Origin of the sequence: Bacillus sp. JJ783 (genome assembly GCF_036963225.1) — a bacterium.
GTDB classification, from domain to species: Bacteria; Bacillota; Bacilli; order Bacillales; family Bacillaceae_G; genus Bacillus_A; species Bacillus_A cereus_U.
Map to the genome: position 1 here is coordinate 1 of NZ_JBALMG010000050.1, position 43,906 is coordinate 43,906.

The window sequence follows — 43,906 nt, forward strand, 5'->3', positions numbered from 1 at the left end:
CGAATCCTTCATGGCTCACCATTTTCGCGGAAGTAGTTCAGTGGTAGAATACAACCTTGCCAAGGTTGGGGTCGCGGGTTCGAATCCCGTCTTCCGCTTAATTACTAAGGGGCCTTAGCTCAGCTGGGAGAGCGCCTGCCTTGCACGCAGGAGGTCAGCGGTTCGATCCCGCTAGGCTCCATATAAATAGGGAAAGCTTACATCATTTGATGTAAGCTTTTTTTGTATTTAAATTTCATTCCAAAAGGCAACTTTTCCATATATCGTTTAAAATGAAAAAAGGGGATTGAATAAGGGGGAGGTAATTATGAAAGTTGTCATTGCATCGGATTCATATAAAGAAAGCTTGAAAGCTATAGAGGTATGTGAAGCTATTGAAAGGGGCTTTGCAGCAATTTTTCCTAAAGCAGAGTATGTTAAAGTACCAATTGGAGATGGAGGCGAAGGAACGGTTGAAGCTCTTGTTGGTGCTACAATGGGGAGAATTATATCACTTAATGTGACAGGGCCGCTTGGAGAGAGCGTGCAAGCCTTTTATGGTATGTCTAAGGATAAGAAGACAGCATTTATTGAAATGGCGGCAGCATCAGGATTACAACACGTTCCAATTGAAAAGAGAAACCCACTTATTACAACGACAAAAGGGACAGGCGAACTGATATTACATGCATTAGATCAAGGAGCTAAACACATTATTTTAGGGCTTGGAGGAAGTGCTACAAATGATGGTGGGGCTGGTATGCTATCTGCCTTAGGCGCAAGATTTATAAATAGGAAAGGTGAGGTAATAGAACCCTCTGGAGGGACATTGCATTTGATAACCACTGTTGACCTTTCTAAGATTGATTCACGCCTGGAGGGTATAAAATTAGAAGCGGCATGTGATGTAGATAACCCTTTAGTTGGACTGAGCGGGGCATCTTTTGTATTTGCGAGACAAAAAGGTGCGAATGTAGAGATGATGAAAGAGCTAGATGAGAATTTAAAACATTATGCTAATATACTTAAACAATATGTGTCTTTTGATGTATCTGAAATACCGGGTGCGGGGGCAGCTGGAGGAATGGGAGCTGCTGTCGTTGCAGTGCTAAAGGGACAGCTAAGAAAAGGGATTGAAATTGTATTAGATTATACAAATTTTGATAAGTGTATAGAGGGTGCCGATCTTATTGTAACTGGTGAGGGAAGAATAGACGAACAAACAGCTTATGGAAAAGCTCCTATTGGTGTCGCGAAGCGGGCGAAATGTCGTCATATCCCTGTAATTGCTATTGGCGGATCTGTATCTCCGAACTATGAAATTGTTTATGAAAAGGGAATTGATGCAGTGTTTAGTATTACAGCTAGTCCAATGACATTAGAAGAAGCATATAAAGCGGCAGAAGAGAATATCGAAATGGCAGCAAAAAATATTGCAGCAGTGTGGAAATTAGCATCAGAAAAACGCTTCTAAATGTAGAAGTGTTTTTTTTGTTCAGTTATTTGAGGATATTTTGTGTAATTTTAGGTGGTGATGGAGAAAAGCACTGATAAAAATATTAGCTGATAGAAAAGTTAGTTGGTTCATTAAGTTAACTTTATACATCGAATAGTTTAAAAATTGGGATTCTAACGTAAATATAAGTGAATAAAATGTATATCCATGCAGAAAAATGTCGAGTTGAGTCAGACTATATAAAAGATTTAAAATATTTAGTGAAGGCATAAAAGGGGGATACTATCTATGAAAAAAGAAATCTCAGTTATTGGAGTTCCAATGGATTTAGGACAGATGCGTCGCGGGGTTGATATGGGACCAAGCGCGATCCGTTATGCAGGGGTAATTGAAAGAATCGAAGAAATTGGATATAACGTAAAAGATATGGGAGATATATGTATAGAGAGAGAAAAAGAAATAGCTGAAAATACAAAGTTAAGAAACCTTACACAAGTTGCAACTGTATGTAATGAATTAGCAAGTAAGGTTGATCATATTATAGAAGAAGGTCGTTTTCCGCTTGTATTGGGTGGCGATCATAGTATTGCTATCGGTACGTTAGCTGGTGTAGCGAAACATTATAAAAATTTAGGTGTTATTTGGTATGATGCACACGGTGATTTAAATACAGAAGAGACTTCACCATCTGGAAATATTCATGGTATGTCACTTGCTGCAAGTTTAGGATATGGGCATTCTTCACTTGTAGACTTATATGGGGCATATCCAAAGGTGAAGAAAGAGAATGTTGTAATTATCGGTGCACGTGCATTAGATGAAGGAGAAAAAGACTTTATTCGTGAAGAAGGCATTAAAGTATTCTCAATGCATGAAATTGATCGTATGGGTATGACGGCTGTTATGGAAGAAACAATTGCGTATTTATCTCATACTGATGGTGTTCATTTATCATTAGACTTAGATGGGCTTGATCCTCATGACGCACCAGGAGTTGGAACACCTGTAATTGGTGGTCTATCTTATCGCGAAAGCCACTTAGCGATGGAGATGTTAGCAGAAGCCGATATTGTTACATCTGCTGAATTTGTTGAAGTAAATACAATTTTAGATGAGAGAAACAGAACAGCAACAACAGCGGTTGCTTTAATGGGTTCTTTATTCGGTGAAAAACTGAAATGAATGTAAGAAAAGCAACTGTGAAGTTGCTTTTTTTATTGGAAAATAGGCGTATAATAACTTATATTACACTGTAGGATAAGAAAGTTTGACATCTTACCAATTTAAGCTAAGGGGGCGTTTGTAATTGTCGTTTGTTTCATGTATGGTATAATTAACTAGTTGTTGGAAATACATACAGATAGAGCATAAAATAATATTTCAATATATGGATAGAATTGCTCGTAAGTAGGAGGAAGGGTTAGCATGCCTTTTGAAGATACGACCATTTTGAAATATCTTAGTACGGCATTAGATATTGCTGTTGTATGGTTTATTATATATAAGCTAATTCTTATAATCCGGGGCACGAAGGCTGTTCAACTTTTAAAAGGTATTACAGTTATTATTGTCGTCCGGATGATCAGTATTTTACTTGAATTGCATACGCTATATTGGCTAACGGAACAAGTATTAACGTGGGGATTCTTAGCTGTTATTATTATCTTTCAGCCAGAATTACGAAGAGCACTTGAGCAGCTAGGACGAGGCAGCTTGTTTTCACGTGTAGGAACTCACGAGGACGATGAACCTGAAATTGTTGCAACAGCGATAGCGAAAGCAACGGAATATATGGGAAAACGTAGAATTGGTGCATTAATTACGTTGTCAAAAGAGACTGGGATGGGTGACTATGTGGAAACGGGTATTCCGCTGAACGCAAATGTTTCATCAGAATTACTCATTAATATTTTTATCCCTAATACGCCTCTTCATGATGGAGCAGTAATTATGCAGGGAAGTACAATTAAAGCAGCAGCATGTTATCTTCCGCTATCAGAAAGTCCGTTTATTTCTAAGGAGTTAGGAACAAGGCATCGTGCTGCAATGGGAGTTAGTGAAGTTACTGATAGTATTACAGTAGTTGTGTCGGAAGAAACGGGTCAAATTTCTTTAACGAAAAACGGTGAGTTACATCGTGATTTGAAGACAGAACAGCTGAAGGATATGTTGTTAACAGAATTTAGTGGGAATGAAAAAACGACTTCTTCGTCTTTATGGAATTGGAGGAGAAAGCGTCATGGATAAGTTAATGGAGAATAATTGGTTTTTAAAAGGAATCTCATTACTATTGGCGTGTATGCTTTTTATGTCAGCAACTTTAACTGAAAAAAATACAACATCAAGTATATTACCTTTCGTAAATGAATCGAAAGAAACATTAACTGATTATCCCATTACCCTTAAATATGATGAAGAAAAGTATATTGTAAGTGGTATTCCACAAGGTGGAGTCAAGGTGAAGTTAGAAGGGCCAAAAGCAGCGGTTGCTACAGCAAAAGCAAAAAGCCAATTTAATATACCTGTTGATTTGCGGGATCGTCCAGAAGGAACTTATGAAGTTTCTTTAAAAGCAAATGGTCTCCCAGATGATGTAAAAGGGATAGTTCAACCAGCAACAATTAAAGTCACTCTTCACGAAAAAGCTAAAAAATATGTTCATGTAGATTTAAAATTATCAAATGAAGATCAGATGCCAGCAGGTGCTACTATTGAGAAATCAAGTATTAAGCCCGACACTGTTGAAGTCGTTGGAACAAAAGAAGAAATAGAAAGTATCTCATCGGCTAAGGCATATATCGACTTAAAAGGCGTTAATAAAACTGTTACAAAAACAGCAGACGTTACATTATACAATAAAGAAGGAAAACGTTTAAATGTAAAAACAAATCCATCTAAAATAAGTGTAACGGTGAATGTAGCGACACAAGCTACAGCAAATAACGTCGAAAAAACAGTTCCTTTAACATATTCGAAAAAAGGGAATTTACCAGAAGGTTTAGCTGTTACAAATATTAGTGTTGAACCAAAAGAAGTAACGATAGCAGGTCCAAAAGACATTTTGGATAATATACAATCTATAGAGGGGGTCGAGGTAGATCTTAGTCAATTGACGGATTCTACAACATTCGATGCCTCTGTTTTATTGCCAAAAGGTGTAACAAGTGCAAAACCAAATCAAGTGAAGGTTTCCGTAGGGGTACAAAAGGTAAAACAAACGAAAAGTAAAACTATTGACGGTATCCCGATTCAAAAAAATGGAATTCCGAATGATGTTACTGCTCAGCTACTTTCGCCACAAGATGGAAAGATAAGCGTTGATATTTCAGGAGAAGCAAGTATAGTAGATAAAATAACAGCTGCTCAAATAACAGCGGCGATTAATCTGCAAAATGTATCTCCGGGGACGAAGGATGTTTCTATTCAAGTGAGCGGTCCTGGTAATATTTCGATAGAAGCAAAACAAAAAAGTGCTAAAGTCACAATTGTGAAGAAAGAAAAGCCGGATAAAGAAGTACAAGGTAATATTGAACCACCAGATTCAAAAAACAATCAAGAAAATCAAACTGAAAAACCAAAAAATCCTGAACCGGATCCAGAAAAGGATCAGGAAAAAGATAAAAATAAAGAACAAGACAAAGAAAAAGACAAAGAAAATGGCCAAGAAACGAGCCAAGAACCAACAGTAGATAATCAAAAAGAGCACGAAAAAGGAGCGAATAATAATGGGTAAATATTTTGGTACAGACGGAGTACGCGGGGTTGCAAATAAGGAATTAACACCTGAATTAGCATTCAAGATTGGACGTTTTGGCGGCTATGTATTAACAAAAGATACAGATCGTCCAAAAGTAATTATTGGTCGTGATACACGTGTATCTGGACATATGTTAGAAGGAGCTTTAGTAGCAGGTCTATTATCAACTGGAGCAGAAGTAATGCGTCTTGGTGTTATTTCTACACCAGGTGTGGCTTATTTAACAAAAGCTTTAGATGCACAAGCGGGTGTTATGATTTCTGCATCTCATAATCCAGTACAAGATAACGGAATTAAGTTCTTCGGTTCAGATGGTTTCAAATTAACAGATGAGCAAGAAGCAGAAATTGAAGCATTATTAGACAAAGAAGTTGACGAGTTACCACGTCCAACAGGTACTAACCTTGGCCAAGTGAGTGATTATTTTGAAGGTGGACAAAAATATTTACAATACATTAAACAAACTGTAGAGGAAGATTTCTCTGGTTTACATATCGCTTTAGATTGCGCACACGGTGCGACTTCTTCTTTAGCTCCATACTTATTCGCAGACTTAGAAGCTGATATTTCAACGATGGGAACTTCTCCAAACGGTATGAATATTAACGAAGGCGTAGGATCTACACATCCAGAAGTCTTAGCTGAATTAGTAAAAGAAAAAGGTGCTGATATCGGACTTGCTTTTGATGGTGATGGCGACCGTTTAATCGCTGTAGATGAAAAAGGGAACATCGTTGATGGCGATCAAATTATGTTTATTTGCGCGAAGTATATGAAAGAAACTGGTCAATTAAAACATAATACAGTTGTTTCAACAGTTATGAGTAACTTAGGTTTCTACAAAGCACTTGAAGCAAACAGTATTACAAGTGATAAAACAGCAGTTGGTGATCGCTACGTAATGGAAGAAATGAAACGTGGTGGATATAACTTGGGCGGAGAACAATCAGGTCACATTATCTTACTTGATTACATTACAACTGGTGATGGAATGTTAAGTGCACTTCAACTTGTAAACATCATGAAAATGACGAAAAAGCCATTATCTGAGCTTGCAGGTGAGATGACAAAATTCCCACAATTACTAGTAAACGTTCGTGTAACAGATAAAAAACTAGCATTAGAAAATGAAAAAATTAAAGAAATTATTCGTGTTGTAGAGGAAGAAATGAACGGAGACGGTCGTATTCTTGTTCGTCCATCTGGAACAGAACCACTTATTCGTGTAATGGCAGAAGCACCGACACAAGAAATTTGTGATGGGTATGTACATCGTATTGTAGAAGTTGTGAAAGCTGAAGTTGGCGTTGAATAATTAGCCGATTTTATTTAAAAGGAGCACAAAAAGTGCTCCTTTTTCATATGTTTTATAAACAATGAAAAAAATTTCATTGACGATTTATATTGTTTGTTATACGATGGTCTTGTTCTTTTTCTCAAAGGAAATATTGTAAATTATAAAAGCGCCAGAACTACAAGTAGTGTAGTTGACGAGGTGGAGTTTATCGAGATTTCGGCGGATGACTCCCGGTTGTTCATCACAACCGCAAACTTTTACTTAAAACATTAAGGTGACTTAGTGGACAAAGGTGAAAGTGTGATGAGAGAAGAGGAACGGATGAATACTAGCTGTATAAGTATATACGGACTTTAACCCAATCGAGAGGAAGGTGAAAGCCGTTACAAGCTTACAGGGCTAGCAATATGTAATCCGTTTTTTAGTATAAATAAAAATGGTATCGGACTATGTCGTTACATGTTCGCAGAGCAGTGTAAGCATTTGTAACGGCGACTAAACATGTGTGGAATCGTAGGATTTATTGGAGAGCAAGATGCAAAGGAAATTTTATTAAAAGGTTTAGAAAAGCTAGAATATCGCGGATATGATTCAGCAGGTATTGCAGTACAAGCAGAGAACGGTGTTATTGTATACAAAGAAAAAGGCCGTATCGCAAAACTTCGCGAAGTCGTAGAAGAGAATGTAGCAGCAAGCGTGGGAATCGGTCACACACGCTGGGCTACACATGGTGTTCCAAGCAAACTAAATGCGCATCCGCATCAAAGTACATCAAAACGCTTTACACTAGTTCATAACGGTGTAATTGAAAACTATGAGTTAGTGAAAAAGGAATATTTACAAGATGTAACGTTCGTAAGTGAAACAGATACAGAAATTATCGTGCAGCTTATGGAACAACAAGTAAGTACAGGACTAAGTGTAGAAGACGCGTTCCGTCAAACGTTATCTCTTTTACATGGTTCTTACGCAATTGGACTACTTGATGCTGAAAATCCAAACATGATTTATGTTGCTAAAAACAAAAGCCCGCTATTAGTAGGTGTTGGTGACAACTTTAATGTTGTGGCGAGCGACGCTATGGCGATGTTACAAGTTACAGATCAATTTATCGAGTTAATGGATAAAGAAATCGTAATTGTAACAAAAGAAAGCATTACAATTAAAAACTTACAAGGTGAAACGATTGAACGTGCACCGTTTACAGCGGAATTAGATGCAAGTGATATTGAAAAAGGAACGTATCCTCATTTCATGCTAAAAGAAATCGATGAGCAACCACTTGTAATCCGTAATATTATTCAAAAGTATCAAGGTGAAAATGGCGAGATTGAACTGGATGCAGATATCCGTAACGCAATTTTAGATAGCGATCGCATTTACATCATTGCATGCGGAACAAGTTATCATGCAGGTCTTGTTGGAAAGCAATTCATTGAGAAATTTGCGAAAGTACCAGTTGAAGTACACGTAGCAAGTGAATTCTCTTATAACATGCCATTATTAACAGAAAGACCATTCTTTATTTACATTTCACAAAGTGGTGAAACAGCTGATAGCCGTGCAGTACTTGTGCAAACAAATGAAATGGGTCATAAAGCATTAACGATTACAAATGTACCTGGTTCTACGCTTTCTCGTGAAGCTGATTATACACTTCCTTTATATGCGGGACCGGAAATCGCAGTTGCATCGACGAAAGCATACACAGCACAGCTTGCAGTACTTTCAATCTTAGCAGCTGACATTGCAAAAGCGAAAGGTGAAGTTCTTGATTTCGATTTAACACACGAATTAGGACTTGTAGCAAATGCAATGGTAGTACTTTGTGATCAAAAAGAAGAAATGGACGCATTAGCAAAACAATTTTTAGCAACAACGCGTAACTGCTTCTTCATCGGACGTAGCGTAGACTTCTTCGTAGGTTTAGAAGGTGCGTTAAAACTAAAAGAAATCTCTTACATCCAAGCAGAAGGATTTGCTGGAGGAGAATTAAAACACGGTACAATCGCCTTAATCGAAAACGGTACACCAGTTATCGCACTTGCTACACAAGAGCACGTAAACCTTGGAATTCGTGGTAACGTGAAAGAAGTAGTAGCACGCGGAGCTAACCCATGTATCATCTCAATGAAAGGCTTAGAAATGGAAGGCGACAGCTTCGTATTACCAGCTGTACACGAAGCACTAGCACCGCTAGTAGCAGTTATTCCATTACAACTTATCTCATACTACGCAGCACTTCACCGCGAGTGTGACGTAGATAAGCCACGTAACTTAGCTAAGTCTGTTACGGTTGAGTAGGAAATTGGTAGAGTAACTAGTGTATTGTTGATTTGAAAGAAAGTCACCCCTTTGGATATGATTATCTAAAGGGGTGTTTTTGTGTCGAAAAGAAAAAGAACAACTAAAATCGATAGTGAGGAAATGGCAGCGGGGGAAATTATTAGCCTTGGCTTAAAATGCAAGGTGTTTCCTAATTAGGGTGTTCAACAAGATTAATAGGTATAAAGACCGCCAGACAACATGAATTTTTATCAAATTTGGAACGGAATCGCTTTTATTTAACTGAATTTTCCGTTATCGTTTAGGTATTCGTGAAAAAATTCCTTTATTATCACAAGAAGAGAGGATTATTATTGCTGAAGAGCTTGGGATTAAACACCCAGCTGATCCAATTGTTATGGCAACAAACTTTTGACTAACAGTTGGTAAAGGACGGGGTATTACAGTGGCGAAAGCTAAACACAGTTCTAAAGGATTCAGCATATGACAGAGGTTTATCCCGCTATTTGCGGGCAGTAAGACTCCCCCGAAATTCGGCGAATGCGAGGAAGTTAGGTGGGGGTCGGGCTGCCCGTAAAAACCCGATTGGTAAGGGCTAATAATCAGTGGGTGATGGAAACCACCCCCACTGATTAAAGTTTTACTTTATTGAACAAATTAGATTACTAGACATTACGAGGGGGATTATTAATGAAAATGAAGGGAAAAACATATTTAAGTATAGAAGAAATTATTTTATTACCAACCTTATCAGGTACAAACATAAGTGATGATGGCCAAAAAGTAGCGTTTGTTAAGAAGACAGCTAACTGGAAAGACAATACATATAGGAATCATGTATGGATATATGAAAAAGATAAGGTGCAGAGTTACCCATTAACAAATGGGAATATAGATAGTACATGCCCATTATGGTCTCCAAATTCTAGGAACATCGCATACCTTAGCCCTGTTGGTAATGGGAAAAATCAGATCTTTGTTAAGTCGATAGATGGTTATGGCGTGGTTCAAATTACTGATGAGAAAGAAGGGGTCAGTAATTTTAAATGGGAGCCTACTGGCAAGGGTTTTTATTATGTTGCGCAGTCAAAAGAATGTGAGGAAATAAAGAAACGTAAGGAACTATATGGAGATTTCCACCATGTAGGTAAGGAACAACGGAATAATTGTTTATACTACATTGAAATAGAAAAAGTGATACAAAATGATAAAGAGGAACGAGAGGTTAGCGGTGTTTATCAATTAATTGAGGGTAAGGATTTTTATATACATAACTTTGACATTTCAAATGATGGGACAAAGGTTGTATGTATGGCTACACCAAGCCTAAACGATCATATAAATGGTGATCTATACATATTAGATGTTGAAGTTGGGGAACTACAAAAGATGAATATAGATAAGTTGTTGGGCGGGAGCGTTTGCTTTTCTCCTGAGGGCAGCAAAATATGTTACTCAGCAAGCATAAGAGAGAAGGAATACTATAGAAACCATATACAAGAAAGCACATTAGAGATATATGATATGAATACTGGAGAGGTAATTCAGCCTCTAACAAACTTTGATAGTACGGTTATGCCATTACAGTGGACAGCTAAGGGGATTTTAATTAGATGGCAGGATAAAACGAATTACCTTATTGGATTGCTATGTGAGGATGGCACTGTGGAAATGTTAAGTGACAAAGTAGATGGCTTTATAATGGATGCTTCTATAACAAGGGATGGAAAGCATATATCCTATAGTAAGGCTATAACAAATGAAACCTTTGAAATCTATTTAGACAATAAAAAAATAACGGATGAAAATAGCTTTTTTAAAGGGAAACTGAAAAGTAACAGGGAAATAATCTCATGGCAAAGTAGCGATGGTCTTGAAATAGAGGGTGTTTTATCAACTCCAGTAGAGTTTGATGCAAGTAAAAAACATCCCTTATTAGTAGTAATCCATGGTGGTCCGGCTTGGGCATCCTTCCCAATATTTTCAGACTGTTTTAATGAAAAATATCCGATTGAGCAGTTTATCGAAAAAGGCTTTATAGTTTTAGAGCCAAACTATAGAGGAAGTTCTGGTTATGGTAATGAGTTCTTAAAAGCAAACTATAGAAAACAGGGAATTGCTGACTACGATGATGTTATATCTGGAGTGGATAAACTAGTTGAAGAAGGGATTGCAGATAAAGATAGAGTAGGGGTTATGGGATGGAGCAACGGGGGATATATATCAGCTTTCTGTTCTACATTTAGTAATAGATTTAAAGCTATTTCAGTTGGAGGTGGAATTACTAACTGGAGTACCCATTATGTGAATACAGATATCCCTTACTTCATTAGGATGCATTTAGGAAATACTCCATGGAATGATCCAGAGATATATACGAAAATATCACCAATGACGTATATTAAATCAGCCTGTACGCCTACCTTAATCCAGCATGGCGAAAAGGATGCAAGAATTCCAATTCTAAATGCATATGAGCTATATGAAGGATTAAGGGATATGGAAGTTGATACAGAATTAATTATATTTAAAGGAATGGCATATAGTTCTGACCAGCCAGGAATTCATGTGGCTATTATGAAGCAGAATTTGATGTGGTTTTCACACTATATTCTTGGAGAAAGTATGGAAGGTTTTAGGGTTTTATAATGTCTTGTTTTAGTCTTTAAGCTTTTTAGGTGCTTGAAATAAAGTCGTACACATTTATCCGGTTATATATGATTGAGTTTAATATTTCGGATAAGGCAAACTGTGAAATATTTTGGTGTAAATGAGAAAAGAGCCTGAATGTAGGCTCTTTCCTTATTTATATTTAAAAGATGAACTGTTCTTATGCAGTTTTACTTAATTTATATGCTTCAGGGTTATTTTTTTTGAAAAGTTTTGGGAAAACATAACCATCTAATCCAATACGTCCAGCATTCTGTCCTGCAACTAAAATGAACATAGTTAAAATAAGCAGGTTTGGGTTTACACTAACAGTTCCGCTTAATAAAAATGAAAGGTTCATTATGATTCCGAAAAATGCAGCTGTTTTTGTTAATCCACCTAAAATCAAACCTAGACCTACTAAAATTTCTCCCCATTGAACTAAAAAGCTAAATAGGTCTGCGTTTGGAAGAACAAAATGTTGAAGGAAATCTGCCCACCAACCTTGTACTGCAGGGTGACTACCTGATGCTTGAGCGATAGCTCCTTTTAGAAAACCACTTGCATCAAAAGACTGTCCAAAAACTTTGCCTATTCCAGCAGCGAGCCATGCATATCCTATGTAAAGTCGTAAAAATAATAATATGAAAGTAGCTCGTTTATCAGTTCTTAAAAAATTGATAACCATTGAAATCCCTCCAGTATTCTATTTACATGTTTATTATATATCCATTGTGAATAAATTCACAATGGAGGAAATGTGAACGAAGATAGGTTGTGAGTAATTGTTTTATTTTTTGTAACATTTCATCTATTTTGGTAGACTAATAATAGAGATATATGGAGAGGGGACAAAGACTCGATATGTGTACGAACTTGTAATGATTAGAAATGAGATAGATGAATTTTCCTCTCATAAGTGAGGGTTTATTTAGCTATCTGTAAATCATTCAAGGACTGCATATTTAGCTTGTACATCCCTTTTGTAAGGATAGATACCTATGTCGGGAAATTTATATCTCTCATATAAAATATGCGTCCTTTAATTTGGAGGAGTATATAATGAATCAATTAAAAAATAAAGTAGCAGTTGTTACAGGTGTTAGTCGTCTAGATGGTATTGGGGCAGCGATTTGTAAAGAATTAGCTGAAGCAGGATACGATATATTTTTTACGTATTGGACGAATTATGATAAAGAGATGCCTTGGGGCGTTGATCAAAATGAACAAATACAATTAAAAGAAGAGCTGCTACAAAAAGGTGTGAAAGTATCAAGTACGGAGTTAGATTTAACTCGGAATGATGCACCAAAGCAGCTTATAAATAAAGTTACTGAACAATTAGGGTACCCTCATATACTAATTAATAATGCAGCGTATTCTACGAATAATGATTTCTCTAATTTGACTGCCGAAGAGTTGGATAAGCATTACATGGTAAATGTTCGTGGGACTACATTGTTAAGTAGTGAGTTTGCACGTGGATTCAAGAAGAAGTCCGGTGGTAGAATCGTTAATATTACTTCGGGATAATTTAAAGGGCCTATGGCAGGAGAGTTAGCGTATGCAACAACGAAGGGAGCTATCGATGCGCTCACTAGTACGTTGTCAGCAGAAGTGGCCCATCTAGGGATAACAGTGAATGCAATTAATCCAGGTCCAACTAATACAGGATGGATGACAGAAGAGATAAAGCAAGGATTAAAACCGATGTTTCCTTTTGGTAGAATAGGCGAACCGAAAGATGCAGCAAGACTTATTAAGTTTTTAGTGAGCGAAGAAGCCGGATGGATTACAGGGCAAGTTATTCATTCAGAAGGTGGATTTAAGAGATAAATTTATAAATAAAAAGAAGGTATCTCATTTCAGTGAGATACCTTCTTTTTAATCTTTCTTCAATCTTCGTGCTATACCATTCCCTAATGACTGTAATCCTTGAACAAGAATGATTAAAATAAAGACTGTTGCATACATTACTTCAGGTTCGTAGCGTAAATGTCCGAAACGATATGCTAGGTCACCAAGTCCGCCAGCGCCTACAAGGCCAGCCATTGCTGTTGCGCCAATTAAGCCGATTGTTGCGATTGTTAACCCGAGTACAAGGGATGGACGGGCTTCTTTAACCATGACGTGCCAAATGATTTTAATAGTAGAAACTCCCATTGCTTGATATGCTTCAATAACACCACGATCTACTTCTAGTAAAGCTGTTTCCATTAAACGTGCAATATAAGGGGCTGTGAAGACAACAAGTGGTACGATAACACCTTGCACGCCAATGGACGTTCCCATTAGAAACTTTGTAAAAGGTAAAATGAAGAATAATAGAATGATAAATGGAAGAGAACGAATGATATTAATAACTGTATTAAGAATAGGATAGATAATTTTATTTTCTCGCTGTCCACCAGGTCTCGTTAAAACAAGTGTGACACCGAGTGGTAATGCAATAAGGATAGATATAAGTAGTGAAATAGATGTCATTTGAAATGTTTGAATTGTTGCTTCCCATATTACGTTACCCCACTCATCCAAAAAGGACTTGTTTCCCATAATCTGTTCTACCTCCTTCTACGATAATTCCTTGTTCTTGTAAAAATGATAAGGAACGGTGTACTTCACTTTTTTCACCTTGCATATGAACGACCAGTTTTCCATATGCCTCATGTTTTAACTGCGTAATATTGCCTGATAAAATATTAGGATATACGTGGAAACGTTTTGTAGCGATAGCTAACGCGGGTTCTCCTGAAGCGGTTCCTATAAATGAAAGTGTTACGATTTCTCCAGTACTTTGTAGCTCTTTCTGTACCTCTTCTGGAATTTTAGCTGTAAATGCGCTATTTACAAATTTCTTCGTTGTTACATGTTGTGGGTTTGTAAAAATGTCCTTCACTGTTCCACTTTCAACGACAGATCCATGTTCCATTACAGCAACTTGGTCACAAATACGCTGGATGACATTCATTTCGTGTGTAATTAGCAAAATCGTAATTCCGATTTCTTCGTTGATCTTTAATAATAAGTCAAGAATAGAATCGGTCGTTTCCGGATCTAATGCGCTTGTTGCTTCATCACTTAATAAAACTTCAGGCTCATGAGATAGTGCGCGAGCGATCGCTACACGCTGTTTTTGACCACCAGAAAGTTCACTTGGATAGGCATCTTTTCTATTGAAAAGATCAACAATACGTAAATACTTTTCTACCCTTTTTTCAATTTCATTTTTGGGAAGACCAGATAGACGTAAGGGTAGTGCGATGTTTTCATAAACGGTAACGGTTTTAAGTAAATTGAATCCTTGAAAAATCATGCCGATCTTTTGTCTCGCTTTTGCGAGTTCTTTTGTCGATAAGGTTGTTAAATCTTGTTCGTTTACAATGATACTTCCTGTCGTTGGTTTTTCTAATAAATTTACACAGCGAATTAATGTACTTTTACCAGCGCCGCTATATCCGATGATTCCAAATACTTCGCCCTTTTTTACTTTAAGGGAAGTTGGTTTAAGGGCCTCAACATTCCCTTTTTTTGTTGTAAATACTTTGGAGACTTTTTTTAATTCAATCATTATAGTCAGCTCCTACCAAGACGGTAAAACAGAACCATCGAATTTTTTCTCAATGAAATCTTTTACTTCTTTAGATTGATAAGCTTTCTGCAATTTATTTACAACTTCATCATCTTTATTTTCAGTACGAACAACGACCCAGTTCACATATGGTGAATCTTTTCCTTCGCGGAAAATAGAATCTTTCGCTGGACTTAATTTTGCACCTAATGCAAAGTTTGTATTAATCGCAGCCGCTTTCACTTCACTTAGCTGCGTTGGTAATTGAGATGCCTCTAATTCAACAATCTTTAAATTTTTCGGATTTTCAATTACATCTTTTGCAGTCGCTTTTTCCGTAGCCTTTGGATCAACTTTTAAAACGCCTGCTTTTTCAAATAGCTTTAAAGCACGCAGCTCATTTGTTGGGTCATTTGGGACAGCAATTGCGTCGCCCTCTTTTAATTCTTTTACATCTTTTAAGTTTTTCGAGTATATACCCATAGGGAATGTTACTGTGGAAAATACTTCAGTTAATTTCATATTACGTTCAGCTTTAAATACGTCTAAATAAGATTTAGTTTGGTAGCTATTTACATCGAGGCTTTTTTCATCTAAAGATACGTTTGGTGCTACATAATCATTAAATACCTTTACATCGATTTGGAGACCATCTTTTGCTGCAACTTCTTTCACCTTTTCAAAAATTTGTTCATGCGGTCCACCTGTTACACCAACGGTAATCTTTTTCTCATCTAATGCTTTTACCTCTTTATCAGAATTAGCACCGCATGCGCCTAACAACAATACAGCTCCACTTACAATACTTACTAATACCTTTTTCATCTATAATTCCCCCTTAATATACGTTCCAAAATAAAAAGCACCTCTCAAAAATAAGAGAGGTGCCGAATAGACGAAATAGGTTCCTCTCTTATCTTCCAAAACGAAAATCGTTCTGCAGGAATTAGCACCTTAGCTTATACGTTATAAGCTCGGTTGCCGGGCATCATCGGGCCAGTCCCTCCGCCACTCTTGATAAGAGTATGTGTATTTAGTTTTTAAATATGGTACTAATAGTAAATCTTACAAAAAGAATTGTCAACTTTATTTTCTGAATATACTTTGTTTTTAGTATTCCTTTAAACATGTTGTTAGGAGAGGAAGAAAGTTAAATAGAAATATTAAAAATTATATAGATTTAAAAGGAAAATAGATGATATCCTTTTGGAAAGGAGGGGGAATTATGAAAAAACTTATTTTAACTTCTAGTTTAGTCCTTGCAGTTATTTTAGGTGCAGGGTGTAGTAATGAGAAAACAACAAAGACGGATGAACCGAAAAAAGAATCGGTACAAAAAGAAAAGGAATTAGCAGCGAAGGATGTTTTCAAGAAAGCGAATGAGGCTTTTAAAAATGAAGAACATGTAACGATGGCATATGATGTAGGGATAAAAGCTGAAGGAACAGAGATGGATGTACTAAAGGCTAAAATGCAATTAGAGCCAAAGAAAAAGAATTCGCGTTCTGAAATGAATGTTTCTGGTACAGATGTTGTAGTGTATGCTGTGGATGGTAAAGTTGCTGGTCAGGTGAAAAATCCTAATACAGGAGAAGTTATATCTGTACCGGAGGAGCAATTAAATGCTGGCGGGATGAAAGCCACTCAAGATATTATAGATAATTTAGAAGTGCCAGCAGTAGTTTTAGATAAAATGAAGATGGAGAAAAGCGGAGATAAATATAAGCTGAAGTTTATATTAAAAGGGCAAGAAACAGAGAGTATGCTAGCTAGCATGGATGAAACGCAGAAGAAAATGCTACAAGCACAAAACGCAAAGATAGAAGAAGTGGATGCAGAATATATCATTACAAAAGATTTTAAATATGAATCAGCGAAGATAGATATGATTATGAGTAGTAATGGTGAGGATAAGGCACACATTATTACGAATGCAAAATATACATCGTACGAAAAGTTTGAGCCAATACAGCTGCCAGCAGCAAAGTAACAGTCTTGATGAGGGAGGGACCTAAAATAAAGGGTCTCTCTCTTTTTTTGTTAATACCTTCTTCGTAGGAAAATAGGTACAATATGAAGAGGAAGAACGTTAGAAGAGGAGAGTGCCATTTGAAAAAAAGAAAGATAGCAGTTGTTATTGTAGCGTATACAGTGTTGCTCGCAACTTCTATATATACATACAAAGAGCAACTAGAACATCCTATTATGAGCGATGTAGGAAAGTTGCTTCCAACGAAAATTAAACGTGTTGAAAATGCTGAGGATGAAAGTTCATTAAAAAAGTTAGTGCAAGATGCAAATGTTTCTGGAGAGAAGATTTCTATTGCAGGTATGCAACATAGCCAAGGCGGGCAGACGTATTATCCGAACGGTACGATGCTTGATATGAAAGGGTATAATGAAATATTAGAATTCGATCCGGAGAAGAAGAGGATTAGGGTGCAAAGCGGTGTCACATGGAATGACATTCAAAAGAAAATCAATCCATATGGTCTTGCAGTTCAAGTGATGCAATCTCAAAATATTTTTACTGTTGGTGGTTCATTAAGTGTAAATGTACATGGGCGTGATATTCGTCATGAAGCATTGATTGATACAGTAGAGTCGTTCAGATTGTTAATGGCAGATGGTACAGTGCGTAATGTAAGTAGAGAAGAAAATGCTGATTTGTTTCCGTATGTAATTGGGGGATATGGATTGTTTGGTGTGATTTTAGATGTGACGCTACAGTTAACAAACGATGAATTGTATGAAACGCATACGAAGGTACTAGATTATAAAGAATACTCTTCATACTTTAAGAATAAAGTGCGAAGGGACGAGAATATACGTATGCATTTAGCACGTATTTCTGTTGCCCCAAATTCATTTTTAAAAGAAATGTATGTGACAGATTATGTACTAGCAGAAGATCAACAGAAGTTGAAAGAGTACAGCAAATTAAAAGAAGAAAATATTATAGCTGCGCCGAAATTCTTACTTGGGTTATCACGTTATAGTGACTGGGGAAAGGGCGTATTTTGGGATATACAAAGAAGTTATTTTGAACGTACAGATGGTAAGTACGAAACTCGAAATAACGTAATGAGATCTGATAGTGCTTTTATGGAATACGATAATCCAAACTTGACCGAAGTTTTACAAGAGTACTTTGTACCGATAGATGGTTTTGCAGAGTATATAGATGATTTGCGAAGCGTTTTAAATGAAGAGGAATTAAACCTTCTTAACATTACAATCCGCTATGTAGAAAAGAATGAGAATGCGGTGCTATCTTATGCGAAAGATGATATGTTTGCGCTTGTGCTTCTAATTAATCAAGGGCGTTCTGAGGATGAAATAAAGAAAACAAAAGTGGTCATTCAGAAGATGATTGATGTTACTTTAAAGCATAATGGAAGTTATTATTTACCGTATTATTCTTATCCGGAAAAGGAGCAACTAAAGAAAGCGTATCCTCGCATAGAAGAATTCCTTCAGAAAAAGAAGGAAGTAGACCCAGAGGAAAGGTTTGTGAATTTATTTTATAAGGAGTATAGCAAATGACATATAGAAGATTTGTGGCTTCACAAAGTATTATTATGATGGCAGGTAGTATGGTATTTCCTTTTTATATACTATTGCTTCGAAATGTTGGAAATAGTTTCTCACAATTTGGCTGGGCGTACGGCTTATTTGCCTTAACTTCAGCTCTAGTATATCCGTTAGTTGGAAGAATCTCTGATAGGGTAGGTGATAGAAAGTTATTAATTACATACGCATGGTCCATGGCTATATTAATGATTTGTTTCCCTATTGCAACAGAAGTTTGGCATGTATACATTCTCCAAATTTTAATGGGTATTTTAGGTGCTGTGCAGCGTAATACGGAGAAGACATCGTTAGCACGAAAGGTAGCACATAAGGAAGCTGGTTACGAAATTGGGAAATATCATGTATGGACATCAATTGGTGGCGGAGTAGCTATAATTGCAACTGGTTACCTAGTGGATTTCTTTACGATAGGGACTATTTTTTACATTGCTTCAGTTTTATATGTAGTGAGTGGAATTGTATTAAGTAGCAAAAAAATATAATCATACCCATTTTTACCTGATTACCCTTTATTTGTTATACTTATGGAGAAGACAAAAGAAAAGGGGACATTGCCTTTGATGAAATTTATAGTTTTAGCTATTCTCACTTTGTTTTTGATTCCATGGACTAGAAGCGGTAATAAAATTCGCGCGGTGGATAAAGGAGGAAATGAGAAAGTTGTAAAGGGTAAGAAATCATCTATTTTAGTTATTCCTGTTTTATTTTGGATAGGTATTGCAATCTATGAATATTTTTGGCTAATTGATGATCGAGCAGATTCTATTCTTACTCATTATTCTGTTGCAGTAGCGATTTTAATTGGGCTTGTTTTATTCTCACAAGAGCAGGTAGGGAAATTAGAAGGTACGTTAAAAGGACTTCTAATGTTTGTTTTACTCGCAAGTTACGGCTATTTTGGTTATTTGCACGATATAGTAATCTCGCAAAAGAAATATGATTCGGTCGTGAAGGTAGAGAAAGATATTTCGGAGCCATTTACTGAAAATGACCAACCGTTTACAGTTCCGCCTAAAACAGCGGAAAATAAAATGAAAAAGGTATTTGGTGATATTCCAAAAGTAGCTTATTTTGAGCTAGGGGAATTAACGCCACAAATGGTAAATGGTGAAGCCTTGTATGTAGCACCGATAGAAGTTTCGGGATTTTTTAAAGCACGTAAAGCGGAAACAATTCCAGGTTACGTAACAATGTCAGGTACAAATCCTGATGCGGAAGCGAAATTACATCTTGGATATAAAATGAAGTATGTACCAAGCATGTTTTTCGGTAATAAATTAGAACGTGTCGTTCGAAAAGCAGAGCCAGATTTAGTTTTTAAAGGGAAACCAAAATTTGAAGTTGATGATAAAGGAAAACCGTATTATACAATGACATACGGTGAGTTTATTTCAGGAAGATCAGGGTTTGAAGTAGAAGGCGTTGTCGTTGTTGATGCACAAACAGGTGATGTGAAACGATATGATAAAGGGAATGCACCTAAATTCGTTGATGGTGTATTAAATCATGAAACAGCATCTACGTTAAATACGTACTTCGGAAAATATATTCACGGATTTTGGAATACGAAATTCTCACAAACTGACATGAAGATTCCGACTGAGTGGGGGACGAAGGAAGGCGTTACGCCAATCTTCGGAAAGGATGGTAAACTGTATTACTTTACAGATTTCACCTCTCCGAAAGAAGGAGTAGATTCTGCCCTCGGTTACTCATTAGTTGATGCACGTACAGGAAAGTTGTATTACTATAACGGAAAAGAAGTGAAGGGAATTATGGACGGTTCGGCTGCTACAGAAGTAGTGGATAATTCCTTTAAGAGAGAGAAATGGCATGGAACAATGCCGGTTATTTATAACGTATATGGTAAACCTTCTTGGATTGTACCGGTTATTGATGACGGGGGATTAGTACGTGCTCATACTGTTATATATGCTTCTAATGCAAAAGTGTTTGCAACAGGTTCAACGCAAAAAGAAGCACTTGAGAATTATAAAAATGCGCTGAGTGGAAGTGGTGATTCATTTAGACCGACTTCAAATGGGAAAGAAGCGCAAAAAGAAGGTACTGTACAACGTGTGTATAAAGAAAAATCAGGTGAAAATACGATTGTGTACGTACTATTAGAAAACGAGCAAAAAGTATTCATGGTACCGGCGAAGAAATTCCCATATGCAATGTTTACAGAAGTAGGAGATCCAATTCAAATCACATATTTAGACACAGGAGAAATGATGGCATCTGTATCTAAATTTACAAATAGTAATTTGAAACAGTAAAGCGATAGAGATTCTATCGCTTTTTTTACATTATTAAACAGGAAAATACGGTATACTTGACGTATATTTATGTTGTAACTATAATTGTTACGGTTAAGTAGTTATATGAAAGGGTGAATGGAAAAAGTGAATGAAGTTAATCACGAAGTATATAAACCTGTAAAGACAAACAGGTTATGGATGATTCTTGTATTAGGGACACTTACGGCAATTGGGCCATTATCTATTGATATGTATTTGCCTTCTTTACCAAAGTTAACGGATGATTTACAAACGGGTGCATCCCTTGCACAGCTTACATTAACTGCTTGTCTGCTTGGGCTTTCAGTGGGACAGTTATTTGTTGGTTCAATTAGTGACATTTACGGAAGACGCAAACCTCTTATTATCGCTCTTATTATTTATGTTGCTTCTTCTTTACTTTGTGCTGTTGCACCATCTATTTGGAGTTTAGTACTTTTACGTTTCTTACAAGGTGCTTCAGGATCTGCTGGTATCGTTATATCACGTGCAATGGTACGTGATATGTATTCGGGTTCTGAAATGACGAAGTTTTTCTCACTGCTTATGCTAGTAAACGGAGCAGCACCTATTTTGGCACCGATTATTGGAGGACAATTATTACAGTTCACATCATGGCGCGGCGTTTTTATCGTTCTTGGAGCAATTAGTGTATTCATGCTAATATCATCTACTTTCGTATTACGTGAAACATTACCTCCTGAAGAAAGAGAGACAGGTGGTTTGTCGGGAACGCTGGCGACATACGGAAAGCTTCTGAAAGATCGTTTATTTATGGGTTATGCATTGTCGCAAGGATTAGTAACAGCTGCAATGTTTGCTTATATTTCTGGTTCACCGTTCGTGTTGCAAAATATATACGGGGCATCACCACAACAGTTTAGTTTGTTCTTTGCAATTAACGGTATCGGTATTATTATTGCTAGCCAGGTTACTGGCCGCTTAGCAGGGAAAGTGAATGAGAAGACATTATTTGTTTCCGGTATTGTTATTGCGGCTGTTGGCGGTCTATCGTTACTACTTACAATCGCACTTGGAATAGGTCTAATCGGTGTTTTATGCTCGCTATTTCTCGTTGTATCAAGTGTTGGGGTTGTATCAACAACTGGCTTCTCGTTAGCGATGAGAAATCAAAAACAAGCAGCAGGAACAGCATCAGCTTTACTAGGTTTATTACAGTTCATTTCAGGAGCGCTTGTTGCACCGCTAGTAGGTATTGGCGGAAGTAATACAGCACTTCCTATGGGTGTTGTTATAGCCCTTTGTGAAATTGGTGCTGTGTTATGCTATTTATTCATGGCAAAAAGAAGTGAACAGCAGTTTGAACTGCAACAAAAACAAAATTTAGAGGCTTAACAAAAAAGAGCTGATTCAAACATTTCTCTGAATCAGCTCTTTTTTTCATTTCTTTGAAATAACTCATACATATTATTCATGATCGCATCATATAAGAAAGCAAGTTTATCCCATACCCAGCGGTTACTGTCGACCTCTTTCTCCCCGCAGTCAATAATATCAGTATGATCTGTAATTCTATATGCCCTCTCAACGATAATAGGAGCAATCTTCGGTATGCGTGGAATTTCTTTTAAGACATCTGCAAAATTTCCAATGTAGACATGACCGATAATCTCGATTGTTAATGATTTATCCGATATATTTAGCACAGTATGAAATTGATTTGTATGTTGTTGTTTTAAATATTGTGCTAACTTAAATGGAGCATGTTGCTTTTTTAATACGCGGCGAAGGTTTTCTGTGTTTTCAATATGAAGTGATCTTTCACGAATAAGGACACGAATATCTTCTCCCATAAAAGGTATTGTATTGTACATAGGTGATTCTCCTTAAAAACTTAACTACGCTTGCGTTATGCATATGTAAGTCTAGCATGGTTTGTTCTCTATGAGTGCTTACAGTTTTGTAAGGTAGAGTAGTGAAGTGATGGAGAAGTTACTTGCATAAAGTGACGATAATGTGACAAAAATGTGGGTATATTTATTAAGAGATCATCTTAAGTGCAAAATTTAGGACGTTCTCGGTATAATAAAACAAGTGGAGATAAGAGAAACTGTAATTCGTAGTAGATGTAGATAAAAGGAGAATAAGAGATGAAGAAGGTTTTCGGTATTGCAATGCTTGGGGGTATGCTCCTTCTAGCGGGATGTAATGGAAATAAAGACACGAAAGATACGAAAGAACCGAAAGAAAAGGTAGAGCAATCTACTGAACAGACAGAAGATACGAAAGTGTATCGTGAGGTACATGAAAAGTATGATGCGAAGATGAACAAGGAAATTAATAAAGCGTTACAGTTATTTGAAGTGGCAAAAGAAAAGGGCGGTAAGGAAATAACTAATGCTAAATTTAAGGAAGACGTGCAAAATGTAACAACGGGCATGTTAGAAGATATAGATCATATGCGTAAAGAAATTCATGTACCGAAGTCGAAAGAACAAGAACATGAAATGTATGTTGGTTTCTTAAATGAATCAGAACAAGCGATGAAAAAATTACAGAAGTTAGCTAAAGAAGAAGATTCATCGTTGATTCGTGATATAGAAATTAATTTTTCAACAGCATCGACATACTATAAACGTTTTCAAACAGAAACGAAAAAATAACCTTGCGCATGCGCAAGGTTATTTTTTCTTCTTACCGTCTCCGTCTTCATCCTCGCATACTAATACCTTCTGCTCTTCGTGAAATTCTGAAATTGTTTGTCCAGTAATATTATCGAAGGGTGTATAAAAAGAAGTGATACGTTTCTTTTTAATGAAGAGTTTATAGAAACCAATGATAACGAGTATGACAATTGTTAATGGCAATCCTATAGTAGCCAGAAGTAAGGGATCCATCTTATAACTCCTTTAAAGTAATTACCTTTATTATAAGTTAAAGTAGTGATTTTAAGAAATAATGCCATCAAAAACTGATTTTTCTAAATATATCCAATTAGATTGACTTTTCATTTTTTCAGAATTATAATTCAAAATATACAATTTGAACCAAATAATAATATAGCAATTTACTTATCCAGAGAGGTAGAGGGACTGGCCCTATGACACCTCAGCAGCGGGTTCTGTAATAGAACACCGTGCTAATTCCAGCAAGCAAGGCTTGAAAGATAAGTGATGGGCATAGTTTTATTAAGCCTTGATCTTATTTTTTAAGATCAAGGCTTTTTGTGTTTTAAGAAGTGGAAAAGGAGTAATAGGAACAAATATGTCAATAAAACAAAGTAAATTCATTTGTTTAGGGGGTTATTGAAGTGTATGTTATTAAAAAACTATCGGTTATGGTGTTTACGCTATGAGTCATTACGACAGTAACATTTTTAATTATGCATATTATTCCAGGGGATCCATTTTCGTCAGATGCGAAAATCTTTCCTGAAGAAGTGATACAAAACATGAGAGCTAAGTATCACCTTGATGAACCGTTATGGAATCAGTATGTTGCTTATTTGGATGGGGTAGTTCATTTTGATTTTGGTGAATCTGTTCAATCAACAGGTCAAGGTGTATCGGAAATTATAACAACTGGTTTTGGACCGTCGGCAATTATTGGTTTACAAGCACTTGTTATTTCATTGTTAGTCGGAATTGCCGCAGGTACATTTGCCGCGCTATATCATGGGAAAGTGATTGATTATAGTGTGAGCTTGCTTGCGATTCTCGGTATTTCTATTCCTAGTTTTATTTTAGCGCCACTATTTATACAAGTATTCGCCATCCAATTTGAATTACTACCAGTGGCGTCGTGGGGAACGTTTGAGCATACTGTATTACCTTCTTTCGCATTAGCGCTCGGGCCAATCGCAGTTATTACAAGATTTGTTCGCTCTAATATGATTGAAGTGTTGCAGAGTGATTATATTAAGCTAGCGAGAGCGAAAGGTATACCAATTAAGAAAATCATTATAAGACATGCTCTTCGAAATGCAATTGTTCCGGTACTTACATTTGTTGGCCCATTAATGGCTGGACTTTTAACAGGAACTTTCGTTATTGAAAAAATCTTTTCAATTCCTGGTTTAGGAAAATATTTTGTAGATAGTATTTTTAACCGAGATTATCCGGTAATTATGGGAACAACCATTTTCTATAGTTCGCTATTAATTGTATGTATTTTTATTACAGATATCATTCATCGTATTGTTGATCCGCGTATTCGTTCTATTACGTAAGGAGGGGAATGTTTAAATGGGGGCTTATGAAATTAATGACCAGTTATTAACGAATGAAGAGAAAAAAGAATTAACGATAAATAAAGATCAGCAAACGATTAGCCGAAAAAAGGAAGTGTTTCGCAAGTTTATATCAAACCCTATAGCAGTTTTAGGGGCAGTGACGTTATTACTAATTATTGTTTTCTCGCTTATTGGCGAAAGTTTAACGTCATTTACTGCGAGTGAACAAGTAAAAGAAGCAACTAATTTACCGCCTAGTAGTGAGCATTGGTTCGGAACAGACGATTTAGGGAGAGATATTTGGGCGCGTACTTGGGCTGGTGGGAAAATTTCATTAACAGTTGGATTGGTAGCGGCAGCTCTTGATATAGGGCTTGGTGTACTTATCGGAGGTTTTAGTGGATATGTGAGAGGGCGTAATCGTCTTGGCACGTTAATTGATGAGTGGATTATAAGAGGGATTGAAGTGTTATACGGTATCCCATATTTATTAATTGTTATTTTACTATTAATCGTTATGGAACCAGGACTTTTTACAATTATAATCGCCCTTGCGTTAACGGGATGGATTGGCATGGCACGTCTCATTAGAGCACAAGTCTTGTCTTTAAAGCAAAGAGAATTTGTTATCGCAGCAGAGCGATTAGGTACACCTCATATGAAAATTATATATGGGCATTTAATTCCAAACTTAACAGGGATTATTATCGTAAATTTATCATTTACAATTCCAGCAGCTATTTTCTCAGAATCATTTTTAAGTTTTATCGGACTTGGAGTACAATCACCAGCAGCGAGCTGGGGCACGATGACGAACGATGCACTCGGGACATTACTAAGCGGAGAATGGTGGCAACTTTTCTTCCCGGCAATCATGATTGCACTAATCATGTTCGCATTTAATGCGATTGGTGATGGCTTGCAAGATGCGATTGATCCGAAAATCGTAAAACGTAATCGAAAGGAGAAAAAACATGGCACAAATCTTATCTTTAGAAAACGTAACGTTGGCCGTTGAAAAAGAGAATAGTAAGCAAGCAATTGTGAAGCATGTTTCCTTTTCTATTAACGAAGGTGAAATAGTTGCACTTGTTGGAGAAAGTGGTTCAGGAAAAAGTGTTACAGCACAATCAATTATCGGCTTAAATCAAGAATCGATTCATATTGATGATGGAAATATATCTTTCCAATCAAAGGAATTAACGGATTTACAAGAATCAGAATGGAATCAAATTCGCGGGAAAGATATTTCCTTTATCTTTCAAGACCCGCTTTCATCTTTAAATCCGACGATGAAGGTGGGAAGACAAATTACAGAAGTAATTGTGCAGCATGAAAAGAAATCGAAAAAAGAGGCAAAAGAAATTGCAATTAACTTACTAAATGATTTAGGGATACATGAAGCAGAGAAACGCTTTGAACAATATCCGTATCAGTTGAGCGGAGGTATGAGGCAGCGTATTTGTTTAGCAATTGCGTTTGCATGTCATCCGAAGCTAGTTATTGCAGATGAACCTACAACGGCGTTAGATGTAACAATTCAAAAACAAATTATGGGGTTATTAAAAGAGCGAAAAGAAAAACAAAATACGAGTATTTTATTAATTACTCACGATTTAGCACTTGTGCGTGAAATAGCTGACCGAGTAGTTGTTATGTACGGGGGGCGCATTGTTGAAAAAGGAACGATAGGGGAAGTAATTGGCTCTCCTAAGCATCCGTACACGAAAAGCTTATTGCAAGCAATTCCAAATATGGATGATTCAGAAAAGGTACTTAGAGCAATTGAGGGAACAACACCTTCAATTGAAACGTTAAATAGTTTTGGGTGCCCGTTTGTGAATCGTTGTCCAGTAGCGATAAAAGAATGTATTCATCGTTTCCCAGAGAGAACAACATATTCTGAGGAGCATAGTTCACATTGCTGGCAGCATATTCTGGAGCATAATAAAGCGAAATCAAAAGAGAAGGTGAATGCTTCATGACGACAGATTTAATAGCTGTAAAACAAGTCACAAAAACATATGGAAGTAAAAATAAAGAAATTGCGGCGCTAAAAGGTATATCACTTTCTATTCCGAAAGGAACAACTCTTGGCATTATCGGAGAAAGTGGTTCAGGAAAAACAACACTTGGTAAGCTCATAGCTGGGATTGAAAAACCAACGTCTGGTGAAATTGATTATAACGGTCAAGTTGTTCACACGCTGAAGTCAGCTAATAAGCGGAATTTCTTACAGAAAGTACAGTTTATTTTTCAAGATTCCACAGCTGCATTAAATCCGCGCTGGAAAGTACGCGATAGCGTAACGGAAGGATATATTTCATTCGGTTTAGGCGATAAAGGATTGAAAGATAAAGTCGCAGGTGATGCACTAGAGCGTGTTGGATTAGATAGACGATATATTGATCGTTATCCCCACGAATTTAGCGGTGGACAACGTCAACGTATTGCCATTGCAAGGGCGCTATTATGTGAGCCAGAAGTATTAATCCTTGATGAACCAATTTCAGCATTAGATGTTTCACTGCAAATCCAAATTGTACATTTGCTGCAAAAGATTCAAAAGGAACAAGGCTATACATATTTATTTATCGCACATGATTTACCGATGGTTCACTATTTATGTGAAAAAGTGGCTGTCTTATACAAAGGAGAACTTGTTGAATTTGGAAATACGGAAGAAGTATTCCGTAATCCACAACATTCTTATACAAAAACATTATTAGCATCAACACCAAAAATTTCAGGTTAAAGGAGAATGTAGGATGAAGAAGTTTTTACTGTTTGTCATTATGACTGTTTTAGCAATAACTTCTGTCGCTTGCGGTAAGAAAGAGACGCAAAAGGCAAGTGCTGGTAAGGGGGAAGGAGATCGATTAGTAACGAATATTAGTAGTGATCCATATACACTTGATTCCGCTATTGCGACAGATAGCACGTCAGGTTATGTAATTGGGCAGTTGTTTTCAAGTTTATATACGCAAGATAGTGACGGGAAATATCAAAATGAATTAGCAGAGAAAGAAGAAGTAAATGCTGATGGAACTGAATATACAATACATTTAAAGAAAGATATTAAATGGTCAGATGGTTCTCCTATTACAGCAAATGATTTTGAGTTCGCATGGAAGCGATTATTAAATCCGAAAACGGGTTCTATGAATGCGACAGAAATGTATTTTATTAAAGGAGCAGAGGCATATAATACTGGAAAAGGTGAAGAAGGCCAAGTTGGTATTCAAGTCGTTGATCCTCAAACATTAAAGGTAACGCTTGAGCACCCAGTTGCTTCTATTAAACAAAAGTTAGCAAGTTCATTATTTATTCCATTATCTAAAAAATCAATTGATGATAACAATAAATTAAAAACAGATCCAAAAGAGTTAATTACGAACGGACCATTCACATTAAAAGAATGGAAGCATAACCAAGCAATTACAGTACAAAAAAATAAAGAATACTACGATAAAAAGGTAACATTAAAAGAAATTGAGTTTCGTATTATTCCAGATTCTAAAACAGCGTATCAATTGTACAAATCAAAAGAATTAGATTTATTAAGTGGCTTACCACAAGAGATGATTGAGAAAGAAAAAGGGAATAAAGAATATAAACGTGTTGCGGGATTCTCATCTTATATTTACTCGTTTAACGTAGAAAAAGAGCCGTTTACAAATGCGAAAGTACGTAAAGCATTTTCATTAGCGATTGATCGTAAGTTTATCGTTGAAAAATTGTATAAAAATAATGCACAAGAAGCATATGCATTCGTTCCAGAAGGGGCAAAAACACAAGGTGGTCGTGATTTCCGTAAAGAAAAAGGTGATTACATAAAATTTGATTCAGCGGAAGCGAAAAAATTATTAGAAGAAGGTATGAAAGAACAAGGATGGTCTACATTACCTGAAGTAACATTAAAATTCACTACAGATACACAACATAAAAAAGTAGCAGAAGCAATGCAAGAAATGTTTAAGAAAAATCTTGGAGTAGATATTAAATTAGAAAATAAAGAATGGAAGAGTTACATCGACACATATAAGCAAAGTGATTTCCAATTAGCTTATATGGGATGGGGCGGCTCTCTATTAGATCCAATTACTAAACTAGATTTATATGCAGGTGATGGTCCGAATAACTATGCAAAATGGCATAATAAAGAATTCGACGCTTTAGTAAAAGAAGCAGAAGTTGAACAAAACGAGGATAAGCGTTTTGACTTATTGCATAAAGCGGAAGATATTATGTTTGATGATACACCGTTAATACCAGTTATTTTCCCAAGTGCTTCATATTTACAAAAATCATCAGTATCTGGCGTCCAATTCATTATCGGTTCTAGTCCAGAACTAAGATACGTAAAAATTAAAAAATAAAGAAGTAGGCAACCGCCTACTTCTTTATTTTATTTCGCGTTTATATTCTTTTTTCGTTCCATCAGAAAAGACAACTTCTAAATCGAATTTTTGGTAGTCTTTATCAAGTTTGAACACATTTACTACTTGATCGATTACTTCTTGGTCAGGAGTATCTTTACTAAATTTCAGCTCTTGTAGAAGAGGGCTTAATTTCGTAATAGCCTCGTCACCTGTGAACTTTACATCTGTTTTATGGTCTTCAATTTTTGCTTCCATTTTCTTATCCGCTGCTACATTTTTATAATCAGCTTCGTAGTCTTTCTTCGTATCTTGATAGTCTGCTTTTAAATCAAATTCATTAAAGTTTAGTTTTAAATCTGCAGGAGCCTCATTTTTTGCTTCTTCAGTCGTCTTTTTATTAGAAGTTGTATCTTCTTTTGCAGGAGCTTTACATCCTGTTAATGCAGGTACTAGCATAAGAGCTAATAAAGCTGATAGTAAAATTCTCATTATAAATTCCTCCTTATGTAACTTCTTTCTATACAAGTTTTTCCCAATTTCATGTAATTATGTATGTGTTGAAAATAAATTATTTTCTCATAGCTTTAAGGGTTAATCCGCAATTTAAATCAAAAATGATTTGTATGTATATGGTAAATTGAAGTTGTAAGGAGGTACTGAAATGCATGAAGAATATAAAGAGATGATAAAAAAAGCAATCGAATATATAGAGAATCATTTACATGAAGAGCTTACAACAGAAAGAGTGGCATTTCACGGTGCAGTATCGATGTACCATTTTCATCGTATTTTTCAAAGTTATATCGGGATGAGTGTAACGGATTATGTTCGTAAGAGAAGATTAACTCATGCTGCACAGGCTTTAGTATCGACTGAAAGAGCAGTCATTGATATCGCAGTGCAATATGGCTTTTCCTCACAAGAGGCATTTACTAGAGCTTTTAAAAGAATGTTTCAATTACCACCAAAAAAATATCGAAAGTATTTCCAGTCATTTTATATAGAAAGAGAGGGCGTTTCAATGGAAAAAGGTATACCGAAAGGATGGGTATTAAGTGGAAGTCATCCTGCTGAATATGAGATGGGTTTAGATTACGAAGTTGTTCATCAAGGAAAAGTATCTGCATATATAAAAGGAAAAGAGAACGTTACACACGGAGGGTTTTCAACATTAATGCAAATGTTCCGAGCGGATAAATATGTAGGTAAGAGATTACGTTTAACAGCATTTATTAAGAGTGAGAGTGTAAGAGACTGGGCGGGATTATGGATGCGAGTAGATGGAAAAGATACAGAGCCACTTGCTATGGATAACATGCAAAATCGCCCAATCAAAAATACGAATAACTGGCAATCGTACTCGGTTGTATTAGATATAAAAGAAGAAGCACTTGGTATTGCATTTGGTGTTTTATTATCAGGAGAAGGTTGTGTGTGGCTAGATAGTATTCGATTTGATGAAGTAGATGAAAAAATTCCTTCAACAGATTTGGCAGAAAACTTTTATGAAACACTCCTAGAAGAGCCGGTGAATCTGCAATTTGAAGAAATAGAAAATTAAAAAGTAAGGAGAAAAGATATGCTCGAATATGTAAAACTAATAAGTATTAGTTTAGTAGTATCGTCTTGTATTATGGGAATTAACTATTTAATTAGCTATCTTTGGTCAGGGCATATACCTTCTTTGACGTGGAGAACATATTTGATGTTTATGGTTATATTTATGATGAGTTTTGGTTCAATACAAAAAGAGAGCTATGAAGAGAGTTGATAATCGTCCTTTTAGTCTTCTTAGTATTAATACATATGTATTTATCACTGCATTGGAAAAACAGGTTTGCCGTTCGGGATTATTTCCCGCAACATACGCAGCGAATGGTTATTACACAATAATATTTGGTGGAGTTAATTTAGAGAAAAATATTATTTCGTTATTATTTATTATACTAGTTACATAATTGGTAGCGGGAATCACTATAGGTATAAAAGGAATAGTAAAGGGAAGAGGTTTTGTATCTAAAGACGTATAAAGTAAAAAAGGTATCCTTTATGTGGATACCTTTTTTACTAGCGTTTGTTATTTTGCAACTTCTGTCCACTTGTAGTTAAATTCACCGCCGAAGTCAGTTGTTACAAGTCCTTTAATAAATCCGCGTTGTAAGTAAGAACGGCCTTGTTGGTATAAAGGAGCGACAGCACCATCTTGTAATAAGATTTTTTCAGCTTGCTTCATTGCTTCAAAGCGTGCTTTTTCATCACCAGCTAAATCAGTTTTTACTTTACGAATAAGCTCGTCGTACTCTTTGTTAGAGTATTTATCGAAGTTATAAGCACTATCTGTTGTGAATAGATCTAAGAATGTAATAGGATCCGCGAAGTCAGGACCCCAGCCATCGATTCCGATTTCGTAATCACCACTTAATAGTAGTTTTAACTGTTGTTTACGTGGTTGAGGCTTTAAGTTCACTGTTAATCCATCTAGATTCTTTTCTAGTTCACCTTTTAAATATTCGCCAGTCTTTTTAGCTAAAGCATTATCACTTGTTAATAGTTCAATTGTTACTTTGTCAGTACCAAGTTCTTGTTTCGCTTTTTTCCAGTTTTCTTTTGCTGTTTTCACATCATCTTTAACTAGGTTTCCGTTTTCTTTACGGAAGTCGTTGCCATCTGGACTCTTTGCGAACTTCGCAGGAACCATTCCTTCGGCTGGGATTGCACCGTTATTTAAAATTGTTTCTACGTAAGCCTTTTTATTCATTGCTCCGTTAATAGCAAGACGTGCATGTTGGTTCTTTAATACTGCATTTTTTTGATTTAGTCGTAAGAATTGAATACCGACTTCAGCGCGTTCCTTGAAGTTTGAATCGTTCTTATACTTATCAACAAACTCCGCAGTTAAAGCAACACGATCAATTTGTCCTGAATCATATAAGTTAACTTCTGTAGACTTATCTTTAACGACATTGAAGTTGATTTCTTCTAGTTTTACAGTTTTAGCATCCCAATAGTTAGGGTTCTTCTTCAATTGGAAGCTTTGTTCATGTTTCCAGTTATCTAATGTGAAAGCCCCGTTGTAAATTAGATGCTTCGTTTCTAAACCGTATTTATCACCTTGAGATTTTAAATACTCTTCATTAATTGGTAAGAATGTTGAAAATGTCGTTAAGCTTAAGAAGTAGGGAACAGGTCGGTCCAGTTGTACTTCTAAAGTTTTATCATCAAGAGCTTTAACACCTAATTGATCGATTGCTACTTCTTTTTGGTTTATTTGTTTTGCATTTTTTATATCAAAGAATAAGAATGCATATTCAGCAGCTGTTTCAGGGTTAACGGCACGTTGCCAAGCGAAAATAAAATCTTTTGCTGTAACAGGAGTCCCGTTTGACCATTTCGAATCACGAAGGTGGAATGTATATTTTGTTTTGTCTGGACTAATGTCAACTGATTCAGCGACACCAGGAATTGGTTTATTATCTTCTCCCATTGCATATAAACCTTCAAAAACATTTCGCATTACATTCATGGATTCCCCGTCCGTTGCTTTTGCAACATCCATTGTTGGAATTTCTGAAGCAAATGATAAGTTAATCGCTTGTTTATCATTTGCTTTATCGTTCGCTTTTGCTCCGCCTGCATTATCTTTATTTCCCCCGCAAGCAGTTAGTAGTAGACTTGCCCCTAAAACAGATGCAACAACAGGTACAACTTTTTTCTTCATTGTTCTTTCCTCCCTAAATGTGTTGTTCGTAACGTCATAATGTCCATGTCTTGAAGTGTAGCTATAGAAGAAGAGAAAACCTATTATAAATATGTGTATATAGGTAATCGGGTGTTCTATATGTATATACAAGTCGAACTATAATCTATCGTTATATGTTTCAACTTAGTAGACATTACATTTTGATGGTAAAATATTTCGTTTCTTTGATTATTTAGAATATTAACACTGGAGAGAACTATATGTCAATAATAAAAAGTGGAGTGTTAATTTCTTGGAATAATATATTAAAAAAGCAGATTTCCTCGTATCAGGGAATCTGCTTTTAATATATTTTGCTAAAAAAACAATGGGTGTGGGTGGGAACACGATGATCCAAGTTGCATTTTATCCCGCTATTTGCGGGCAGTAAGATCCCCACCTCAAAATTCAGTGAAAGCAAAGAAGTTAGGTGGGGGATCAACTGCCCGTAAAAGCCCGATTGGTGAGGGCTGATTAAAGTTTCACTTTATTTTTCAATTTTTGCCCATTTGAAGTTTAATTGACCAGCAAAGTCTACTTGCACAATGCCTTTTACAAAGGATCGCTCTAAATAAGATTCTCCCTTTTGGTAAAGAGGAGCAATAACAGAGTCTTTAAATAATATTTTTTCTGATGCTAGTAACGCTTCCCAGCGAGCTTTTTCGTCACCAGCCAAGGTAGTTTTAACTTTTTCAATTGTGTCATCAAACTCTTTATTAGAGTAATGATCTAAGTTGTAAGGGTTATTCGTTGTAAACAATTCAAGGAATGTAATTGGATCAGCAAAGTCAGGACTCCAACCGTCAATTCCAATCTCGTAGTCACCTTTTAATAAGAGTGAAACTTGTTGTTTACGTGGTTGCGGTTTTATATTTACTGTTAAGCCATCTAAATTCTTTTCTAGTTGTCCTTTTAGGAACTCACCAGTTTTCTTCTCAAGGTCACCATCACTTGTTAATAATTCTAATGTTATCTTTTCAGAACCAAGTTCTTTTTTTGCTTTCTTCCATAATTCTTGTGCAGATGTTGTATCAACTTTTGTTAAATCGCCGTTTGCAGTACGGAAGTCTTTTCCATCAGGCCCTTTTGCAAAGTTTTTTGGAACGAGACTAAAGGTTGGTGTAGAGCCATCATTTAATAACGTATTTACAAAGGATTTTCGATCAATAGTTTGATCAATCGCTTGGCGCGCAGAAACGTTTTGAAGTATTTTATTTTGTTGATTCATACGTAAAAATTGTACCCCTACGTTCGGACGTTCTTTAAAGTTAGCATCCTTTTTATATTTATCAACGAAGTCAGATGTTAGTTTTATACGGTCTAATTGTTTGGATTCGAATAAATTTACTTCTGTCGATTTCTCTTTCACAACGTTGAAATTGATTTCTTCGAGTTTGACATTATCTTTATCCCAATAGGTAGAGTTTTTCTTAAATTTAAAGCTTTGTTCATGCTTCCAATCGCTTAGTGTAAAAGCTCCGTTGTATAAGATTTTATTATCTTCTAAAGCGTACTTATCACCTTGTGCTTTAAAGAATTCCTCGTTGATTGGTAGAAATGTTGGGAATGCCGTTAAGCTAATAAAATACGGAACAGGGCGCTCTAATTCTACTTCAAACGTATGGTCATCAACTGCTTTTACACCAAGTTGATCGGCTGGAAGCTCTTTACTATTAATTTTTTTAGCGTTTTTAATATCAAAGAATAAAAAAGCATATTCAGAGGTTGTTGCTGGATCAACAGCTCTTTGCCAAGCGAAGACAAAATCTTTCGCTGTAACAGGAGTACCGTTTGACCATTTTGAATCTCGTAAATGGAATGTGTATTTCGTTTTATCGCCACTTACTTCATGAGATTTTGCAACACCTGGGACAGGTTTGTTACCTTCACCAAGATTATACAAACCTTCAAATACGTTTCTCATTACCTGACCAGAATCAGTATCTGTAGCACGAGCCGTATCCATTGTTCGAATCTCAGTAGGTGAAGATAAGTTTAAAACTTGTTTACTAGGTGCCTCATCTTTTGCATTTGCTCCGCTCGCTTCGTTTTTATAACTACCGCAACCAGATAATAAAATACTTACTCCTACAACTGATGCAATACCGGGTACAAACTTCTTTTTCATTTGATTTTCCTCCTAAATAGTTAATAAGATTGGATGATGATGAGGGAAATGAAAAACAAAAAATCCCTCTTTTCGTATTGAGAAAGAGGGATTTCTACGTACAAGTTATGCACCCGTATATAAACGAAGTCCCTCATTCTATCTTTCAAGCACAAAGCTTGCAGGAAGTGGCACAGTATTCAAAATGAACCTGCTGCCGAGGTTTCAAAGGGCCAGTCCCTCCACCTCTCTTGATACAATGAGTAAACAAATAAATTTTATTAATTTTTGTGTTTCTTTGATAATTCAAAATATTACACCTTGGATAATGAAGTGTCAATCGAATGGGATATAGTTTAAATTTTCAGTTTTATCGAAAATAAAAAAACCACTGCATATGGCAGTGGTTTCCTTACTAAAAGTTAAAGTTATCTGGATCTGGACCAACGCGATGATTTTCATTTAAAGCTTGAATTGCTTTCATATCATCCGAGCTTAATTCAAAATCGAAGATGTTTGCATTTTCAATAATGCGGTGTTCTTTAATAGACTTAGGGATTGTTACAACTTCATTTTGTAGATCCCAACGTAAAATAACTTGTGCAGTCGATTTATTATATTTTGTAGCGATTTCTTGTAATGTTGGGTGATTAAGTAGCTGCCCCTGCATTAATGGTGACCAAGCTTCAAGTTGAATGCTATGTTCTTTACAGAAAGCATGTAGTTCTTCTTGTGCCAAACGTGGGTGGTATTCCACTTGGTTAACCATTGGTTTAATTTCTGCAATTTCAAATACGTCTTGCAGATGATGAATATGGAAATTACTCACACCGATAGCACGAACACGACCATCTTTATAAAGCTGCTCTAAAGCTTTCCATGATTCAGTGTATTTTCCTTTTACAGGCCAATGTACTAAATATAGATCTAAATATTCTAGACCTAATTTTTCTAATGTAGTTTCAAATGCTTGTAATGTTGACTCGTAACCTTGATCACTATTCCACACTTTTGAAGTGATGAATAAATTTTCACGAGGAATACCAGATTCTTGAATTGCCTGTCCAACGCCTTCTTCGTTTTTATATATGGCAGCAGTATCGATACTACGGTATCCATTTTTAATAGCTGCTTTTACAGAATCGATTACTTCTGATCCGTCTTCTACTTTAAAAACACCTAAGCCGAACCAAGGCATTTTCACGCCGTTATGTAATGTTGTGTAGTCGTTTAAACTTGTTAAAGTCATATTAATTCCCCCTAGCTTTTTTATTGGTCGCTTCAACTGCTTGTTGAATGACTTCTGAAAAATTATTTTCATATAGAACTTTTAAGCCTTCAGCCGTTGAACCTCCTGGTGTTGTTACTTGTTCGCGGAGCATAGCTGGATCCTGATTTTGCTGGAGCATAGCGGCAGAGCCAGCAATCATTTGAATGACAAGGTGTTTTGCTGTTTCCTCATCAATACCATAGCTTTTCGTTGCTTCAATTAAACCTTCAGCAAAGTGATAGAGAAAAGCAGGTGCACTACCAGTAACTGCGGTAAGTTGGTGAACTTCCTCTTCGGTACAAAACTGTGAGGTACCAATACCTTTTAAAAGAAGTTGTAACGTTTCATGATGTCTTTCATCTACGGAATTTCCCGTCGTGTATAAGGAGATAGACTTTCCAATGCCAGCAGCTGTATTAGGCATAATCCAGGCAACAGGTGTGTTTTCTGGGAGTCTAGCTTCTAAATAAGATGGGCCAATGCCAGCAGCTACTGTTACAACAAGTTGATTTGATATTAACGGAGATAACTCTGCTAATAGCTCTTCATGTGCAGAAGGCGGCATTGCTAAAACAATTGTATCTACAGATTTAATATGCTGCTTCCAATCAGTTGTAATCGAGAGATCATATTGAGTTTGTAATTGCGTTAGTTTTTCTCTGTTGCTTCGGTTGGAAACAATAATTTCTTCGATGTATTCTTTACTTGTTGTAAGTAGTCCAGCAAATATAGCTTCTGCCATACGACCGGCACCAATAAATAAAATTCGATGTTTATTAGGCATATCCTTTATTCCTTTCTGATGAGAATATGTTATAAAAAACGATACCATTTTTAAGAGAATTTTGTAAAAAGAAACGGCTTATAGTAGAGGGAATACAATTGGAGAGAGGGCAGGTTATATAAAAAGGGCTATGAAGATTATTATATTTGAAAAATAGTTATAATCAAAAATCCCTGAAGCATTTATGCTTCAGGGATTGATAAATTATAAGCTTATGCTTTCGTCATACCAAGCAATACAGCGCCGCCGATAATTAAAACACTACCTAGTGCAATAAAGATCAATTGACGTTTTGTTTTCTTTTCACCTAAGAAGACAATCGCACCGAATGTTGAGATAACGATTCCAGTTTGAGATAATGGGAAGCTTGTTGCTACTCCAACACGTGGTAATGAAAGAAGTAAGAATAAGTTTCCTGTTCCCCATAGTAAACCAGATAAAGCATTACGCATTGCATATTTGTTAAATGGTTTATGTTTAGATGTCAGTACAACCGCACCGACAAACATACCAACTGCCTGTGGTAAAATAGCAGACCAACCATCAATGTTATACCAACGAATAATAATTACATATACAAGATAACCGAAAGTAGAAACAATTAAAGTAAGAAGTCCCTTTTTCAATTGTCCTGGTGGCTGTGCATTTTCTTTATCATCTAGTGATGTGAATACTACACCAACTACGATTAATAGGATTGCAATCGTTCCCAGAACAATCGTTGTAGTAGTAGTCCACTCACGAAAAGCGATAACTCCAAAGATAGAAGTTGCAACAAGTTGCATACCAGTAGAAATAGTTACAGTAGTTGAAACACCTAGTTTTTCAACTGTTTTTAATTGGTTTACTTGTCCTAAAGCCCAGAATAAACCTGAAATAAAGCCAACAATCAAGACTGTCATTGTTAAAGTTGGTTGAGTAAATACATACATAATTGTTGCGAAGAATAGAGCACCGATTGTCATACCTACCGTTTGGCTATATGCACCACCGCCCATTTTTACGCTTACTAATAAGATGTTTCCCCATGCGATTGCAGGAAGAAGCGCTAATAAAATGTCCATTACAAGACTCCCTTCGGTTTTCTATACCAATATAATTACATATCGTTCTAACGATCGGTAATGCCCCACTAATAGAGTAGAAGATTACCGATCGCTAAAACAGGATGAAGAATTCACGATATAAATGCGTTTTCATTTCTTCATTTTTTGAAACACTTTCATATAATAACAGGAAATTACCTATTTTAGAAAGTGAATTCAAATAAAATGTATATTTAAATAAGAGGTAAAATTCAGTCATTAATCAAATCATTTTATTTTTCGGGAAATAAAAAGCAACTTTTGTCGAAAGTTGCTTTAAGAAGTAGTAATTCTGCTATTAATGAGTTGAATACATAGTAAGAATAGAAGGGACATACTAATCGTTATGATTACAAGTGTCCAAGCTAGTTGCATATTACTTGCATCAATAGCCATATAAATCGCCGTTGGAATCGTCTGAGTTTTGCCCGGTATATTTCCTGCAAACATTAAAGTTGCACCAAATTCACCAAGTGCGCGAACAAAGCTTAAAATCATACCACTTAGTAACGCAGGAAATGCAAGCGGGAGTGTGACATGTAGAAAAACTTGGTATTCACTTGCACCAAGATCGCGCGCGCCATCTTCAATTTGTACATTTGCGATAGAAAATCCTGTTTTTGCTGATTGGTACATGAGCGGAAATGCAACAACTGTAGAAGCAATGATAGCAGCAGTTGATGTAAACATAATGGACTGCTGAAATAATGATTCAATCCACTTTCCAATGGGACTGTTATTTCCGAAAATGATAATTAGAAAAAAGCCGATAACAGTTGGTGGAAGCACCATTGGTAATAAGAAAATAGTTTCTAGTAGTACTTTATATCGCCACGAGGAGCGCGCTAATGCTCGTCCAATAATCGTTCCCAAAATCGTAACGATAATGGTGGCGCACGCAGCTACTCGTAAAGATAGAAAGACAGGTGACAAAATTGTATCAAAGCTCATAGCAATTATGGCAGGAGTGTAAATCCATATTTCTTAAAGATAGATTGTGCATCTTTTGACTGTAAATATTCATAGAATGAAGTCGCCTCTTTCTTATGCTTAGATTCCTTTATAACACCTAAAGGATAGTGGATTGGCTCATGAGAATTAGCCGCTGCCGCCTCTACAATTTTCACCTTGTCTGAAACGAGAGCGTCTGTTTTATATACAATACCAGCATCAACATTACCTGTTTCTACATATGTTAACACTTGGCGAACATCTTTTGTAAATACGATTTTATTTTGAACGTCATTCCAAAGATTTTCATGTGTGAGAGAAGCTTTTGCATATTTTCCTGCAGGTACGGATTCGGGTGTACCAAGTGCGATTTTCTTGATTTTCTCATCTTTTAAATCTTGAAATTTTGTAAGAGAACTATCTTTTGGAACGACTAGAACTAGTTCATTTCCAAGAAGGTTTTTCCCTTCTTCTTCATTAATGAATCCTTTTTTAACAAGGGTTTGGAATTTATCTTCTGCTGCAGAGAAGAATAAATCAGCAGGCGCACCTTGTTCAATTTGTTGTTGAAGTGCACCAGAAGCACCGAAGTTAAAAGAAAGCTTAATGTTTGGTTCTTTTTCTTTATATTGCTGTTCAATTTCTTTTAATGCATCTTGTAAACTTGCCGCCGCTGATATAGTCAGCTCCACTGATTCTCCCTCTTTAGCAGCTGACTTTTCTTCGCTTGAACAAGCTACACTGAATATAAGAAGAAAAGAAAGTATAAGTACCCCAATGGATTGTAATGTAAATTTGTTCATAAAAAATCCCCCTTCGTTTACTAAATTAATTATAACTAAATATAACTAATTATAACTAGTTATAATTGAATATAATTTGAACGATATAGTTGTTTTTAAAAACTAGGAGAAATATTCTTTTCTTTGTTACAATGAAGGGAGAAAGTGAGGAATCGTCTATGGATCATCATTCCTACACAACGGAAGAAGTAGCAAAGCGATTAAAAGTATCAAAATTAACTGTATACGACCTAATTAAAAAAGGAGAACTTCCTTCTTATAGGGTTGGTAGACAAATGCGTATTGATGCAGCGGATTTAGAACAATATATCAAGCAAATGAAAACAGGTAAGGTGCAATTTACTTCTGTAAAGAAGGACGAAATTAGTAGTTCGAATACACGCATCATTAGTGGTCAAGAACTAACGTTAGATATGTTGGCAAAACATATAGAAAATCGTCTACCAAATTCTAATATATTAAGAGCATATCAAGGTAGTTTAACGAGTTTAGTGAAGATGTACCAAGGAGAAGGAAGCGTCGTTAGTTTGCATTTATTTGATGGCGAAACAGGTACATATAATGTTCCTTACGTAAAACGTATTTTAGTTGGACAACCATATATTATGATTAATTTATTAGCGAGAAATGTTGGATTTTATGTGCAAAAAGGGAATCCACAAAATATAAAAACATGGGCTGATTTAGCTCAGTCATCTATACGATTTGTAAATCGAGAAAAAGGTTCTGGTATTAGGGTGTTAGTGGATGAGCAATTGCGAATTCAAAAATTAAGTAAAGATATTAACGGGTATGAATGGGAAGAATCGAATCATCTTGGTGTTGCCTCGCAAGTCGCGAATGGAAAAGCTGATGTTGGGGTAGGTTCAGAAAAGTTTTCCCAAATTATGAACGTAGACTTTATTCCGATAATGAAAGAGCAGTATGATTTAGTACTTCTGAAGAATAAAGAAAATGAGGAACTTATTGAGGTTATAAAAGGGATTTTGCAATCTGAGGAGTTTCACAATGAATTAAAAGCAATTGGTGGATATGATATAAGCAAAACAGGCCAAATTATATATGAAACAAACTAAAAGGCTGCTTGTCTATAAGACGAGCAGCCTTTTCTATATATAAAGGGGTTGGGGAAACAAAGTGTTAAACAAGACTTTGAGCAAGTGTGTAAATGAAAGCTGTAAGAAGAGCTGCGCCACTTGCGAGTCCGATAAAGTCTGATTTGTTAAATGTAATATTGTTCATAATAATCTCTCCTTATTTGTTTAATGTAGTTGCAACTGCTTTTGCATCGATAAGTGCGGATAGCACCATGCCCATTGTATTGAAAAATTTGTTTGTTTTCATTTTGTTCATCATGCGTATCCGCTCCTTTTCGAATTGTTGTTGCCCTAATTTCTGTCTTAATTATATGAAATATGGCCGCCTGCAACTATCGAATTAGCTTACGGGAGACTTACACTTTTGTAAGAAAAAAAGACATTCGTGTAAGAATGTCCTTCACAGCATATTGATATGATGATGCTCTTCAATTGTTTTTAAAAAGCTACGCATCGAATTGGTCATGTAACTATCTTTACGGCGTATGAAAACAGTTGAAATACTACCGTATTTCTCCGGAATTGGATGGCAGTGTACTTTACCTGCTCTAGAAAGGTGCTGCACTGCAGACTGGGGGACGAGTGTAATCCCAAGACCGAGCGCTACGCTATTTAATATGGTTTCTAATATGTTAAATTCCATAATTCTTTTTGGTAGCAAACCTTCATCTTTAAGCCAACGTTCTAGCTTGGAACGGTATCCACATCCTTGATTAAAAACGAGTAGGGGCGTCGTAGTGAATTCTTCTATATGAAAAGCTTTATTTTGTGTAACAAGCATTAATTTTTCGGTGCTAACATCGTATTGTTCAATTAATGGATGTTTAATAGGACCTGATATAAATGCACCATCTAATTGGTGATCGATTACTTCTCTAATAAGTTCTTCTGTTAGACCAGCTTGTAATGATAGATCGACATTTGGATAGCTCTTATAGTAAGAAGACAAAATGGTCGGCAATGTGCTTACTGTTTCGACTGTACCAATTTTTAATATACCAGATGGTGTTTCACTATCTAAAAACACTTGTTTTAGCTCTTCAACATCTTGCAAAATTTTATGAACATAAACGAGCATTTTTCTTCCTTCAGCTGTTAAAGTCATGCCTCGTTTATGACGGTAAAAGAGCGGTGTTTTTAGCTCGTTTTCTAATTGTTTAATACGTGCGGTTACATTTGATTGTACGTAATTTAATTCCTTTGCTGCGCCACTTACACTACCGCGGTCGGCAACGCTCTGGAAGATTTGTAAGTCTCTTAATTCCATTTTATGCTCCCCCTTGATGTTAACTATCATTATAAATGATAGTTAACATCATTTTGAATCATTTTACGTGATATATTTTTTCTTTTACAATTCTCTTTGTGCAAATAGAAAGAAGTGGGGGATTGCGGTGAGAAGAAGTCAAATGATAATAGGTGCGTTGGCATGTTTAATTGCAAGTATGTCATGGGGAGCAATGTTTCCTGTTGCTGATCATGCACTAGAATACATAGATCCATTTTATTTTTCACTTATTCGCTATGGAGCGGTAGCAATAGTGCTGATTGTATTATTGTTAATGAAAGAAGGAAAGAAAGCATTTCGTTTAGAAGGAAGAGGAAAGTTACTCGTCTTTTTTGGAACGATGGCGTTTACCGTATATAATGTATTAATTTTTCTAGGGCAAATGTTAATGGGAAAATCAGGTGTAATGGTAGCTTCTATTATGGAGGCGCTTATGCCGATGATTTCCATTTGTATTCTATGGGGATATAAAAATATAAAACCGAAAAAGTATATGATAACGAGCATGTGTATTGCTTTTGTAGGAGCAGTGTTTGTTATTACGAAAGGTGACATGAGTTTCTTTTTAACATTGAAAGATAATATGTTTTCACTAGCATTTATATTTGTTGGTGTTGTAGGCTGGGTTATTTATACGATGGGTGGTCAAACGTGTAGCGATTGGTCAACATTACGTTATTCAACATTAACTTGTGTATTTGGGACAGCAGTTACAGGAATTATAACTATGATCATTACCTCACTTGGATATGTATCAGTTCCAAGTATGGGAACGATTTCTGTTGTGAAGTATGATTTGTTATTTATGATGACATTACCAGGTATCGTAGCACTACTTGCTTGGAACTACGGTGTGAAAATTTTATCATCAATTAATGGTATTTTATTTATTAACTTTGTGCCAATTACTACGTTAGTTATTATGATGATGCAAGGGTATAAAATAACAACATTTGATATTGTAGGAACATTATTTGTTATTGTAGCGCTTATTCGTAATAATGTTTGTCAGAGAAAAGAAGAAAATATAAATAAACAAGTTTTACAAGAAGAGCAATTGCGTCAAGCTGTTTAATAGGCAACTGGAGGATTTTATATGTTAGAAAGTTTATTGTTTTTCTTTGCTGCTGGAGTTGCCTGCGAGCTTGCAGCAATTAATCGAAATGGTCGTAAGAATATAAAACAACAAGCTGAACTGATACAGCTTTTAAAAGAATTGAAGGAAAGAAAAATTTAAAAAGACGACCGGGCATAGACGGTCGTCTTCTTCTATATAAAGGGGAAAGGGGAAACAAAGTTTATATAAGCGTAGCAGCGTAAAT

39 protein-coding genes, 2 tRNA genes, 2 pseudogenes and 3 riboswitches are annotated in these 43,906 nt (G+C 36.0%); of the genes and pseudogenes, 27 read left to right on the forward strand and 16 right to left on the reverse strand.

The features are described from left to right. Positions 1–26: 26 nt before the first annotated feature. The 10 genes and pseudogenes from V7038_RS10835 to V7038_RS10880 all read left to right on the forward strand — a co-directional run bounded on the left by V7038_RS10835 (position 27) and on the right by V7038_RS10880 (position 11,424). Positions 27–98 (forward strand) — tRNA-Gly (locus V7038_RS10835). A gap of 10 nt (positions 99–108) precedes the next feature. Then, positions 109–181: transfer RNA gene (locus V7038_RS10840), tRNA-Ala, on the forward strand. Between the two features lie 126 nt (positions 182–307). Further along, complete coding sequence (locus tag V7038_RS10845) at positions 308–1,453, forward strand: glycerate kinase (RefSeq protein ID WP_335470179.1); 1,146 nt, start codon at positions 308–310, stop codon at positions 1,451–1,453. A gap of 270 nt (positions 1,454–1,723) precedes the next feature. Then, complete coding sequence (rocF, locus tag V7038_RS10850) at positions 1,724–2,617, forward strand: arginase (RefSeq protein WP_002113337.1); 894 nt, start codon at positions 1,724–1,726, stop codon at positions 2,615–2,617. A gap of 243 nt (positions 2,618–2,860) precedes the next feature. Next, the gene (gene cdaA, locus V7038_RS10855) at positions 2,861–3,682 is read left to right on the forward strand and encodes a diadenylate cyclase CdaA (RefSeq protein WP_002113339.1); all 822 of its coding nucleotides are present in this window, start codon (positions 2,861–2,863) and stop codon (positions 3,680–3,682) included. Beyond that, positions 3,675–5,168 carry a CdaR family protein gene (locus V7038_RS10860; RefSeq protein WP_199661711.1) on the forward strand — a complete coding sequence of 498 codons (1,494 nt, stop codon included), beginning with the start codon at positions 3,675–3,677 and terminating at the stop codon, positions 5,166–5,168. Before cdaA ends, V7038_RS10860 begins: the two co-directional genes overlap by 8 nt. Next, complete coding sequence (glmM, locus tag V7038_RS10865; RefSeq protein ID WP_002113341.1) at positions 5,161–6,507, forward strand: phosphoglucosamine mutase; 1,347 nt, start codon at positions 5,161–5,163, stop codon at positions 6,505–6,507. The genes V7038_RS10860 and glmM overlap by 8 nt, the downstream gene beginning before the upstream one ends. Before the next feature lie 285 nt (positions 6,508–6,792). Beyond that, positions 6,793–6,978 (forward strand): annotated as a pseudogene (locus tag V7038_RS10870) (hypothetical protein). A gap of 12 nt (positions 6,979–6,990) precedes the next feature. After that, positions 6,991–8,793, forward strand: a complete 1,803-nt coding sequence (gene glmS / locus V7038_RS10875) for a glutamine--fructose-6-phosphate transaminase (isomerizing) (RefSeq protein ID WP_002202047.1) — start codon at positions 6,991–6,993, stop codon at positions 8,791–8,793. 672 nt (positions 8,794–9,465) lie between these two features. Beyond that, positions 9,466–11,424 (forward strand): S9 family peptidase, encoded by a 1,959-nt coding sequence (locus V7038_RS10880; RefSeq protein ID WP_335470182.1) that lies wholly within the window; start codon positions 9,466–9,468, stop codon positions 11,422–11,424. A 181-nt stretch (positions 11,425–11,605) separates the two neighbouring features. Here the strand turns inward: V7038_RS10880 and V7038_RS10885 are convergent, their stop codons facing one another. Next, the gene (locus tag V7038_RS10885; protein WP_070146132.1) at positions 11,606–12,112 is read right to left on the reverse strand and encodes a DoxX family membrane protein; all 507 of its coding nucleotides are present in this window, start codon (positions 12,110–12,112) and stop codon (positions 11,606–11,608) included. A gap of 374 nt (positions 12,113–12,486) precedes the next feature. Here V7038_RS10885 and V7038_RS10890 point away from each other — a divergent pair. Beyond that, a pseudogene (locus tag V7038_RS10890) lies at positions 12,487–13,260 on the forward strand (SDR family oxidoreductase). Positions 13,261–13,308: 48 nt separating this feature from the next. On the opposite strand, the gene V7038_RS10895 reads toward V7038_RS10890, so the two are convergent. From V7038_RS10895 to V7038_RS10905, 3 genes are read right to left on the reverse strand one after another with little or no spacing between them, the layout of a single operon-like run. After that, positions 13,309–13,977 carry a methionine ABC transporter permease gene (locus V7038_RS10895; protein WP_000527155.1) on the reverse strand — a complete coding sequence of 223 codons (669 nt, stop codon included), beginning with the start codon at positions 13,975–13,977 and terminating at the stop codon, positions 13,309–13,311. Continuing rightward, positions 13,952–14,992, reverse strand: a complete 1,041-nt coding sequence (locus V7038_RS10900; RefSeq protein WP_199661695.1) for a methionine ABC transporter ATP-binding protein — start codon at positions 14,990–14,992, stop codon at positions 13,952–13,954. The genes V7038_RS10895 and V7038_RS10900 overlap by 26 nt, the downstream gene beginning before the upstream one ends. A 12-nt stretch (positions 14,993–15,004) precedes the next feature. Next, complete coding sequence (locus V7038_RS10905; RefSeq protein ID WP_199661696.1) at positions 15,005–15,817, reverse strand: MetQ/NlpA family ABC transporter substrate-binding protein; 813 nt, start codon at positions 15,815–15,817, stop codon at positions 15,005–15,007. Between the two features lie 85 nt (positions 15,818–15,902). After that, a riboswitch (SAM riboswitch) is annotated at positions 15,903–16,016 on the reverse strand. Positions 16,017–16,217: 201 nt separating this feature from the next. On the opposite strand from V7038_RS10905, the gene V7038_RS10910 reads away from it, so the two are divergent. The 5 genes from V7038_RS10910 to V7038_RS10930 all read left to right on the forward strand — a co-directional run bounded on the left by V7038_RS10910 (position 16,218) and on the right by V7038_RS10930 (position 22,242). Then, positions 16,218–16,982: a hypothetical protein gene (locus V7038_RS10910; protein WP_002202041.1), complete on the forward strand. Its 765-nt coding sequence runs from the start codon at positions 16,218–16,220 to the stop codon at positions 16,980–16,982. A gap of 119 nt (positions 16,983–17,101) precedes the next feature. Beyond that, positions 17,102–18,538, forward strand: coding sequence for an FAD-binding oxidoreductase (locus V7038_RS10915; protein WP_199661697.1), 1,437 nt, complete (start codon positions 17,102–17,104; stop codon positions 18,536–18,538). After that, positions 18,535–19,068, forward strand: coding sequence for an MFS transporter (locus V7038_RS10920; RefSeq protein ID WP_199661698.1), 534 nt, complete (start codon positions 18,535–18,537; stop codon positions 19,066–19,068). Before V7038_RS10915 ends, V7038_RS10920 begins: the two co-directional genes overlap by 4 nt. A gap of 78 nt (positions 19,069–19,146) precedes the next feature. Then, positions 19,147–20,865, forward strand: a complete 1,719-nt coding sequence (locus V7038_RS10925) for a DUF3981 domain-containing protein (RefSeq protein WP_002113357.1) — start codon at positions 19,147–19,149, stop codon at positions 20,863–20,865. A 117-nt stretch (positions 20,866–20,982) separates the two neighbouring features. Then, the gene (locus V7038_RS10930; RefSeq protein WP_070127834.1) at positions 20,983–22,242 is read left to right on the forward strand and encodes a multidrug effflux MFS transporter; all 1,260 of its coding nucleotides are present in this window, start codon (positions 20,983–20,985) and stop codon (positions 22,240–22,242) included. 32 nt (positions 22,243–22,274) lie between these two features. Here V7038_RS10930 and V7038_RS10935 read toward each other — a convergent pair whose 3' ends face one another. Continuing rightward, complete coding sequence (locus V7038_RS10935; RefSeq protein WP_002113359.1) at positions 22,275–22,721, reverse strand: hypothetical protein; 447 nt, start codon at positions 22,719–22,721, stop codon at positions 22,275–22,277. A 276-nt stretch (positions 22,722–22,997) separates the two neighbouring features. Between V7038_RS10935 and V7038_RS10940 the strand changes: the two genes are divergently transcribed. Next, the gene (locus tag V7038_RS10940) at positions 22,998–23,510 is read left to right on the forward strand and encodes a hypothetical protein (protein ID WP_002113360.1); all 513 of its coding nucleotides are present in this window, start codon (positions 22,998–23,000) and stop codon (positions 23,508–23,510) included. A gap of 18 nt (positions 23,511–23,528) precedes the next feature. Here V7038_RS10940 and V7038_RS10945 read toward each other — a convergent pair whose 3' ends face one another. Next, positions 23,529–23,744, reverse strand: coding sequence for a DUF3951 domain-containing protein (locus V7038_RS10945; RefSeq protein WP_000371385.1), 216 nt, complete (start codon positions 23,742–23,744; stop codon positions 23,529–23,531). Positions 23,745–23,915: 171 nt separating this feature from the next. Then, positions 23,916–24,020, forward strand: a riboswitch (SAM riboswitch). 185 nt (positions 24,021–24,205) lie between these two features. On the opposite strand from V7038_RS10945, the gene V7038_RS10950 reads away from it, so the two are divergent. The 5 genes from V7038_RS10950 to V7038_RS10970 are packed head-to-tail and all read left to right on the forward strand — an operon-like array spanning position 24,206 to position 29,457. Next, a complete protein-coding gene (locus tag V7038_RS10950; RefSeq protein WP_335470196.1) occupies positions 24,206–25,075 on the forward strand; it encodes an ABC transporter permease in 870 nt (289 codons plus the stop codon). 16 nt (positions 25,076–25,091) lie between these two features. Next, the gene (locus V7038_RS10955; RefSeq protein ID WP_335470188.1) at positions 25,092–26,096 is read left to right on the forward strand and encodes an ABC transporter permease; all 1,005 of its coding nucleotides are present in this window, start codon (positions 25,092–25,094) and stop codon (positions 26,094–26,096) included. After that, a complete protein-coding gene (locus V7038_RS10960) occupies positions 26,053–27,063 on the forward strand; it encodes an ABC transporter ATP-binding protein (protein WP_002113364.1) in 1,011 nt (336 codons plus the stop codon). The genes V7038_RS10955 and V7038_RS10960 overlap by 44 nt, the downstream gene beginning before the upstream one ends. After that, positions 27,060–27,833, forward strand: coding sequence for an ABC transporter ATP-binding protein (locus V7038_RS10965; RefSeq protein WP_070127835.1), 774 nt, complete (start codon positions 27,060–27,062; stop codon positions 27,831–27,833). Before V7038_RS10960 ends, V7038_RS10965 begins: the two co-directional genes overlap by 4 nt. 13 nt (positions 27,834–27,846) lie before the next feature. Next, complete coding sequence (locus tag V7038_RS10970; RefSeq protein WP_335470190.1) at positions 27,847–29,457, forward strand: peptide ABC transporter substrate-binding protein; 1,611 nt, start codon at positions 27,847–27,849, stop codon at positions 29,455–29,457. A gap of 24 nt (positions 29,458–29,481) precedes the next feature. Here V7038_RS10970 and V7038_RS10975 read toward each other — a convergent pair whose 3' ends face one another. Then, on the reverse strand, positions 29,482–29,949 hold the full coding sequence (locus tag V7038_RS10975) for a YusW family protein (RefSeq protein ID WP_199661701.1): 468 nt from the start codon (positions 29,947–29,949) through the stop codon (positions 29,482–29,484). Positions 29,950–30,121: 172 nt separating this feature from the next. Here V7038_RS10975 and V7038_RS10980 point away from each other — a divergent pair, with 172 nt between their 5' ends. Together V7038_RS10980 and V7038_RS10985 are read left to right on the forward strand one after the other, a co-directional pair. Continuing rightward, positions 30,122–31,021 carry a helix-turn-helix transcriptional regulator gene (locus V7038_RS10980; RefSeq protein ID WP_002113371.1) on the forward strand — a complete coding sequence of 300 codons (900 nt, stop codon included), beginning with the start codon at positions 30,122–30,124 and terminating at the stop codon, positions 31,019–31,021. 18 nt (positions 31,022–31,039) lie between these two features. Continuing rightward, entirely contained in the window at positions 31,040–31,231 is a 192-nt protein-coding gene (locus tag V7038_RS10985) for a hypothetical protein (protein WP_002159572.1), read from the forward strand. 306 nt (positions 31,232–31,537) lie between these two features. On the opposite strand, the gene V7038_RS10995 is transcribed toward V7038_RS10985, so the two are convergent. From V7038_RS10995 to modA, 7 genes are all read right to left on the reverse strand, one after another. Continuing rightward, a complete protein-coding gene (locus V7038_RS10995; protein WP_071151005.1) occupies positions 31,538–33,178 on the reverse strand; it encodes a peptide ABC transporter substrate-binding protein in 1,641 nt (546 codons plus the stop codon). Between the two features lie 508 nt (positions 33,179–33,686). Next, positions 33,687–35,327 (reverse strand): peptide ABC transporter substrate-binding protein, encoded by a 1,641-nt coding sequence (locus tag V7038_RS11000; protein ID WP_002202031.1) that lies wholly within the window; start codon positions 35,325–35,327, stop codon positions 33,687–33,689. A 135-nt stretch (positions 35,328–35,462) separates the two neighbouring features. Beyond that, positions 35,463–35,567, reverse strand: a riboswitch (SAM riboswitch). 154 nt (positions 35,568–35,721) lie between these two features. Beyond that, complete coding sequence (locus V7038_RS11005) at positions 35,722–36,555, reverse strand: aldo/keto reductase (RefSeq protein ID WP_335470192.1); 834 nt, start codon at positions 36,553–36,555, stop codon at positions 35,722–35,724. 1 nt (position 36,556) lies between these two features. Further along, a complete protein-coding gene (gene proC / locus V7038_RS11010; protein ID WP_002113376.1) occupies positions 36,557–37,360 on the reverse strand; it encodes a pyrroline-5-carboxylate reductase in 804 nt (267 codons plus the stop codon). Positions 37,361–37,572: 212 nt separating this feature from the next. Further along, on the reverse strand, positions 37,573–38,424 hold the full coding sequence (locus V7038_RS11015; RefSeq protein ID WP_002113377.1) for a GRP family sugar transporter: 852 nt from the start codon (positions 38,422–38,424) through the stop codon (positions 37,573–37,575). A gap of 297 nt (positions 38,425–38,721) precedes the next feature. Further along, positions 38,722–39,396 (reverse strand): molybdate ABC transporter permease subunit, encoded by a 675-nt coding sequence (gene modB / locus V7038_RS11020; protein ID WP_002151307.1) that lies wholly within the window; start codon positions 39,394–39,396, stop codon positions 38,722–38,724. Positions 39,397–39,401: 5 nt separating this feature from the next. Then, positions 39,402–40,199 (reverse strand): molybdate ABC transporter substrate-binding protein, encoded by a 798-nt coding sequence (modA, locus tag V7038_RS11025; RefSeq protein WP_283747254.1) that lies wholly within the window; start codon positions 40,197–40,199, stop codon positions 39,402–39,404. Between the two features lie 131 nt (positions 40,200–40,330). Between modA and V7038_RS11030 the strand changes: the two genes are divergently transcribed. Then, positions 40,331–41,275: a helix-turn-helix transcriptional regulator gene (locus tag V7038_RS11030; RefSeq protein ID WP_283747253.1), complete on the forward strand. Its 945-nt coding sequence runs from the start codon at positions 40,331–40,333 to the stop codon at positions 41,273–41,275. A 64-nt stretch (positions 41,276–41,339) separates the two neighbouring features. Here V7038_RS11030 and V7038_RS11035 read toward each other — a convergent pair whose 3' ends face one another. Continuing rightward, on the reverse strand, positions 41,340–41,441 hold the full coding sequence (locus V7038_RS11035) for a DUF3948 family protein (RefSeq protein ID WP_002091422.1): 102 nt from the start codon (positions 41,439–41,441) through the stop codon (positions 41,340–41,342). Positions 41,442–41,696: 255 nt separating this feature from the next. Further along, positions 41,697–42,563 (reverse strand): LysR family transcriptional regulator, encoded by an 867-nt coding sequence (locus V7038_RS11040; protein ID WP_199661706.1) that lies wholly within the window; start codon positions 42,561–42,563, stop codon positions 41,697–41,699. Positions 42,564–42,690: 127 nt separating this feature from the next. Between V7038_RS11040 and V7038_RS11045 the strand changes: the two genes are divergently transcribed. Next, a complete protein-coding gene (locus V7038_RS11045) occupies positions 42,691–43,659 on the forward strand; it encodes a DMT family transporter (RefSeq protein ID WP_283747252.1) in 969 nt (322 codons plus the stop codon). 21 nt (positions 43,660–43,680) lie between these two features. Then, complete coding sequence (locus V7038_RS11050; RefSeq protein WP_199661708.1) at positions 43,681–43,821, forward strand: YrzO family protein; 141 nt, start codon at positions 43,681–43,683, stop codon at positions 43,819–43,821. Positions 43,822–43,906: the final 85 nt, after the last annotated feature.

What these genes read in the sequence shown, in the direction of transcription:
- V7038_RS10905 (WP_199661696.1), bottom strand. Translation starts at nt 15,817, where the DNA reads ATGAAAAAGGTATTAGTAAGTATTGTAAGTGGAGCTGTATTGTTGTTA.
- V7038_RS10885 (WP_070146132.1), bottom strand. Translation starts at nt 12,112, where the DNA reads ATGGTTATCAATTTTTTAAGAACTGATAAACGAGCTACTTTCATATTA.
- V7038_RS10910 (WP_002202041.1), top strand. Translation starts at nt 16,218, where the DNA reads ATGAAAAAACTTATTTTAACTTCTAGTTTAGTCCTTGCAGTTATTTTA.
- V7038_RS10920 (WP_199661698.1), top strand. Translation starts at nt 18,535, where the DNA reads ATGACATATAGAAGATTTGTGGCTTCACAAAGTATTATTATGATGGCA.
- V7038_RS10975 (WP_199661701.1), bottom strand. Translation starts at nt 29,949, where the DNA reads ATGAGAATTTTACTATCAGCTTTATTAGCTCTTATGCTAGTACCTGCA.
- V7038_RS10980 (WP_002113371.1), top strand. Translation starts at nt 30,122, where the DNA reads ATGCATGAAGAATATAAAGAGATGATAAAAAAAGCAATCGAATATATA.
- V7038_RS11040 (WP_199661706.1), bottom strand. Translation starts at nt 42,563, where the DNA reads ATGGAATTAAGAGACTTACAAATCTTCCAGAGCGTTGCCGACCGCGGT.
- V7038_RS10925 (WP_002113357.1), top strand. Translation starts at nt 19,147, where the DNA reads ATGAAATTTATAGTTTTAGCTATTCTCACTTTGTTTTTGATTCCATGG.
- V7038_RS10860 (WP_199661711.1), top strand. Translation starts at nt 3,675, where the DNA reads ATGGATAAGTTAATGGAGAATAATTGGTTTTTAAAAGGAATCTCATTA.
- V7038_RS11005 (WP_335470192.1), bottom strand. Translation starts at nt 36,555, where the DNA reads ATGACTTTAACAAGTTTAAACGACTACACAACATTACATAACGGCGTG.
- V7038_RS10985 (WP_002159572.1), top strand. Translation starts at nt 31,040, where the DNA reads ATGCTCGAATATGTAAAACTAATAAGTATTAGTTTAGTAGTATCGTCT.
- V7038_RS11050 (WP_199661708.1), top strand. Translation starts at nt 43,681, where the DNA reads ATGTTAGAAAGTTTATTGTTTTTCTTTGCTGCTGGAGTTGCCTGCGAG.
- V7038_RS10945 (WP_000371385.1), bottom strand. Translation starts at nt 23,744, where the DNA reads ATGGATCCCTTACTTCTGGCTACTATAGGATTGCCATTAACAATTGTC.
- V7038_RS10940 (WP_002113360.1), top strand. Translation starts at nt 22,998, where the DNA reads ATGAAGAAGGTTTTCGGTATTGCAATGCTTGGGGGTATGCTCCTTCTA.
- V7038_RS10930 (WP_070127834.1), top strand. Translation starts at nt 20,983, where the DNA reads ATGGAAAAAGTGAATGAAGTTAATCACGAAGTATATAAACCTGTAAAG.
- V7038_RS10845 (WP_335470179.1), top strand. Translation starts at nt 308, where the DNA reads ATGAAAGTTGTCATTGCATCGGATTCATATAAAGAAAGCTTGAAAGCT.
- V7038_RS10965 (WP_070127835.1), top strand. Translation starts at nt 27,060, where the DNA reads ATGACGACAGATTTAATAGCTGTAAAACAAGTCACAAAAACATATGGA.
- V7038_RS10960 (WP_002113364.1), top strand. Translation starts at nt 26,053, where the DNA reads ATGGCACAAATCTTATCTTTAGAAAACGTAACGTTGGCCGTTGAAAAA.
- V7038_RS10900 (WP_199661695.1), bottom strand. Translation starts at nt 14,992, where the DNA reads ATGATTGAATTAAAAAAAGTCTCCAAAGTATTTACAACAAAAAAAGGG.
- cdaA (WP_002113339.1), top strand. Translation starts at nt 2,861, where the DNA reads ATGCCTTTTGAAGATACGACCATTTTGAAATATCTTAGTACGGCATTA.
- V7038_RS10955 (WP_335470188.1), top strand. Translation starts at nt 25,092, where the DNA reads ATGGGGGCTTATGAAATTAATGACCAGTTATTAACGAATGAAGAGAAA.
- modB (WP_002151307.1), bottom strand. Translation starts at nt 39,396, where the DNA reads ATGAGCTTTGATACAATTTTGTCACCTGTCTTTCTATCTTTACGAGTA.
- V7038_RS10880 (WP_335470182.1), top strand. Translation starts at nt 9,466, where the DNA reads ATGAAAATGAAGGGAAAAACATATTTAAGTATAGAAGAAATTATTTTA.
- V7038_RS10995 (WP_071151005.1), bottom strand. Translation starts at nt 33,178, where the DNA reads ATGAAGAAAAAAGTTGTACCTGTTGTTGCATCTGTTTTAGGGGCAAGT.
- proC (WP_002113376.1), bottom strand. Translation starts at nt 37,360, where the DNA reads ATGCCTAATAAACATCGAATTTTATTTATTGGTGCCGGTCGTATGGCA.
- V7038_RS10895 (WP_000527155.1), bottom strand. Translation starts at nt 13,977, where the DNA reads ATGGGAAACAAGTCCTTTTTGGATGAGTGGGGTAACGTAATATGGGAA.
- V7038_RS10935 (WP_002113359.1), bottom strand. Translation starts at nt 22,721, where the DNA reads ATGTACAATACAATACCTTTTATGGGAGAAGATATTCGTGTCCTTATT.
- V7038_RS11015 (WP_002113377.1), bottom strand. Translation starts at nt 38,424, where the DNA reads ATGGACATTTTATTAGCGCTTCTTCCTGCAATCGCATGGGGAAACATC.
- rocF (WP_002113337.1), top strand. Translation starts at nt 1,724, where the DNA reads ATGAAAAAAGAAATCTCAGTTATTGGAGTTCCAATGGATTTAGGACAG.
- V7038_RS10970 (WP_335470190.1), top strand. Translation starts at nt 27,847, where the DNA reads ATGAAGAAGTTTTTACTGTTTGTCATTATGACTGTTTTAGCAATAACT.
- glmM (WP_002113341.1), top strand. Translation starts at nt 5,161, where the DNA reads ATGGGTAAATATTTTGGTACAGACGGAGTACGCGGGGTTGCAAATAAG.
- glmS (WP_002202047.1), top strand. Translation starts at nt 6,991, where the DNA reads ATGTGTGGAATCGTAGGATTTATTGGAGAGCAAGATGCAAAGGAAATT.
- V7038_RS11030 (WP_283747253.1), top strand. Translation starts at nt 40,331, where the DNA reads ATGAAGGGAGAAAGTGAGGAATCGTCTATGGATCATCATTCCTACACA.
- modA (WP_283747254.1), bottom strand. Translation starts at nt 40,199, where the DNA reads ATGAACAAATTTACATTACAATCCATTGGGGTACTTATACTTTCTTTT.
- V7038_RS11035 (WP_002091422.1), bottom strand. Translation starts at nt 41,441, where the DNA reads ATGAACAATATTACATTTAACAAATCAGACTTTATCGGACTCGCAAGT.
- V7038_RS11000 (WP_002202031.1), bottom strand. Translation starts at nt 35,327, where the DNA reads ATGAAAAAGAAGTTTGTACCCGGTATTGCATCAGTTGTAGGAGTAAGT.